Raw genomic sequence first — 40,738 nt, 5'->3', positions numbered from 1 at the left:
GTTCACCCCATTCTTTTTGAATAAGCTAAAGTTATGGACATTTCTGGAAGTTATAAGTCTCCCCCAAACCCCCTCTTTTCAACATCATCATTATCCTTTTTGGCTTATATATCTAATTAAGCTAATCTAAAGGATTTGGGAATTTTGAATTACAGATGTTATACTACTTTTCATTCCTCGAAATTAAAAGTACATTATCTTTTAAATCCTACTTTAATTCTTTGGGAAGCACACACCTAATGGATTCCTCTTAGGAATTAGTTTAAAAAATCAATTGTTTTTTTGGCAACAGGACATTTTAATTGTCTTTCCAGTTTCCTGAAATTTGTCGTTCAAACCAATACTATCAAGTCCTCGCCAATAGATACTTGGAGATATTGCCTTAATATATATGGCATTGTAGGAACAAACTATTGAAATTAAATTTCGTAAATTTAAGGAAAGCTCCCCCCTCCCCTCTATAACTAAAATTTTAATTATGTCAACGCTTGGGGAGTTAAGTAGGGATGAAGTATTTCTTAAGGAACTAAAGCAGATTGTCCTTAAAAATATCACCAATGAACAATTTGGTGTAGTCCCCTTATCCCATGAAATAGGAATGAGCAGATCTCACCTATACAGAAAACTTCAATCGCTTACAGGTAAATCCATTAGTAATTTCATACGTGAAATCAGAATGGTTGAAGCCATGAAATTATTGAGAAAGGACGTGGGATCAGTTTCTGAAATTGCTTATCAAGTAGGGTTTAACACTCCATCGTATTTTCATAAATGTTTTCATGACTATTATGGTTATCCACCAGGCGAGGTTAAAAAAATGAACGATGAGGCCACGAAAAAAGTTTCTTCCATTTTGGTTCACTCGAAGAACAGTCTAATTAGCTTCATTTCTCAAAAAACTATGCTCATATGGTTTGTGGCCATTATGATTATTGGTTTAGTGATCGTAGAATATACAAGCAATTCGTCAAAAGCCGGTAATCAAATAAAGAGTATTGCCATATTACCGCTAAAACCGTTTTCAAAGGATAAAGATCAGTCCTATCTGGCTTCAGGTATGCATGATGCCATTATTGGTGAGCTAGGCAAAATAAGTGGCCTGCGCGTGATTTCAAAAACATCAACTCTGCCTTTCTCAGAAAATACTGAGAAAACATTACCTGATATTGCCAAGGAGTTGGGAGTTCAAGCAATTGTAGAAGGTTCAGTGTTTATTTCGGGGGATAGTATTCGCTTACAGGTTCAATTGATAGAGGTGTTTCCCAAAGAAAGACACCTATGGGCACAGGAATATTATGAACAAATTAGTGAGGTATTAAGTGTCCAGAGTCAACTTGTCCAGAATATTGCTTCTGAGGTGAATGTTAATCTTACCGCAGGCGAAAACGAAATGTTTACGAAAAAACGCCGCACGGATAAAGAAACATACAAGCATTATCTAAGGGGCATGTACTATCTAAATAAAGATACGGAAGAGGGCTTTGATAAAGGTATGGTCCATCTTAAAAAAGCAATTGAATCAGACCCCGCCGATCCAATCGCATATGCGGGCCTGGCATTGGGATATGCCATTTCAGGACATGGTCAAAATTCGAAGAAACATGTAATGATCAGAGCAAAGGCAGCTGCACAGCAAGCCCTGCTATTGGATGAAAATATAGCCAAAGCCCATACTGCTTTAGGTATGGTGCATCTCTACCATGAATGGGACTGGGAAAATGCCAAAAAAGAATTTGACATTGCATTAAAAATTAATCCCAATGAAGAGTTTGCACATGCACATTTGGCTTGGTTATACCTATTATCGGATGAAAATGAATCTGCAATTGAACAGGCAACCCTGGCCACTGAAATAAATCCGCTGTACCCTACTTATCAGTTGTGGCTTGGTTGGATGCATCAAATAATAGGTAACCATGAAAAAGCAATTAAGGAAATGGAAAAACTCCTGGAATTTGAACCTAATTTCAGCTTTGCCCATTTTATAATTGGCTGTGTTTATTATGACCAAGGAAGATATTTGGACGCACTTCATGAATACGAAAAAATAGGCTGGAAAAATGATTTGATCCTATCCTCCATAGGTGCCGCCAATGCACATCTCGGGAATGAGAAAAAGGCGTTGGAAATAATGAATGAAATGGACTCAATAAACCAAATGGAATTTGTAAACCCCACTTACGTAGCTCTCTTACAGCTTGCTTTGAACGGCAAAGACTCCGCTATGGCTTATTTAAACAAGGCATATCAGGACAGACTATATCCACTCCCATGGGTCAAATGTCTTGCTCCGTTTAATTCTATGAAGAAGGACTCTTCCTTTAATGACCTTTTTCAAAAAATGAACCTTGCCCTATAATTTTAGATTCCGTTCCTCCTTTTTCCATAAGCTACAATTACGGATAATATGGGTATCCAAATCAACTGACATAGAATTGTTTTTTATCGATAATCATGGCAGGCAACATTTCTTAACCAAAATTTGCATTATTTGGCAACATAATTGTCTAAAACGGGAAAGCATAATTACTAATTTTAAGAGTGCTTTACAGAAACGCAATTTGTTATTGACCGGTCTTCCAAAGAAATTCATTCTGATAAAGTTTTATTAACTATTAAAGACTTATATCATGAAAACATTTAATATTTATTTTATTGTAGCATCCATGACTTTATTCCTTTGGTCTTGTGAAAAGTATGTAAAAGTAAGAGGTCCTATCCCTTTCCAATTTGAATTTACCACTTATGGAGGCCCTATAGAGGGGGATATGAGTTGTGGTGAACCCCCAATATTTATGATTAGGCAAGAAGGAGCAGGGAAAAAGAACTTAATTTTAGGTGAATTCACCTTTGTAGGACAGTTTTGTAATAATCTGGATACAGGAGAATACGGATTGCATGATTATTTCGCCGAAGAAGGGCTCTCTGCCGCTTTTGGATACTTCATGGCTGAAAATGGAGACCGCTTGAATATCAGTCCCGTAAAAGGACAGATACTACCCTCCACCAAGGAAGGTTATGATTTAATGTTTCAAGACCCATTTATGTTTGAGGGAGGTACAGGTCGCTTTGAAGGTGCTACCGGCTCAGGAATGACGGATAGTTATGTTGACCTACAAGAAGGAAGAACAGATCATGTCTGGACGGGCACTCTTATCTTAAGATAATTTTTCCTGTTTATAAAGTTATTTCCAATCCGGAATCATCAATTCTTAATGCAGCCAATGTGGATTCATACCAGTTTTATTATGCGAATTATATTAAATGAGCCGATTGAATGTTATAATTGGCTCATGCAATATAATCCCTCACTCTAAAAAGGAACATTAAATATTGGAAGCGAAATTTAAGGAATTAGGTGCCAGTACAATTTCACTTTTTTTTGCCCATTGCCAATTTCCCTGGAATTTCAGCACCCTGGCGAACCTCAATTTTACCAAACCACATTAAATAGTAGATTTTCATTTTACCGCATAAAGGATACACTAACAATCTATGGGTACATTCTTAATAAAAAATATAGTATACGTTTAAAATGCATCCAATAATTTCGTAAATTCATCATAATTACACTCTTATATTAAAATCATGGCAAACTTCAATCTAAAAATCAACGGAAAAACGCAGCAATTGGAAGTAGACCCCACTACCCCCATACTTTGGGTCTTAAGGGACCATCTGAAATTGGTAGGCACAAAATACGGTTGTGGCATTTCACAATGCGGTGCCTGTACTATACACCTAGGCGATAATGCCGTGCGTTCCTGCCAATTACCTGTTTCGTCTGTGGGTAACCAGGAGATTACGACCATCGAAGGACTATCTGAACACGGAGACCATCCCGTGCAACAAGCATGGCTGGAGGAAGATGTGTATCAGTGTGGATATTGTCAGGCAGGCCAGATCATGAACGCAAGTGCATTTCTAAAAAAGAATCCGAACCCGACCGATGAAGAAATCGAAGGAGCTATGAACGGCAATATTTGTCGCTGTGGTACATACATACGAATCAAGAAGGCCATCAAAACGGCTGCAAATTCCAAAACCGTATAAAAATTGATAGGTACATCAAAAAAGAAACATCATGACAAAGATAGTTACACATTATAATCGTCGTTCATTTATAAAGGTTTCTGCCGCTGCAGGTGGTGGTATGCTAATTGGGTTTAGCTGGCTAAACGGATGCAAGTCAAATACTACTGAACCAGAAGTGGGAGTAGCAGTACCAAAAGAATGGTTCGAAATCAACGGCTATATCAAAATTGGGGATACGGGTATGGTTACCATTTATTCTCCCAATCCGGAAATTGGACAAAACGTTCGTACCTCAATGCCCATGATTGTGGCAGAAGAGCTGGATGTACCTTGGGAAAATGTTGTAGTGGAGCAGGCTCCTCTAAACACGGGTTGGTACCAAAACCAATTCGCAGGTGGAAGTCTATCCATTCGTTTAAGTTGGAATGCATTGCGTATGGCCGGTGCTACAGGCAGAAGAATGCTTATGGAAGCAGCCGCTAAGGAATGGGAGTTAAAGGTGTCGGATCTGACCGCCAGTGAAGGAGTCATCAAAGAAATTAATGGAGAACGAACAGTTACCTACGGTGAGATAGCCTCCAAAGCAGTTGGAATCGAAGTCCCTAAAGAAGTTGAACTAAAAGGTATTAAGGATTTCAAATTGATAGGCACCAGTATCAAGAATGTAGACGGTAAAAAAATAGTTACCGGCGAACCTTTGTTTGGACTCGATTTCCATAGGGATGGTATGCAACTGGCCATGATCCAACACCCTCCGGCCTTTGGTATGACAGTCAAAGACTTTAACGAAGCGGAGATAAAAAGTATGCCCGGGGTAAAGGATGCCTTTATTGTTGATACTACTGTTGAAGAACCCGGTGGGTTCGATGAAAAAGGTTTTAAACAATTAATTGCCATCGTTGGCGAATCTACTTGGCAATTAATGCAAGCCAAAAAAGCACTAAAAGCTAACTGGGAAACAACTGGGGAGTTGGAAAGTTCCGATATGCATGTGAAAAGACTTGAAAAAGCGTTGGTGTCCGGGGAGGTACTAGAGAGTAGAAGGGATGGTAATCCCGAGGCCGCCTTTAAAAAAGCAGCCAAAATCATAGAAAGAACATATAGTGCCCCTTTCATAGCTCATAATACGTTGGAACCCATGAACTTCTTTGCCAATGTCACGGAGGATTCGGCAGAACTTATTGGTCCAACACAAACTCCGGAAGCCCTGGAAGGTTCGGTAGCCAAATTATTGAACCTGCCGTTGGAAAATGTTACCGTAAATATGACCAGAATAGGCGGTGGTTTTGGTAGAAGGCTCTATGTACATTTTGGTGTTGAAGCAGCTGCCATTTCAAAAAAAATCGGGGGGCCAGTCAAACTTATCTATTCCCGAGAGGATGATATGACCCAAGGAACCTATCGCCCAACCTATCGTTCTGTCTATAAAGCGGGACTCGATGAGAACAATAATCTTATCGCTTTCACTGTAAAAGGTGCCGGGTTACCCGAAGGTCCTGTATTTCCAAACCGTTTCCCGGCAGGGGCTGTTGAAAATTATTCGGCCGAAAAAATTAAGGCGCCAACTAATGTAACTACGGGCGCATGGCGGGCACCAAGATCTAATTTCACAGCAGGTGCGGAGCAAGCCTTTCTGGATGAAGTTGCCGAAGCAGCAGGCAAAGACCCGATTGATTTCCGCTTGGAATTATTTGATCGCGCCATAAAAGACCCTGTAGGGGAGAAACATGAATACGAACCAGAACGGTATGCAGGTGTTTTAAAACTGGTTAAGGAAAAAGCCAATTGGGGAGCTCCAAAACCAAATGTTCATCGTGGAGTGGCTGCCTATTTTTGTCATTCCACCTATGTTGCGGAAGTATTCGACATGATCATGAAAAATGGTCAGCCGATAGTTGAAAAGGTATGGTGTGCCGTTGATTGCGGTATTGTGGTGAACAGGGATGCCGCAAAGAATATGATTCAAGGTGGTGTTATCGATGGTATTGGTCATTCCATGTATAGCCAGCTGACCTTTGAAAATGGGGCGCCCAAACAGATGAATTTTGACAAATATCAGTTGATCCGACATTCACAGGCACCAAAGGAGATTGAGGTTTTCTTTGTTGAAAATGAAATTGATCCAACCGGATTGGGAGAACCAGGTCTGCCTCCTGCTATTGGAGCCTTGGCCAATGCCCTATACAAAGCAACCGGACAACGGCATTATCATCAGCCTTTTGTGACCGAAAAACAGGTTGTGGGATAAGGAGATTTGTACCAAGTGAGTCCCTATTGTTTAAATGTCCCAGTGACGTCAGAAGCATAAAAGTTAAGTAATAATTCGCTTGACAATAATTCAATATTTGTTTCCCAATACAATTATGTTCTACAATCGGGAAGCCTACATACGCAATGAATTGAAGCAAGAAATATTAAAAAAACCCCGATGGCCTAGCATCGGGTTTTTTTTAATCGATTTAGAAAAGGGCCAATAAATTATTCAATTTTCCATTCCTGACTTTTTGCCGATATCTCAACATCCCACGATTGGGGTGGATTTGGTACGTATTTCGGGTCGTTGTCCTTTTGTGGGAACGAATTAACAACCGTTAAGAGCTTATCAAAATTCGTTTTTTCTTTCGAAGAATTTAGACTATCCAAAATATTATGCCGTTCGTATGGATCGTTCTTTAGGTCGAAGAATTTTTCAGGTTTTTTATTCGACCCGATATATAATTTATATTCTTCGTTTCTTATCACCCTGTCCCTGAAAATATATTGATTTTCCAAGCCATTTTCCGTTAAACGGGCCTTGTTACCACCACCCATTCCTAGAATCCATTCCCTTTCCGATTTATCCGAATTATTGTACAGGACGTTTTTAAAGGATTTCCCATCTATAAAATGATCGGCGTTGGCAGTAGTCCACTCACTTTTGTCAGCAACCCCGGCTATATCCAAGAAGGTGGGCAAAATATCCGTAAAATCGATCAGTGCATTGGATTCTTGATTGGATTTTATATGCCCTGGCCAACTAACTATAAAAGGCGCAGCAATTCCAGGTTCGGTGGTACTGGCTTTGCCACCAACTATACTTTGGCCCCTATAAGATCCAGTAATGGATCTAGTTGTACCATTATCGGTAGTAAAAACTACGATGGTATTGTCCAACAATCCATTTTGTTTCAATGCCTCCAATAACTCCCCAACAATCTTATCGGTATAACGTACCATAGCCTTATGTTTCCCCATATTGTCTTTCGCGGATTCATCGGGCGTATTTACAAATGGAGTATGTGTCAATACCATTGGATAGTAAACAAAAAATGGAACCTCTTTTTTATCCGCTGTAAAATCTATTATAAAGTCACGAAATACGTCTGGCCCAAAACTATCTGGATAGGTCTTGCTCCCTGCCTTGGTATAAATATACGGATTGTGATATCTCTCGGCACTAGCTTGAATACCGCTCTCATAACCAGTCCACATACAAAATTCATCGAATCCAGTTTTGGTAAGGGCATCTGGTTCGACCCTGAAATCATCAATTTGCCATTTCCCTGCAATACAGGTGGCATAACCAGCTCTTTGAAGCTCTTTGACCAATGAAGGATTCACAGTTTCATCAAAATGGGCTCCACCACCCCATCTAGGAACATCCCAATGATTGACCCATCCGTTCCTAAAAGGATACTGCCCCGTTAGAAGGGCAATCCTTGTAGGGGTACATTGCGGCATGGAATACACATTGTTAAACTGTATGCCAGATTTGGCCAGTGCGTCTATATTTGGAGTAATGATATCCTCGGCACCATAGCTACTGATCCATTCCTTTCCCAAATCATCGACTAGAATAAACAATATATTTGGCGAACGTTCTCCTCCTACTTTAGTATTGACTGCGCTACCGCAACTAAGTATTAGCAGGGCTATAAATGACAAACAAACTTTGAACATGATATTTAATTAAGGTATTTTTTATATTTTCTTATAGAAATCCTGTAGATCTAGTTTATCGTCCATGGTTTTTTGTAGTGCCAAAAGGTCGGTAAAAAGTGTTTTTACCTTTTCCTTATATTCTGGGTTATCGGCCAGGTCGTTCATTTCATTGGGATCTTTTTCCAAATCGAACAAAAGCACCTTTTCTATTTTTGGATACACCAAAAGTTTAAATCCGTCTTTGCGTATCATACGCTGAACATCGATATAGGCCCCATAAATGCCATTATAATGACTTTCCTGGGTTTCTCCTTTAATGATATCCATAAAACTATTGAACTGAACATAATCCGGCTTTTCTATGTTTGCCAACTCAAGGCTGGTTGCCATAATATCCTGCAAATACACATCTTGGGACAAACGTTTGCCCTTGGGAATACCTGGCCCCATAACCATCATTGGAATACGAATGCTGTGGTCGAACATACTTTGTTTTCCTATCAGTCCGTGGTGGCCAACGGAAAGTCCGTGGTCTGCTCCGAAAAAGATATAAGTATTGTCCATTTTGCCGGTGGCCTCCAATGAGTCCAATATTATACCGATCTGTTCGTCCATATGACTTAAAAGGGCATAATATTCCTGACGGTGTACCTTAACGGCATATTCCGTCCTGGGAAAAGGAGCCAATGCTTCGTCTCTAAGACCAGGGGGATTTCCCATATCATCCTTCCAAGGATATTCGGGCAAGAAATTTTCGGGCACCTTGATATTTTCCAATGGATACATATCCAAAAACCTTTGAGGCGCCTGTCTTGGATCGTGCGTGGCGTTAAAAGCCAAGTACATAAAGAAAGGATCGTCTTTTTGCTTAGCAGTTTCTATAAAAGAAAGTGCATCGTCACGTACCACTTCACTCCAATGTTTTCCACCTTCCCAAAAGCCACCTTGCAAAGTGTCCGTGGGCGACCACTCGGTATCATCCGGACCTGTTGGTCGGCCATAGCCAAGCGGCATATAGTCGTTCCAATCCTTCATGTCCCCGGATTCCTCTTTCCACTTCTTTATGGATGCTCCCAATTTATTGGCATGATCTTTTGGCATACCAGGACGTATATGTCTGGCATCGTTAAATATAGTACCTGCAGGTGCCTGTACATGCCATTTTCCTGTCATATAAGTATCGTAACCTTGCTTTTGCATCAAGCGGCTCCAAGTCTCGTTCAGTGCCGTAGAGTCTCCCTTGGACCACAATTCACTTTTATCCCGGGCATTCCAAATATAGGAACCGGAAATGATCATTGCGCGTGATGCCACGCATATGGCACCGTTCCAACCTCCCATATTGTAGGCATGGGTAAAGGAAGTACCTTCATTAACCAATCGATCTAAATTAGGAGTATGGACTTCATCAAAACCCATGGCCCTGATACTTTCAAAGGTCTGGTCATCGGCGAATAGAAAAACGATATTGGGTTTGTCACCAGCCTCGGCGACCTTTTCAGATCCGGATGGCTTACAGGATCCAAGAAGAAAAATACTAAGTAGGGGTAGGCAATAAAGTAATCTCATATAGGTTATTTTTGGTATGTAGAATTAAATCTCAGTTTTTCTTTAATGGTGAAGTCGCTAAAATAATCAATAATCCTTGCCCGAAGCACTCATCTCCTGTGAATCCTTCCATTGATTCCAGTAAGCGACCATTTCGTTCAACTTTGTGGGTTGCTCATTTGCCAGATTATTATTTTCGCCCATATCATTCCGGATATTATAAAGAGCAAAACGCTTTCCACTATCATCGCTATAAATCTTGTACTCGTTATCTATCAGGGCTGCCTGTCCTTGAAAATCAAAGGCCATCGGTTCCGTTCTTCGCTTAACTTCACCTTTTACTATAGGCAACATATCCACCCCATCGTAGAGCCTTTTATTTTTCTTAATGTCTACAGCCAGGATATTTGCAATGGTCGGAAAATAATCCGAAGTAAAACAAGGAGTTACCACCTTTGTACCAGGTTTAATCTTCCCTGGCCACTCCATAATTCCAGGTACACGGATTCCGCCCTCATGCAAACTTCTTTTTCTCCCTTTGAGCCCTTTTGTAAGACCTTGAGTGCGTCGTCCGGTTACGGGTTTTCCCTCGGGACCATTGTCACTGGTATAGAAGAGCACAGTACTTTCTGCTACGCCCAGCTCCTTTAGTTTATCCCGCAAGCGCCCCACTTGCTTATCCAAAGCAGTCAACACCCCATAATAATGTTGCTGATCTTCGGGAAGGTCTGCGTAGGGAGCTCTGTCATCCTCCCCTGCCAAAACCGGCAAATGGGGCGTATGAAACCAAATAATACTTAAAAATGGTTTGTCATTTTTTACGGCATTTTCTATAAATGGGATGGCCCTATCCATAATCACCCTGGAATCGTCCCCTTCCAAATTTTCTTTGGCAATTTGGCCCGGACCTGTCCAGTACGAGGTATTGAAAGGTTCCCCTTCTTTTAAAGCCCCATTGACATCTCCAGAGGATTGTGGAGGGGTGATCATGGGATCCCAAGTAGGCACCTTGGATTCCGTCACAAAACTAACATCGAAACCATGTTCCCAGGGTGGGGCATAATCCCCGTCGTATTTTTCCCTTCCTCCCCTATTGGCTTCCACAATATCACGAGTCAGGGTTCCCAGATGCCATTTACCAAAATGCCCTGTAGTATAGCCCAAATCTTTGACCATTTCCCCCAAAGTAATTTCCTCTGGCTTTATATGGCCGCAGTTGGCATGGCAAATTCCATAGCGAAGGGGATGCCTACCCGTCATTACGCTTCCACGTGTTGGGGAACATACAGCAGACGCCGAATAGAAACGTTCAAAAACAGCACCATTGGCCGCCATGGCATCCAAATTAGGAGTCTTTAGATGAGGATGTACGTTATATCCGGTATCACCCCAGCCTTGGTCATCGGCCATCAATAAGATAATATTGGGACGTTCTTTTTGGGCTGTACCAGATGCCGCTTTTTTTGGAGTTCCCTGGCAGCCCAACAATAAAACTGCTACTAGAAACCAATTGAAAATCAACGCAATATTTTTAATCATGTTCAAAACCAATTCACTAATTTTTGCTAAGCCATTGAAAATATATGATGTAAGGCAAGTTATTATTTTAAAGTTTCTCAATATAGACATAGTAAGCCGGGTGCACCCTGTCATCCTTATCTATGAGCTGTGCTTCCATATCATATTTTCCTGCCGAAATTTTGGCGGTAAAGGACACTTCCTTTTGTCCATTTTCAATTTTGGCGGTCTGGTTCACGTCCGCAACATATAAGTATGCTTTTTCAAAATCATTTTTTACACTTGCAGGCATTGTCCTGTCCAGCTCCACAATTTTTTCCTGTGCTGGAAAGGTTTGATTTATGGCCAGCCCACTTTCTCTTGGAAATCGGTATAGGCTGATTTTATATTCACCATCTTCAATAAAGTCTATTTTCCATCTTCCCGTAGCCTGGGTAGCACTAACAGCTCCATATTGATGCCACATATGTCCAAATTTACCTGTTAACATATCATGGGCGGAAATACGGCTTGGGTTTTCCTGAGGCGAACCGACCTTTATATAAGCATATCGTTCGTTGACACCTTCATCCATAAATGACTGCCACCATTTTTCATAACCTTCGGCTAGTTTTTCAACCACCTCTGGGTGTTGTGCAATAACATTTTTAGTCTGACTACGATCACTGTTCATGTTATAAAGTTCAGTCCCGTTTACAAACCGCCAATTGTCATCCATAACCGAGTACTTCCTATATTTTACCAAATTTTGAAGCCTCTGGGTATCTATGTAGAGCACCCGATTTGGCCAATCTTCAGCCTGGTCATAAAGCAATGGTTTTAGGCTTTTACCATCCAAGGGTTTTACAGGATTAAAATCTAGCCCCAAGAGATCCACAAAGGTTGGCAGCAAATCATAAGCCGCGGCTAACTTATTAATGTCTTTTCCTCCAGTAAGTTGTCCGTCCGGCCAGCGGATAAACAGGGGAACCCTATGTCCACCTTCATACTCACTTCCTTTCTGCCCCCTCAATCCTGCATCAAAAACCTTATTTCCTCCAGCGGTACCATTATCTGTCATGAAGATCAAGATAGTATTGTCCGCTATCTTTAATTCATCCAATTTCCTTTCTAATAATTTAAAATTATCATCAATATTGGTGATCATCCCATAAAAACGTTGTTGTGATTCCTCCAGACCTTTAACACCTTTATACATATCCAAATATTCCTTGGGAAGGTTCAAAGGACCATGGGGTGCATTGGTGGCGATATAACAGAAAAAAGGGTCGTTCTTATTTTCCTCTATAAAGTCCATGGCTTCTGAAAAGAAGACGTCTGTACAGTAACCCTTGTATTTCTGAGTTTGACTATTATGCCAATACGTATCATCAAAATAATCGTTACCCCAATAATCCGGGCCCTGAGTGATTCCTCCCCCTCCATGCCGGACTACCTCATGAAATCCTCTATCTTCAGGTCGGTATGGATAATTATCTCCCAAATGCCATTTACCGAACATCCCGTTGGTATAGCCATTTTGAGCCAAAATCTGGGGTAAAATAACCTCATCTTCAAAAAGCAAGGACCTACCTGTTATAGTGTGGAATACATTTATCCTATTCGTGTGTCTCCCAGTCATAATAGCGCCACGGGTAGGAGCACATGTGGTGGAAACATGAAAATTATTAAGTCGGACCGACTCTTTATAAAAAGCATCGATGTTGGGCGTTTTTATATAAGGGTTTCCATAGCATCCCAAATCCCCCATCCCTTGGTCGTCGGTAATTACAATGATGACGTTGGGTTTTTTCTTTACAGTACTTTGGGCAGTTGAAATTATTGGCAGGATCAATGCAGCCAAAACAAGAATCTGGAAATGTCTTGCCAAAAAAACGAATGGACGTAAGTTATCTTCAATCATAGTTAAACCTATTTTATTTTTGAACAATTTAGATATCATTTCTTTGGTTTATAATAAAAATATTGGACTGCCTATGAATTAATATCTGGGGTTTTGCACAGATTTTCATTGTTACGCAATTCATCGGTTAGAGTATGGAACAACAATTCCTTATTGTTCCTCTTTTATCCAAGAATTAACCAAAAAAGCTAAAATAAGAATTCTTTTCACATAATCGAGTTACTTACATTATCACAATGTAATACTATAGCAGTATTGGATAAACCCTTTTACTTTTTAAATAGTTCTATGGTCTGATCCAAGCTTTTATCGGCCCCTTTCAAAATACCTTTTTCCTTGAACAATTTGTAGATTATTTTTTTTTCTGGCACGCTAAAAGTACGATCTTTAAACCAATCATTAATAACGATCTTCTCGCTCTCCTCTTGGGCCAGTTCCTCTATTTCACCGGAAACTATATGCCAATACACCCATCTGTTACTGGCCAGGGCAAAACCAATATCCCCATTGATAAGCGATCTTACAGGTTTGTTTCTCAATCTCTCCCCATTGTCCAAAACAGCCAAGGTTTTGGTAAGCCGAACCACCTCCGAAAAAGAATACCTAAAAAAATCGCCAAATCCGTTTTGACTTACATTATATAATTTGTCCCCTACTTTTAATTCTTCCATCTAAAAAAAGGAAACAAAAATAAAGCTCCATTAAGGTAATTTAAGCCCTATCTCCCAGAACTTATAAACATAACCGAATAATAGTGAAGTTGAAAATGGATATTTAATAGATTTGCACATAACCCTGCGGACCTATAATTAATATTCAGGATAGCGATTTTTAGTTATGTTAAGGGGTAAGACAATAAGTTTTGGTCAATTTTGAAATAAGTATTTATTCAAATCGATATATTCTATAGAATTCATTTTTCCACGAACAGCTATAGCACTTATGTATTCGGATGTTGGTCTATAGGAATATAAGGACCATGCTTTATTTTCTTTATGGCTCCAATTGGTCTCGATCAATTCAGCTTTACTATCGGAATCCAAGGACACAGAAAACGAAGTTAAAGGAAAACTAAGTCCACTTCCCTCGGCTTTTATGAAAGCCTCCTTACGGGTCCAACATCGATAAAAAGCGATTTTTTGGTCATTTTTCGGAATGTTTTGAAGTTGGTTTATTTCCTGATCGGAGAAAAAATTATTAGCAATGGACAAACAATCAAAGTTGTATTTGATCTGCTCTATATCCACACCAATTTGATTCTCTTTAACAAAGGCTAGTATAACCATATTTCCAGAATGGGATAAATTAAATTCTAGATGATCACAATTGTAGAATGAAGGCTTTCCATACTCATTATATTTAAATTTTATCATATTGGGATCCATATCCAAATAGCGCCCAGATAAAATTCTTAAAATAGCCCTAGAGTAAATAAAGCGAATCCTGTCCTCGGAGAATTTAAACCAATTTACCCTATTTAATTCTTCCTTGGAAAGTATTTTTAAAAAAGCTTCAATTTTGTGGGAGATGTCTTGGAAATGGGCAAAATATACTCGCACTGTTGTAAGTGGTAATTCTATATCAAAATTTTTGGAGATAACATTACTCATTAGCTTTTTCAAATTGTTGCATGCAAGTATCCAAAACTGATGATGTGTTTTTCACTTTTGGTTCTGAAAATAAAGCCTCATGTTTTCCTTCCACATGATAGATGCTAATTGATGTGTTGGTGACTTTATTCCAAGAATTAATAATATCAGTATTTAAAAGCCCCCCTAGCTTGGGAGAAAGCAATAAGGAAACATGCCCTATATAGCGCTTCCATTGATACTTTTTATATATTTTTAAATAATTAATTCTAAGACTTTCTACTTTATTTTCTGCCTGCTTACCCTTATATATAATAAGTTTCGGGTTAAAATGTTTTTTTATTCTTTTTTTAGTCAAGCTTAATAAGGTTTTTATTGGATTATTACGCAAAACCTTCAATAACCTTAGAATACGTATTTTGGTCATGGACAAGGCGAATAGGTGGTAATAGTCGGCAATAGTATCCACTACCATGAAATTAACGGTTTCATTCTGTTCCTTTATCATCTTTGCGATTTCCAATCCTACCGCTGTACTAAAGCAGTAGGCCATAATATGGTATGGTCCTTTGGGTTGATTCCTTTTAATTTCCAATAGGAAATCGATAGCCATTTCCTCAACGCTGTTATGAAATTTAAGCCCAGTATCAATTGGGGAGGCTTGTAATGCATAAATAGGTCTTTGAGACTCTATGTGTTGCGCCAATTTGTTATAGGAGAATAGGTGTATTCCACCCGCATGAAGACAATATAAAGGTGGTTTAGTACCAGTGGATTTTATTTCCACCAAATGAGTGTACTTATCCCCAGGTGTAATTTCTTGCAATATACTGTCCGACAAGTCTGCAATTGTCTGGTGCTTAAATAATTGATTAGGAGTTATGGAAATTCCTTGTTCTCGGCTCTTAGCAATAATTTGTATGCTTAATATAGAATCTCCTCCGATTTCAAAAAAATTATCCAACGTACTAATAGGTGAGAAATTCAAGACCTCTTCCCAAATACAAACCAATTGTTCTTCTAAACTATTCTTTGGTTTGGTCAAATAGTTTTCTGTATAGTCATCAACTTCAGTACAACTCTTTATTTCATCCAAATTTACCTTGCCATTTGGCAATTTCGGAATTTCTTCAATTTGAATAAATTTCACTGGAATCATATATTCGGGCATCCGTTTTCTAATTTCCTTTTGAAATTCCTCCAAATCGAAATTCGGCTTGGGAATTATATAACCAACCAACCTCTTGACTGCCTCTTCCTTTTCTACCTCCTGATGCTGTTCTAAATATTGGGATAGCTTTAAATGAACCAATGTAAGCTCATCAGAAGTTAGATCCAAGATTCGGTTTTTTAATATATCGTTCATGGATTAGTAGCTTTTATTATCGCAATAGTATTCGCCCACCAAGTATCCTTTACATTTTCAGGCATCGTTAAGTTGACTATTTTAACAGTAAACGAATCGAAATACTTCAAAAGTAGCCGTTGATGCTCCCTACTTAAAGAATCAACTTCATTGGAAAAATAAGTAAAAGAACCGCCAGGTTTTAAATGTTTTTTAGCGTATTCAAAAAAATGCTCAGCGAAGGTGATGCTACCATTTACATAGCGCATGTACTCATCTTCATTTAAGGGGTACGTATGAAAAAAAATCCCGTCGAACAAGCCTAGGTCATCTATGGTGTCTTGCCATAGTCCATGTACGCAAACTATCTTTTTTGACCCATGATTCCTTTTCCAGTTATGGAAATGTTCTATAACCGTATCATTGCATTCAATAATAGTATGACTTTTTATAGGATAACCTTGAATCATTTCGGATGCTATTCCACGCCCAAATCCAATTTCAAGAATATCACCGCCCTTACTTGCAATGGCATCTGTCATTTTTTTCATTACTGGAATCTGCCAATCCTCCATTATTTCTTGAGCCTCCAATGCCTTTTGGGTTCTATCATCGAAAGAATTTACCGTTGCTCCTGGTACAAACGTTTTAACTTGTTCATGGAGCGATTCTAGATCAGAAGTAAATTCTTTCATAGCTCTATTAACTACAGCGTTCCTTTGGGCCTCACGTGGAGGTTGGATAAAGTTGACATCTGTAATATTGAGAACTAATTCAAAACTGTTGGTTCTTTTGATGCGTTTCATTTTTCTTTGATGGTTATTCTTGCATTTTTACTAATAGGTGTTTTAGATCCTCTTTGCGTAAAGAAGTAACCGACATTATAATGTCGTTAATTTCAGCATCGCTAAAATATTTGCTCATTAATAAAATTAATTTTTCCGCAGAAGTTGTTGCTAAACCATTATTATGTAACTCCTCCTCAGTGGCTTCTATATCCACTAGCACCTCATGTACCATTCCAGTGCTACGCAACAAATTTTCAATTTCATGAAGCTCTACTCTGTGACCGCGTATTTTAACCTGATGATCTTTTCTACCTATAAACTCTAAATTTCCATCAAATCTATATCGTCCTATATCCCCGGTTTTATATAATTTATAGTCTGTATTCTTTTGAAAAGGGTCGACAATAAATACCTGTTCGGACAATTCTTCACGATTTAAATACCCTGTAGCCACTCCAGGTCCGCCGATATATATTTCCCCTTGCGCTCCAAAAGGCACAAGGCTCAGATTATCATCCAATAAAAACATTTTAGAATTTGCAATTGGCTTTCCTATGGGGACTTTAACGTGCTCATCATTAGCCATAATTTTATAGGCACTACACCAAACCGTAGCTTCTGTTGGTCCGTATTCATTATGAAGCTCCACATTGGGCAACAGGGATAGATGTAGATTACAAACTGTTCTACCACACACCTCCCCCGCTACTATTACAGTTTTCAGGTCTGGGAATTTATAATCTCCCATATTCTCCAGCACTATTTTATAAAGACTTGGCAACATCAAAGTATGACTTATCTTATACTCCCTAAGTGCCCTGTTAAGTAAATTGATATCCTGCTCCAATCCCTTTCTGGTTAGCACTAATTGCCCTCCTGTACAGAGGGTCCAGAAGATTCCTACTTTTGAACTATCAAATGCTATGGAAGACACTAGTAGAAAGGAAGAAGGCACATTGCTGTAATACTTTGTTCTTGATAAGGTGGAGCTAATAATGTTTTTATGTGTTATGGGTACCCCTTTAGGAGTACCTGAACTACCTGAAGTATAAATTAAATAAGCGTAGTTGCTTCCCTTGGCCTCTGGCAAAGTAATTTTTTCGTCTTCAATGACGCCATACAAACTGCTGATCATCAATGCCTGTAATAATTCTTTATCAAAATTGGATAACAGCTTGTCATTAGTAAGAAGTACTTTTATTTTGGCATCCTCCAGCATATAATCTATACGTTCCTTTGGATATTCCGGGTCTAATGGCAGATAGGCACAACCCGCTTTCAAGATTCCAATCAATCCTATTATCATATCAATTGACCTATCCACACATAATCCAACAAACTGATTGTGTCCCTTAGTATACTTTTGAAGGTTTTTGGCCAATATGGTCGACATATGGTCCAATTGCCCATAGGAAATAGATTCGCTTTCATAAACAACGGCAATAGCACTGGGGTTTTCCGATGCCTGTTTTGTAATTAATTCATGAATTCCCTTAATATTATAATCCGTATCGGGCTCAACTTTCAAAAAAAGTTGTTTTTCCCTATCGGTCAATACAGAATATTCAGGGAGGGGTAGCGATATATCCTTTATAACACTTTCCAAAAGCAATTGGTACTGCTGCTGCATCCTTGCAATTGTGGACTCCCTAAATAAATCAGTTGCATACTCAAACGTAGTAGATACTTTGCCATTTTCTTCTGCAACATATAGCGTAAGATCAAACTTTGCAATTCCTAAATCTAGCACAGCATACTCCATCGTACACTCATTATCCAATGTGGGTGCTTGTGGCACTGCATGAAAAAGAAACATTACCTGAAAAAATGGGTTTAAACTTAAAGATCTGGTGGGTTTAAGTTTTTGCACCAAAAGGTCAAATGGCACATCCTTGTTTAAGAATGCTTCCATGGTATTTTGCTTAACCATATCCACTAATTCCCTAAAGGTCATTTTAGGGGACAAATTAGAGCGTAGAACAACTGTCTCATTAAAAAAACCAATAAGTTTTTCTACTGACCGCTCATTTCTATTGGAAATAGGTGAGCCTACTAAGATATCCTGTTGCCCAGTGTATTTAAATAACAATAGTTTAAATACCGAAAGCAGCAATACAAAGGGTGTGGTATTAAGATTTTTTGCCAAAGCTAAAATGGCGTTCGACAATTCCTCGCTTAAATCATCACTGAGTAAGCCTCCCTTAAAACTAGAACTCATTTTCCTTGGATAATCCAGCGGTAAATCTAAAATCGGAATTTCACCTTTTAACCTGTCTTGCCAAAACTTCAATTGATTTTCATCTATACTTTGATTGGATTCCCAATAGGCATAATCACTATATTGTAATTTCTTGACCACTTCAATAGATTTCCCAGCAATTAAATTTTGATAATGCATTGCCAATTCTTCCCTAAAAACGCCCATAGACCATTTGTCCGTTATGATATGATGCATATTGAGAATTAAAATATGCTCTACCTGCGAAAGTTTTATTAAGGTGCTGCTTACCAAGGGAAAAACGGATAGGTCAAAACTGGATTTTGTAACCGATTCAATGAGCCTTTCTTTGGACAGTTTCTTTTCTGTTCCTTCTAAATGACTTAAATCTACCAATGCTATTTTCACCTCGTCATCATGAACTTTTTGATAGGTCGTTCCATCCTTTACATAAAAGGTAGTTCTAAAAATAGAGTTATTAGAAAATACAGCCTGAATACTTTGAGAGAGATATAAGGTGTTCAAGCCCCCCCCCAATTCATATAGCTCGCAATAATTATAAAACGGATTTGAAGGATATAGCTGTTGTAAAATCCACAATCGCTGTTGCCCTCGTGATAAAGGAATATCGATATCCACTGGAGCCTTAGAAATATGGGGAACACGTATATCCTTACGAGGGTGCTCCTTCCATCTACTTAAAAGCGATTTCTTATCGATTTGGTTATCCACGTTATTCAATTTATATAAACATTCAACTAACTCATCAATCCCATTAAAACTAAAACCTTTCGTAAAGAGGATTTTAAAAAACCGTAAATTCCCAAATCAATTTCAAAGGACCGTTCTATACTCCAATTAAGTGATATTAAAATTAATAGGATGGACATTCCTACGAGTATCTTGGGATAAACTTTATTGTTTCTTAGAAAAAAGAGCAGGGGAAAAAACAACGCGATAATCGCAATTTGCCCCATTTCCACACCAATATTAAAACCAAGTAGCGACAGCGTTAGAAACTCGCTGGTTAGCCCCAAATCACCCAATACACTGGCAAACCCAAATCCATGAAAAAGACCAAATACAAATGCAATCAACCAATCGCTTCCCTTAAATATTGGTATTATATTATGTAATGCCGCCAAGCCAATTGAAAGTGCAATCATAGATTCTACAAACCTAGAAGGTAAATTAACTAGTTGAAGCGAAGCTAGACTAAGGGTTATCGTGTGCGCTATTGTAAAAAAAGTAATCACTTTAATAATATAAATGAAGGCCGGTCTAAAGCCCATAACGGGTTCCCACGAATACAATCCCAAGATTTCATTAAGGGTTCTTCCTCTGGTGTGAACTTCTGAGTTTTTTCGTCTTCGCACTACTGAAGGTAAAATTAAGGCGACCAAAAACAAGATATGATCTAAACCTATCCAAATATGCCATACCCCTTGTTTTATCATAGCAACAAAACCCTTCCAGGCAGAGACTTCCGTTAAGGACATGGTATCCATAGGGTCATTTGGAGAAAACTCCATGGAGATATTGGCCTCCTCGTTAATCACTCCTGCCTTCCAATTATACTCAGTGATCAAATACCCTTTATGAGTTGGGTCTTTGTCAAAAACGGCGCTAAAACTAACCTCTAAGGAAACAGGTAAAACGTCCAAGTTGTCCAGATAGAAATAAAGTTGAACATAATCTCCAAGTACACCTGGAAATATCTTTACGGAATCTTTCAGAATAACATTGTGATTTCCCCTTGGCGATTTAAAGGACGACCTAGAAAGCATATATGCCTTTAGATCCTCTAAATAGGGATTAAGTTCTGAAAGTTTAACCCCTTTTTTAAAATCCGTTCCATATATTTTATTGATATCATTGGTGTTTATTTCAAACCTTCCTTCAATTCCATCATTCTCGTAAATCCTTAGAAAAATGTAACTCTGATTTGGAATGTGTGAAAAAAGATAAAACGGGATACATAAAAATAATCCCAAAACATATCTAAATCTTTTACACATATGCTTAAAAGTTTTATAATGGTGAAACTAAATTGAGTGTAAATGTTTGGTCTAAAAAATCATATTGATGGGGTGAATAATGGTTCATTCCTTATTTTAGAATCTCTATAGCCCATAATTCCAGTAATAAATTTTAATACACCTCAATTATATCATTTATGGGCTTTTAGTTGATGCCTGTACAGCTATAAGTTGCACTTTGCCTATTTGCCAAGAATTATAATTAATTATTATTAATTTCATATAAATATAGTGTATATTATAGGTACAGATCTAAAAAAAGTTACTATTTTTATATATAATCTACAAAATAATTTTATAGCTATTACAAAGATTTGGATATAACTAAGTGATGGGAACTTATATGGAATTCTTAGATTTTCATAACATAAAAACTCATTTCAAAATTTTGTCAAATATTTACTAAATGGATTTGGCGACCTCAATTACATTTTTATCACTAGTTTAAATAACCACCCTAAAAATGTATAATAAAGAAAATAGTACATTGATACTTACTGGAAGTGACGTTTGTACCATTGTAGAAAAATTCGGATTGGACAACATCATGGATGTGTTGGTGCGCCGACTGCAATTGGCCATAGAAAGTTATGACCCAAAATGTATCGATATTCCGATTAGAAGCGGATTTAACTACAATACAACATATCCAGGGCTCATTGAGTGGATGCCCCTACATCAACAAGAAAAGGAAATAGTTATTAAGGTAGTAGGGTACCACCCTAAAAATCCGGAAAACTTTAAATTACCCTCCATACTTTCTTCAATTTCCAGTTATGACACGCGAACGGGCCATTTAAAAGGGGTTGCGGATGGGGTTCTTTTGACTGCTTTACGTACAGGTGCGGCATCGGCCGTTGCGAGCAGGAAAATGGCCATACCAGAAAGCACAACTTTGGGACTTATTGGCTGTGGAGCGCAATCAATTACCCAGTTACACGCACTTTCTAGGGTTTTCAATTTTAAAAAAGCCATGATTTATGATATTGATGATACGGCCATGGAATCTTTTAAACGTCGTATCAATATGTTGAACCTCAATTTAGAAGTAGCATCCTCAAGTATTTCAAACATTGTCCAAGAAGTTGATATATTATGTACAGAGACGGCCATAGAAGTTGGAAAAGGTCCTTTGTTTTCGTATCAGGAAAACCATAAAAAGCATTTACATATAAACGCAATTGGCTCCGACTTTCCCGGAAAAATTGAATTGCCCGTAGCTCTTTTGAATAAATCTTTTGTTTGTCCAGATTTTTTGGAGCAAGCCAAAATTGAAGGGGAATGCCAACAACTGAAACCTGAAGAAATTGGTCCAAGTCTAGTTCATTTAATTCAAAATAAAACCTCCTACGATTACGTGAAAACTGAATTATCGGTTTTCGATTCTACAGGTTGGGCTTTGGAGGATCAAGTTGTTTTGGAACTGTTCCTTGATTTGGCCAAAGAATTCAACATAGGATTAAATGTACATTTAGAGCATATTTCCTCGGATGTTAAAAATCCATATCACTTTTTATTGTCTTCTGTAGAAGTCTAATTATTTTTGTTCATAAGTATTGCCGACTTAAAAACCTCCCGTTCTCTTACAATTTCAAAGCCTCTAGATTTAGAATATAATGTAGTTACTTCAATAATTGAAACCTCAGTAATTTTCTGCTTATCTTTTATCGATATTTTCCGCGGATAGGTATATAATAAACTAGGAGCTTTGAAGTAGGACAAAATAGAGGCTCTATGAGGGGTATTGTTAAAATTAAAAATATACTGCTGTAAGAAGTCATTTAACTTTTCCCTTTTCAGAATATCTGTAAAATGCTTCCCATGAAACATCTCATATTCAAAAATTTCCTTTACAGGTCGCTCCGTGTTAAAAAAATGGCTGGTAGATTCGTCCGCGGCCCCCATGACAATTCTAAATAAAGGCTCTGAACTTAAATACTTAAAGTCTCCCAATGTAAATTGAAAATCATAAAGGGAAAAGAAACTTTTAGGCAATATTATGTTAGCTCCATCATCAATTTTAACCTTGAATCTATAGGTATAATTATAGGGTACATCGTGCCATGCCAGACCAACAGGACAACACCAATATTCTCCCAAACCTATAAAAATAATGGAGAGTATAAAATACGTTTTACCATACCATTGATACCCTTTAAATATCCGTTCGCGAAAAAGAAAAACCAAGAAGCATAGTAGTATGCACATCCACATCCAAAATAAAATACCACTAACCATAAATATTCCAAGATGCAAAAATATAGCTCCAAACAAAAGGGCTCGGGCCCATTTAATTTTATAAAAAAGAAATAGCATTCCACATTCTACAAGGATGGTAAACATCTTTAAAGGAATATTAAACCACCCGAATATTGTAACTAAGGAACTAATCTGGTCTGAATTGGCAACACTCAGCCAACCATTGCCATAAGAACTTGATAGTAAATATATAATTTGATCGTACCAAATCCATTCAAAATTTACTTTTCGGATACCGGAACTAAAGTAAAAGGCCGCCAAAAGACAACCCGTCAAGAAAATAAAATCTTTGAAAAAAAATATTCTACGCACCACGCTATAGCAAAAAAAAGCCAAAAATAAGAGTAGTATTCTGATGGGAAGAAATGGGGCCGCCAATGAATAAACGGGCAAAATTTCAAATTGCCCTATAATAAGTAGCAGCATGACAATGTATGGTAGTACAAATATTGGACGCCAGAATATGAGAATGGTAAAAAGTAATAGACTGCCACGATCTAAATAATGACCTTGGTTCATGTAATAATTAAAATCATAGGTTACATACTCCCAACTTAATATACAGGCAACAATCAGCAAAAGGAACTTAATGCGGTTTCCATTTTCAAGGCCATTCCATGATAGCAAGGTTTTTTTATAAAAGGCAAGGATCAATATAATGGCTAGTAAAACTAGGGAGGTTTTATATCCATTACTTTTTAGAAATTCCCAAAATATATACTCTCTGGAATATAATTTTGCGGGAATAGTGGTGACCTTAAACAAGATTCTTTCCAACCCTACAAATAACAACAGCAATATGGATAGTCTCGGAAATAAGTTTCTCCAATGCTCAGGATCGGATTCATTTTTTTGCCAAAAGACTGTAAGATTCCTTTTAAAGAATTTAATTGTGGCGCTAAATTTATTTTCCGAAGTATCCAAAATTATATTGTATGTATATAGGATATTTTTGTTAAATTTAAGGAATTAATAGCTTGGTCATCCTTTTTTTACACCATAACACTCTCATTTTTAGATATTTTAAAAAACACCTCTTTTACCAACTTAACGAGTAAAAAATTATAGTACTTTTTTATAAACTTGCATAATAACGTTTTTTAACACGCATGCGCTTCTATTAAATTTGGATCACTCCATAAAATCAATCAACATATTAAGATTGGTTAAAGGATAAAACCGTTGATAGTTTGGATTTCACTTGGACAAAAGAACAATTAGATTATAAAAGTAGTATAATCAAATTTGCACAGGAACAATTAAATAACTCAATTGCGAGTAACGATGCTTCCAGTACTTTTTCTCGGGAAGACTGGAAAAAATGCGCGGAGTTTGGTATCCAGGCCTTAGCGTGCCCATTAGCATATGGAGGGAAACATAAGAACATAGATATCCTTTCCGCCACTTTAGCCATGGAAGGGTTTGGATATGGAAGTAAGGATAACGGACTCCCTTTCGCATTAAATGCGCAAATGTGGACCGTTCAATTACCTATATCCCAATTTGGGTCTGAATTACAAAAACAGAAGTTCCTTCCCAAACTGGTATCAGGCGAATGGATCGGCTCCCATGGACTGACCGAACCAAACGCGGGGTCGGATATTTTTTCTATGGAAACAACGGCTACCAAGGTTGATGGGGGGTATATCCTCAACGGAAAAAAGCACTTGATTACTTTTGCCCCAATTGCGGATATGGCCCTAGTCTTTGCTACGACCAATCCTAAACTGGGTAAATGGGGCGTTACCGGGTTTATAGTGGAAAATGAAATGACTGGATTTACCAGGGGAGAAAACCTCTTTAAAATGGGTCTGCGAACTGTTCCTATTGGAGATTTACTTTTCGAGGACTGTTTTGTGCCCCTAGAAAATCGATTGGGAGGGGAAGGAGCTGGATGGAGCATTACAACTGCCTCCTTAGAATACGACCGCTGCAATATTCTCGCTAGTCAATTGGGGGCAATGGAACGCCAATTGGAAGAAACCATAAAATTTGTTAGGCACCGCAAACAATTTGGAAAATCAGTTGGTAATTTTCAATCTGTCTCCAACCGGGTCGCCAATATGAAGCTGCGATTGGAAGCATCCAGACTACTGCTTTATAAAGTTGCCTGGTTAAAAAGCAAAGGCCAATCGGCCATGATGGAAGCTGCCTTATTAAAACTTCAGTTAAGTGAAAGTTTTGTAGCATCAAGTTTAGATGCCATAAGGAATCAGGGTGGTAGCGGTTACCTAACGGAGAATGAAGTGGAACGCGATCTTAGGGATGCTATTGGAGGTGTTATCTATGCGGGAACTTCGGATATTCAAAGAAATATAATTGCTAATCTCTTAGGGCTATAAATTAAAACAAATCACATTGATAAAAACGCTTACAGCTATAATTACCAATTCCTCCCATAAGTTTTCGAATAAAGAAGCTTTTAAATATGGGGGTACTTCCATTTCTTTTGCTGAACTAGAATTAAAAACCAATCAACTAGCCAACTATTTAGTTGGGAAAGGGGTTCGGAAAGGTGATCGAGTAGGCATTTATATGAATCGTTGTTTGGAGACCGTAATCGCCATTTATGGTATCATGAAATCTGGGGCAGCCTACGTTCCCCTGGACCCATTTGCACCACATGAGAGAAGCCTGTTTCTATTGAAGGATTGCAACATTGAAATTATAGTTGGTATAGAATCACTAACCCATAGGATACAAAAAATAGTAGGAAAAAACAGTCCCATAAAATTGGTGGTGGGCATCAAGGCTGAAATTGCTATCCCGTCAGCTTCTTGGAAAACTATTTTTGACAAGGATTTAGTGAAGCATTTACCCATTCAAATCACAGAGGAAGATTTGGCCTATATCATGTACACCTCCGGATCTACAGGTCTGCCCAAGGGGATTATGCATTCCCATAGAAGTGCAATGGCTTACGCTAAATTATCGGCACAATTGTTCCAAGTAACGCCCGAAGATCGAGTGGCAAACCATGCTCCTTTACATTTTGACATCTCGACCTTTGGTTATTTTACAGCCCCATTGGCCGGAGCCACCACTATAATTATTTCGGATGCACATACCAAGTTACCGGCCAGTTTATTGACCTTGATGGAAAAAGAGAAACTGACCATTTGGTATTCGGTTCCACTAGCGCTGATTCAATTGTATTTGAGTGGGTTGCTGCCTAAATTTGAACTAAAAACACTGAAACATATACTATTCGGTGGGGAAAATTTTACCATAAAATACTTACGAGCGTTAATGCAATCTTGGCCACAAGCGAAATTTTATAATATCTATGGTCCGGCCGAAGTAAACCAGTGCACACACTACCCCCTTCAAAAAATGCCTTACCTGGATAGCCAAATACCAATAGGAAAGATGTGGGGCACTAATAAATACAAAATTCTAAATGAAAATAATCAGGAATTGGACGAGATCGGTGCTATTGGTGAATTGGCCGTAAAATCGGACACCATGATGATGGGATATTGGAACAATCCGGAATTGACCAAGAAATCCCTATATCTGGAATATACCTCATCAAATGAAGTAGATGAATATTTCAAAACAGGAGATTTAGTAAAGATGGACACGCATGGTAATTTAGTGTTCATGGGGCGTAGCGATAGGCAGGTGAAGCTAAGGGGGTATCGTATAGAGTTAGATGAGATAGAGACTGTTTTGGAAAGGCATGATCAGATAAATACGGCCGCGGTTTGCCTTTTAGAAATCGACTCGCAAGATAAAATACTTTTCGCCGGGGTAATAGTGAGTAAGCAAGCAAACATCACTTCTAATGAACTGATCTTGTTTTGCAAACAAAAATTGCCACAATACATGGTTCCCAATAGGATAGAAATAATGCAAGAGTTTCCAAAAACCAGTTCCGGAAAAATAGATCTTCTTGCTTTTAAAAATAAAATAATGGTTCCTAAATATGAATGAAATATTGATAAAATATATATCTGAAGATTTACTTAACAATGAATTGGAAGAGGTTCTAGACCCACATGACGATTTGTTAGGCAGTGGTATATTAGATTCGCTAGGGATGATGAAACTAATCCTTTTTATTGAACTCGAATATAGCATATCGGTTCCTCCACAAGATATGATTATTGAAAACTTTATGTCCGTTTCACATATTACTACATATTTATCCAACAAGGATCAATCTTAACGTAAGCTATGAGTAGCACAGAAATATCAAAATTCAAAAAACTCACTTCCAGTCAGTTAGCCATATGGTTAGGTCAAAAACTTAATCCGGAGGTACCGCTATATAATATGGCGCACTCTTTTGATATTAGTGGAACGTTGGATATGGACATCTTTTCCAAGGCATTTCAAGAATTGATTGACCGGGTAGATGTAATGCGTACCGTTTTTTCTGAAATTGGGGAATCCCCTGTACAATCCATACTTCCTTATGTAAAATATAACATGGAAATTGTTGATTTTTCGAAGAAAGACGAAAACGAAAAATATATCAATGAATGGATGCAGTGTAGAAGTCAGCGAATTTTTGATCTTTCAAAACCTCTTTTTGATTCCGTCCTAATAAAAATTGCTCAAGATAGGTGTATTTGGTTTCTGAACATGCATCATTTAGTTACTGATGCCACCTCCTCCACTATACTATTTAAAACCATGACCTCCCTTTACAAGCACCTTTTGAGGGATGATCTTTCTGAATTTAAACAGCTACCGAATTATGGCGACTATGTAGAATTTGAAGAGCAACAATCGAATTCTGCAATCTCACAAAAGGTTCAAAAGTACTGGAAACATAAAATTAAAAATCATAACGAGCTACCCGTACTTTACGGGAAAGATAACGTTGTACCCACCTCAAAGGCCCTGCGGGTAGTATTACCTTTAGGGACAGAACGAACCAATAAATTAAAGACCCTGGCTGCTCGGCCGGAAGTTAGATCATGGACTCAGGACCTAACGCTGTTCAACCTCATGAGCACGCTTATTTTCACTTTTATCTACCGTGTAACCGGGAATCAAAATGTGAGTTTAGGCGCCCTCTCCCACAATCGTTCTACTAAAACTTTTAAGCAAACTTCGGGATTATTCATAGCGCTATTTCCAATACAATTGCAAATTGGGGAAGAGGATAATTTTCTCGATGTTCTAGAACGGGTAAAAATAGAAACGGCCAACTATTTAAGATATACCCAACCTGGAATGTCTAACCCATCTATAAGTAAAATTTTCAATGTGGTTTTAAACTATATCAATGCCAAGTTCAATGATTTTAATGGGTTTCCTATGAAATCAGAATGGATTCACCCAGGTCATTGCGATCCAGCACATCATCTGCGTTGTCATGTAGTAGATTTTGATAGTACAGGCGAAATTACCATGCTGTTCGACTTTAACCGTGCTGTTTTTGATAATGATTTAATTTTAAATGCGCCCTCCCATTTTCTAAACCTTTTTGATGCTTTCCTAGAGGATTCGGATCAACCGGTGAACAGACCCAATTTGATCAGTTTAAAGGAAAAAAAGGTGTTAATAGGTACCCCAATACTTCCAACCGTAGGGTATAAGTCGATCCTAGCCCAATTTAAAGAGTCGGTAAGCATGTGTGCCGACCAACCAGCCCTAGACTATAGAAACGAGCGATATACATATACTCAGATTGACCAGAGATCAAATCAACTTGCCTCACTGCTACTAACTAAAGGAATTGGAGAAGGTAATAGAGTGGCTATATATATCCACAGAAGTCCGGAATATATCATTGGAGTCCTTGCCATACTGAAAATAGGGGGTACATTTATCCCCATTCCTTCTGACCAACCTGCGCAACGAATTGCCTATATCCTTTACAATTCGGAGACCGACCTTATTTTGACCAACACGTCTTTAAAACAACATTTACCTGACACCACAGTTGAAACCGTTTTGCTAGATTTTAATACGGATAATATAAAACAGCAAAAAGAAGAAATTCCGGAGATAGTGATCCCTAGTTCTAGTATCGCCTATATCATCTACACCTCAGGGTCTACGGGAAAACCAAAAGGGGTCCTAATTTCCCATGGGGCCATATATAATTATTTGCACTGGGCAAAAAAGACCTATGCTCTCGGAAAACCTTTTGTGTTTCCCCTGTTCACCTCAATAGGTTTTGATCTTACTATCACTGCCTCTTTTCTCCCCTTGATTACCGGTGGGGAGCTAGTGATTTACAAGGAAAACACCATTGGTCCTGATATCTCCGTCATGGAGGTGGTAACGGATAACAAGGTAAATAGTATAAAACTCACCCCTTCCCATTTGGCCCTATTGCATGGTATGGACCTCTCCCACTCTAGAATAAAACTAATGATTTTGGGAGGGGAAATGTTTAAGATCGCTTTGGCGAATACCATACAAAAGAACTTCGGTAATCAATTAAAAATATTTAACGAATACGGGCCCACAGAAGCCACAGTGGGCTGTATCGTATCTCAATATGACATTGCCAAACATCTAGGTACCTCAGTGCCCATAGGAAGTGTAATCGATAATATGAGGGTCTATCTCTTAGATTCACAAGACCATCTGGTTCCAGATGGGGTCATAGGAGAAATCTATCTCAGTGGCACGGGTTTAGCGGAAGGATACGTAAACATGTCCCAATTGACCAAGGAAAAGTTTGTCCCCAATCCGTTTGTAAAAGGCTCAAAAATGTACCGTACTGGCGATCTGGCCAGAAGGAATCGTGCTGGGGAATTGGAATATATAGGGAGAGCGGATGAACAGGTAAAACTTGGTGGCTTTCGGATAGAGCTATCAGATATCGAATCCAACTTATTAAGGCATCACGACATAACAAATGCCGCTGTGGTCTTGATCGAGGATAAAAAAACAATTCCAGATGATGAGGTCATTAATTGTGCGGAATGTGGACTTCCCTCTAACTATCCGAATGCTGATTTTGACGACCATGACGTTTGTCATCTTTGCAATGCGTTTAAGGGATATAAGAATTTGGCACAACGCTATTTCAAAACCGAGAATGAACTTAGGGACCTATTGATCTCCAAACGTGGAAAAAGCCCAAATTACGATTGTATATCCCTACTGAGCGGCGGCAAGGACAGCACTTTCGTTGTGGCCAAACTGATGGAAATGGGCCTTCAAGTACTGGCCTTTACCTTGGACAATGGCTATATCTCCGAGCAGGCCAAGCAAAATATAGACATCATTGTCAAAAAATTAGGAGTAGACCATATATATGGCCACACCCCTTTTATGAACAAAATATTCGTGGATAGTTTGGAGCGACACCAAAATGTGTGTAATGGCTGCTTTAAGACTATATATACCCTAAGTACCAAAATTGCCTTGGAGAAAAAAATTCCCTTTGTGGTCACCGGACTTTCTCGTGGACAGTTTTTCGAAACCCGCTTGACGGAAGAACTTTTTTGGGACAAAAATGTCGCGGTTACAACTATAGACCAAACCATTTTAGAAGCTAGAAAATTATACCACCAAGAAGAAGATGCCGTAAAATCGCTTATGGATGTCTCCATGTTCAATAATAAAGAGACTTTTGATAAAGTCCAATTCGTAGATTACTATAGGTACAACGACGTGAGCCTGGAAGAAATGCTTGCCTTCCTCAAGGAAAAAGTGGGATGGGTGCGACCAACGGATACCGGCCGTTCCACAAATTGCTTGATCAACCAATTAGGCATCTATGTGCATAAAAAACAAAAGGGGTATAGTAACTATTCCTTTCCCTATAGTTGGGATGTACGCATGGGACACAAAACCAGAACCGAGACTTTGGAAGAAATCAATGAGCATATAGATGAAACAGCGGTAAAACGAATTATGAAGGAAATTGGGTACCAGGAGCCCATACATAGTGAATTGGGCCAAAAACGGTTGGTGGCCTATTATTCCGGGAGTCAAAAAGTAGCTCAGGGAGCATTATCAAATTATTTAAGGAAGGCGCTACCAGACTATATGGTACCTGTTCATTTTAAGTATATGCCAGAACTTCCGTTAACTGGAAATGGAAAAGTGGACAAGCACGCCCTAAAACAATTCAATAGCTCGCAGCTAGAAATGGAGACGCCCTATGTTGCTCCTAAAGGCGAGATTGAAGCTCTATTAGCAAGAATTTGGAAAGAGGTCCTTAATTTAAAACAAGTGGGTACCCAGGATAATTTTATTGTATTGGGAGGGCATTCCTTGGCCGCCATTAGGGTTACGGCACGTATTAATGAAGAAGTGGAGATGAACTTACCCTTGAACAAAATATTTGAACTGCCCACCATTTCAAGTTATGCCAAATATATAGAAACAACACTAATTGCCCTGATGGAGGAATAGAATGCAATACGAGTTTAAAAAAGGCTTTAAGCCAGCGCTGATTAAATACATTGCCATTATCATGGGCATATGTTATCTGATGAATCCGGTACGCCAACAGATAATTAGTCTTTTACATAGTGTTACGCACGAATTGGAGCTGCCAAATTATGTGATCCCCCACGCAACCACGTCCGATTACCAGCAGGTACATGCAATGCACCCGCACGATGCTACAGAAGACCTTCATGAGCATGTGTTCTTAAATATTATATCTTCTTTTTTTAGTACCTTCAATGAGGAAGATCACTCAAGTGATTCCTATTTTGATTCCTTACCCCTAGACAAGCATCTGATCTACTCGGGCTATCTAAGCGCTAAATTCCCAATTGATGAAACCGATCGAAATATTGACAGGGTCATAAGCGACCCCACTAAGGGCTACACCCTAAAATCGCTAAAACCACCTTTAAATTTAACAAACAATTGTTCTTGAGGCTCCAAGCGCCTTCCTTCTTCATGAGGTAGTTCCCAGCATTATTACTAACGCTGACTACACCTTATTAAAGGAAGCACCACCAATTCCTAGGGACATACTACCACGGTCCCTTTATGTATTGGTTTGGCAAAACAAACAGTACCTAAATAACAAGCGATGAAAAACTATATACACTTTTTTATAATTCTAATGCTCTGCGCAGGGTCAAGGGCGCACGATCTTAATGGGTCAATATATTCGGAGGACAATGTGCCCTTAAATGGTGTGGCCGTATATAATAAAACTACCGGGGGCTATACCTATTCCAATGTCTCGGGTTATTTTGAACTGGACGATATATCTGTTGGGGATTTCATTTACTTCTACAGCCTTGGTTATCTAAATCACAATATCCAAATAGCCGAAAACCAACTAGATAGCTCCATTAACGTGATCTTAAAAGAATCGGCCGTATCCTTAGATCAGGTAATTTTGGTTTCCAAAGTCAATGCCATGAGTCAATTTGCACATGTAGACGTATTGGCAAACCCCGTGAAATCTTCCCAAGAAATATTACAAAAAGTACCAGGTCTTATTATCGGTCAACACGCTGGTGGCGGGAAGGCAGAACAGATATTCCTTAGGGGATTCGATATTGACCATGGCACCGATATAAGTATCAACGTAGACGGACTACCCGTAAATATGGTTTCCCATGCCCATGGTCAGGGCTATGCGGACATGCATTTTATAATCCCGGAAACCATAGGAAATATAGATTTTGGAAAAGGTGCCTATTATGTAGATAAGGGGAATTTTAATACTGCAGGCTATGTAGATATTATAACCAAGGATATAATAGTGAACAACCTCTTGTCCTTGGAGACCGGGATGTTCAATACCATTCGTGCCATGGGAATGTTCAAAATTATGGAAAGTGATTTTAGTAATGGCTATGTAGCTTCGGAACTAATGCTTTCTGATGGAGCCTTTGACTCCCCACAAAATTTCAATCGTATCAATATGATGGGGCGCTATAATTTTAATAATAGGGAAAATCAGGAATTAAGTATTACCCTCTCGCATTTTCAGAGCAAATGGGATGCTTCGGGGCAAATTCCGCAACGTGCCATTAACCAGGGGATTATTGGAAGGTTTGGCGCTATTGACGATACGGAGGGTGGCTCTACTAGCAGGTCCAACCTTTTAATAAATCATAAAAAATTGATAGACGAGCATTCTACCCTAACTTCAAAAGCCTATTTGACCAAATACGATTTTGAATTGTTTTCTAATTTTACGTTTTTCTTGGAAGACCCACTAAATGGCGATCAGATAAAACAGCAGGAAGCCCGAACCATATTAGGGGCAGAAACCAAATATGAGCATTCCGTGCACCTTGACGACCATAATTCCCAACTTAAATATGAAGCAGGCACTGGGTTCCGATATGATGATGTAAATGAGGTGCAGTTGTCCAGGACCATAAATAGGCAAGAACTTTTGGAAAGGCTTGCGTACGGAAATATAGATGAGCTGAACGGCTATGGCTTTTTCAACCTCACCTACAAAAGAAACAAATGGACCATTAACCCAGGCTTAAGATTCGATTATTTTAAGTTTGATTATGAGGACTTGTTATCTGAAACCTATGACAATAAAAGTGAGGACAAGCTTTTTTTAGGGCCCAAACTCAATATTATCTATGCTCCCTCCCAAGGAGTGCAATTGTTCGGAAAAACGGGAATCGGTTTTCATTCCAATGATACTAGGGTAGTTACGAAAAACAATGGAAAAGAAATACTTCCGGCCGCCTATTCTGCAGATTTGGGGACCATTATAAAACCGTTGGACAAATTAATGGTAAATGCGGCCTTATGGGCACTATTTTTGGAACAGGAGTTTGTATACGTGGGAGATGCAGGAATTGTGGAGCCTAGTGGAAAGACAAAACGTTTGGGGGTTGACTTTGGCCTACGCTATCAATGTACAGATTGGCTATACTTATACGGAGATATCAACTACACCTATGCAAGGAGTACGGAAGAGCCCAAAGGAGCTAATTATATCCCATTGTCCCCAGACCTTACTTCCTCAGGAGGAATTTCAATTCGGGATTTAGGAAATTTTTCCGGGGGCCTTAATTATAGGTTAGTTAAAAATAGACCGGCAAACGAAGATAATTCTATTGTAGCTAATGGCTATACCGTAGCGGATATGAATATTAATTATTCTTTTAAGAATTGGACCTTAGGTTTAATTGTTGAGAATCTATTTGATACGGAATGGAACGAAACACAATTTGCCACGGAAAGCAGACTACAAAACGAGTCATCTTCGGTTGAAGAAATTCACTTTACACCTGGAACTCCATTTTTTCTTAGAGGAAAATTAACTGTGAATTTTTAGATAAAATTATCAATCAATAATAAGAACCCTCACATTTAGATAATTAATGCATCCTAAAAAGTAAATGGGCCCATTATATAAATATGTATTTACAACAAAATCAATTAAATACATCAAATAAGATTGGGCCAATTACTTTTTAAGCAGCTCCCTAGGTTGCTTAAATTTTTCATTAGACCTCTTGAAGACTACCTTATTTGGGACAAATTATAAATCATTCGTTTTTCCAACATACCAAAAGTACGCTGACTATACCAATCATCTATGACAATCTTATCGGTTTATTCTTGAGTCTTTTTCTAATAGTTCACTTGACGCCTAATTTTAATACACCCACTTATTACTGGCCAAAGCATATCCTATTTCGTTGTTGACTAAAGACCTAATATATTACTCACTCCATTGCCCAAAACAGTCAAGGTTTTGATCAAACCCATTACCTACGGAAAAATACTCGAAAAAATGACCAAATCCCTTTTTGATCTGCATTGTATGATTTATAACCTACCGTTAGGCTTCCAATTAAAAAAAAAGAGACAAAACAAAAACATTATAGAATTTAAATAAATCTTAGCTCCTAGAACCAATCATCATAATCGAAGAATAGTAATTGTGAAATAGATTATTATGGCGCCACCCTTATAAAAACCTACCTATTTTTAACATTTCCATGGGATCCATTAATTCAATTCGTTTACATTTGTCCCTACAAAAACTTTTATAATGAATATTGAGCGAGAATTGGGAAAAAGAAGTAATCACCAATGTGAGTTATGTGCAAGTCCCGAAAAATTAAGCGTATTGGAAGTTCAACCTCCTAGAAATCGTGATTTGGAAGACAATCTATTGGTTTGTGAAATCTGCAAAGATCAAATAGAAAATCCGGACAACACAGACCCCAATCACTGGCGATGTTTAAATGATAGCATGTGGAGCGAGCATACTCCCGTAAAAGTAATTGCTTGGCGTATGTTGAGCAGGCTAAGACAGGAAGGTTGGCCTCAAGATTTATTGGATATGATGTATTTGGATGAAGATATATTGGAATGGGCCAAGGCAACAGGAGAAGGTGCACCTTCGGAGAATCAAATTATTCATCGGGACAGCAATGGTGCCGTTATTGAAGCTGGCGATAGCGTTGTTCTTATCAAAGACTTACCGGTAAAGGGATCAAGCATGGTGGCCAAGAGAGGTACTGCTGTAAGACGTGTTTCCTTGGACCATGAAAATGCAGAATATATTGAGGGCAAGGTAGATGGTCAACAAATTGTTATTCTGACGAAATTTGTTAAGAAATTGTAGTTCTTTTTTACATTTCCTGTCATAACCATAGAATGCAATAATATTTATTAATGTCGACCGCTATAATATTTTTTGAGGCCAAGGTTAATATCAAATAATTCATGGCAAAAAAAGACCCCTATTCTGCGCTTAGATATAAGGAATTTAACGTTTTTTTGCTTGTCCGTTTTGCCATGGTTTTTGCCTGGTCAATGCAGTTTGTGGTCATAGAATGGGAAGTGTATTCTTTGACCAAAAACCCCCTTTCTCTAGGAATAATAGGCCTTATGGAGGTAATTCCTGCAGTAACATTGGCTTTATTTGCAGGTCACATTGTTGATCAAAAAGAAAAAAAGGGTTTACTTGTTAAATGTATTTTAAGCTTCTCCATAATAAGCTTGGGATTGTTTTTACTTACATGGCCTCAATTCGTAAGTGAATGGTCTAAGAAAGGTGTTTTGTATTCCATATATTTTTTGGTATTTCTTGGTGGTATTGTTAGGGCTTTTTTGGGACCGACGATATTTTCGTTATTTGCATTGATAGTTCCAAAAAAAGTATATCCCAATGCGGCTACTTGGAGTAGTTCCGTTTGGCAAATGGCTGCTGTTCTCGGCCCTGCTTTAGCCGGTTTTGGTATAAATTTGATAGGGGTACATTGGTCCATGTGCCTTATCTTTGCTTTCTCCTTAATGGCACTGCTGATTTTAACGAAAATTGAAAAGAAACCCATTTTAAATCCGAATATTGGCGAACCCGTCATAAAAAGTTTAAAAGAAGGTGTAAAATTTGTATTTGGAACAAAGATTATTTTGGGAGCCATAACCTTGGATATGGTTGCCGTTCTCTTTGGGGGAGCTGTAGCTCTTTTGCCCATTTATGCCCAGGACATACTAAAAGTGGGGCCGGAGGGATTTGGAATTTTAAGGGCTGCCCCGGCAGTGGGTGCCTTGGTTATTATGTTTACCTCCGCTTATTTTCCTTTGAATAAACGTGCTGGCCTAAAACTTCTGGGTTCTATTTTTGGGTTTGGGATTTGTATAATTGTCTTTGGTCTGTCTACCTGGTTTTGGATTTCGGTAATCGCCCTCTTTTTCAGTGGAGTTACCGATGGAATTTCGATGATTATAAGACAAACCATTTTACAATTAAGGACACCCGATCATATGCGTGGCAGAGTTGCATCCGTAAATTCCATGTTCGTAGGCTCTTCAAATGAATTGGGCGCCTTCGAGAGTGGTCTTACGGCTAAATTGATGGGAACGGTTACAGCAGTCGTTTTTGGAGGATGCATGACCTTAATTACCGTATTTTTCACTGGGGCCATCTCCCCTACTTTTAGAAAACTGGATCTGCGGAAAGATATGGAAGAACACGAAAATAGTTAGTATTATTGGATGCCTTTGGTGAAGAAGGTTTTAAATGCTAAGATAATTTCCTGTTCTAAACAGTACATTCACTTTACAGATTATGGATTAAAAATAAGTATCCATTCCCGATTGTTCAAATCACTGCTTTCTGAAACGCATTTAAATCCATTTTTCTCGTAGAAAGATCGTAGCCCCTCCTCTTCAATAGTGAGCCAATAGGATTGATTGGGAAATTCTTCTTTTAACGCCATAAGCCATTTGGAGCCCAAAGCCTGATTTCTATATTTGGGATCCACGAATAAAAAGCCAATATAATGAAAGCCCAAATCCACATACTTTTGGCCCTGTTCAATTTCAAATACCGTCATATTTGGAGGAGCACCACTAAAGACAATACCTCCTGCCCCTAATTCCTCATCATTTTTAAAAACATAGATAATCGCACTCCTTTTATAATCTTCCCAAATGGGAACAATCATATCCTGCCAATCTTTGGGTAGAATTTTAAAAAATTCCTGACCATCGGATCCTATATTTATCAACTGCATAAAAAATGATTTATCACAACAAATACCCCTCTTTTATAACAGACCCCATGACCACAGGCGATCAAAATCATCGGACCACCTATCCCCAATATCCGTTCTGTAATAAACGTTATTGATGATAATATTGCTTATCCTATTCTGCATCATTTTCTGGGCATCCTTCATGGTTAATCCAGTGCCAGTAACCAAAAGTGCAATACCCGTATTACCCGTAATTAACCATTCTTCATTAATTTTCTTAAGGTGCATAGGATGCACCCCTTCTTTCATATCCTTTTTAAATACAATAACAGAATCTTTTGAAAATAGTTCAAAGGTTTTTTTATCCTCAAACGGAAAAGGAGGAACCACCATATAGGCCCCGACCTGAAATCCTTTTCTAACGTTGATCTTAAAATGCTGTCCGGAAGCCAATTTGTAAAACATATTTCCAAGGGGTTCCAAAATTCCGGCACGTTGTATAAATATCTGGGGGTAGCCAAATCTGGAGGTAAATTCAAGGGGGTAAATACCGTTGCCATTAACTATACAGTTAATATCCAATTGACCTATAAAACCTCCCTTGGCCAAATTGCTTTCGAACTTTTTTAATGTAGCCTCAAAAATAGGTGAATCTTTGGTCCAAAACATACTAGATCCCATTTCCCCTGTAGATACGCCAAGCTCTTTTGGAAATAGTTTTTTATGTTCGAAAGTTATATTTATAGGGTATATAAACTCCTTTCCATTGAAATAGGCGGAAGCCGATACCTCCACTCCTTTTACCTTGCGCTGCAACTGAAAATTACCAAAATCATTTCCCCAGGATTTCTCGTAGGCCTTTAAAACCCTAATGACATCCAGCCCTTCATCATCGCTGCCCACAAAAAGCAATTGTTTATATTCCTGGGTTTCGCCTGAAGGTTTTATAACATAGGCATTTGGATGGGTCTTGACATAATCAATCGCATCCTGAAAATTAAAAAACTCTTTGGAAGGCAATATTTTTATTCCCTGCTTTTTCAGTTCTGCCTGGCCAAAACTTCGATCTAACTCCAAAAGATCGGAATATTCCGTACCTCCTACTACTAATTTACCCTGTGTCCTTAATTCCGAACATATTTTACCATAACCGGTGTAGTCAAAAATTAGAACATCGGCCCAATCGACCTGGCTTCTCCAATCTTTTACCTTTTGAACAAATCCATACCCAATTTCCCTAGAGGGCTTATCCTCAATGTACATTTTAACAGCATGGCCTTCACCCAATATGGCTACAGCCATATCCAATGTTTCCCCCCAGCGGGAGACAATCAAGAAATTTCGACTAATTTCTGTTTGATTTTTTATTTTCTCTTTTTTCAATTTAAAAATTCATTTAATTTATTGGTGTTATCGAAGAAAATTGGAAAATCGGTGTTTCAATGCCAATATTATGCTACCAAACAAGTAATACCAAGGACATTCAAATCTCCTTTTACATAAAACATTTTCGATAAATATTCGTTTATATTCTTCGGTATCCCATTATAGGAAAAAGTATGCATACCAATGCAATTCCGAAATTCAAGACTAGGTTTCAATATAATAAGCCAGTGCCCATAGTACATAATTGTATAACAAATATATAAAAGAAACCAATTGAATGACGAGAATTAACTTGGCATCGATAAAAATTTAAATTAACCAACATTAATCTATAACCAGAAAATTCTTTAGTGAGGAAACCATCAATTCAGTAACAAAAGAAACACTATTTTTGGACTAAAATATATAGTAAATGTTTTATTTCTTTAGCAAGAAAAAATTTTTAATAGATTATCTAGGAGATTTTGTGGATATTCACAACCATATTCTACCTGGTATTGATGATGGCGCGAAAACCGTAGATGAATCAATAGACTTAATTAAAGGATTCTCCGAAATTGGGGTGAAAAAATTTATAGCTACACCCCACATTATGCATAATTATTACCCTAATGATTATGATACAATCCACAGTGCCCATAGCAAAGTACAAGACAGCCTATTAACCGAAGGCATGAAGGATATCACCTTGGATGTGGCAGCTGAACACATGATAGACGCCAATTTTGATTACCTCTTGGAAAATAACAAGGTGATGCCTTTACGGAATAGATATTTATTAATAGAAATGTCATATTTACAGCCGCCCATAAACTTTAACGACGCTATTCAAAACATTGCCTCCTACAGGTATTTTCCAATTCTGGCCCACCCGGAAAGATATGCATTCCTGCATCTGAATTCTTCTAAGTTTATGAAGTACAAAAAAAATGGAATTCTCTTGCAGTTAAACCTCTTATCTCTTGGCCAATTCTATGGAAAGGATGTTCAAAAGAAGGCACATAAACTTCTAAAACACGGTTTAATAGACTATGTTGCCTCTGATGTTCATAACCATCTTCAATTACAAAGCATAAAGGAATTACAATTAACTACTAGTCTCCTTAAATTGCTTTTCCCCGTAATTGAAAAAACGATAGATGATTTTTATTAACATTGTCAAAAATTATCTATTTCTTAATTACTAGTTTATAGTTATACAATGTTGTGCTACCGTTTATTAAATTGACCAAATAAACACCATCTTCAAGATCCGCTACACTATATTGATACTGCTTTTCATCAGTTTTCTGTTCAGATGCTTTAAATTTTTTAACCAACCGTCCACTAAGATCAAATATAATAATTGATTCTATACTTTTTGACGGATCAAGTAGCTCTATTTGGGCTACCGAAGAGGTAGGGTTTGGAAAAAACTTTAGTCCAATTATCGCTTCTGATTCTATTATTTCACTACTAGATATACTTTCCAAAGCAATTTCTGAAGGGTACCCTTTGGCTGTGTTTTGGGATACGATGGAAAAAGGAATTGTTAAAGTACCCAGATTGGTACCGGTCTGACTTGATCCACTAAAGGCTGTAGCACTAATGGTGTAATTGCCCAAGGGAAACTGTTGTCCATAATAATTCCCGCCGCTGTCACCTAACAGCGCATAGGGAGCCACATTCTCGTTCCTGGTGTTGTTCACAGGTCCCGAAAGCGTCAACAAGACACTGCCTACCGTGGCCGGGTTGGTATTTGCCCTTATATTCAATCCCTTGCCCTGGGTCGTGGTCAAATTAATCTGCTGGCCATTGGATAAATTAAACATGTCCACGTCCAAATCCGC

The 40,738-nt window shown here is 38.3% G+C and carries 28 protein-coding genes; 14 read left to right on the top strand and 14 right to left on the bottom strand.

All coding sequences use genetic code 11. From position 1 onward, the window contains the following. The first annotated feature begins 478 nt into the window (after positions 1-478). The 4 genes from MWU78_RS20970 (at position 479) to MWU78_RS20955 (ending at position 6,283) form a co-directional block, all read left to right on the top strand. On the top strand, positions 479-2,359 hold the full coding sequence (locus MWU78_RS20970) for a helix-turn-helix domain-containing protein (protein WP_247001521.1): 1,881 nt from the start codon (positions 479-481) through the stop codon (positions 2,357-2,359). A 271-nt stretch (positions 2,360-2,630) separates the two neighbouring features. Beyond that, a complete protein-coding gene (locus MWU78_RS20965) occupies positions 2,631-3,167 on the top strand; it encodes a hypothetical protein (RefSeq protein ID WP_247001518.1) in 537 nt (178 codons plus the stop codon). Between the two features lie 421 nt (positions 3,168-3,588). After that, the gene (locus MWU78_RS20960; protein ID WP_247001515.1) at positions 3,589-4,053 is read left to right on the top strand and encodes a (2Fe-2S)-binding protein; all 465 of its coding nucleotides are present in this window, start codon (positions 3,589-3,591) and stop codon (positions 4,051-4,053) included. A gap of 31 nt (positions 4,054-4,084) precedes the next feature. After that, entirely contained in the window at positions 4,085-6,283 is a 2,199-nt protein-coding gene (locus MWU78_RS20955) for a molybdopterin cofactor-binding domain-containing protein (RefSeq protein ID WP_247001513.1), read from the top strand. 230 nt (positions 6,284-6,513) lie between these two features. On the opposite strand, the gene MWU78_RS20950 is transcribed toward MWU78_RS20955, so the two are convergent. The 10 genes from MWU78_RS20950 to MWU78_RS20905 form a co-directional block, all read right to left on the bottom strand. After that, positions 6,514-7,974, bottom strand: coding sequence for a sulfatase-like hydrolase/transferase (locus MWU78_RS20950; RefSeq protein WP_247001511.1), 1,461 nt, complete (start codon positions 7,972-7,974; stop codon positions 6,514-6,516). Positions 7,975-7,995: 21 nt separating this feature from the next. Continuing rightward, the gene (locus MWU78_RS20945) at positions 7,996-9,525 is read right to left on the bottom strand and encodes a sulfatase-like hydrolase/transferase (RefSeq protein ID WP_247001509.1); all 1,530 of its coding nucleotides are present in this window, start codon (positions 9,523-9,525) and stop codon (positions 7,996-7,998) included. 66 nt (positions 9,526-9,591) lie between these two features. Continuing rightward, positions 9,592-11,043 carry a sulfatase-like hydrolase/transferase gene (locus tag MWU78_RS20940; protein WP_247001507.1) on the bottom strand — a complete coding sequence of 484 codons (1,452 nt, stop codon included), beginning with the start codon at positions 11,041-11,043 and terminating at the stop codon, positions 9,592-9,594. A gap of 67 nt (positions 11,044-11,110) precedes the next feature. Then, the gene (locus MWU78_RS20935) at positions 11,111-12,925 is read right to left on the bottom strand and encodes an arylsulfatase (RefSeq protein ID WP_247001505.1); all 1,815 of its coding nucleotides are present in this window, start codon (positions 12,923-12,925) and stop codon (positions 11,111-11,113) included. A 269-nt stretch (positions 12,926-13,194) separates the two neighbouring features. Further along, complete coding sequence (locus tag MWU78_RS20930; RefSeq protein ID WP_247001503.1) at positions 13,195-13,596, bottom strand: pyruvate kinase; 402 nt, start codon at positions 13,594-13,596, stop codon at positions 13,195-13,197. Positions 13,597-13,791: 195 nt separating this feature from the next. Next, positions 13,792-14,535, bottom strand: coding sequence for a 4'-phosphopantetheinyl transferase superfamily protein (locus MWU78_RS20925; protein WP_247001501.1), 744 nt, complete (start codon positions 14,533-14,535; stop codon positions 13,792-13,794). Further along, entirely contained in the window at positions 14,528-15,880 is a 1,353-nt protein-coding gene (locus tag MWU78_RS20920) for a phosphopantetheine-binding protein (RefSeq protein WP_247001499.1), read from the bottom strand. Before MWU78_RS20920 ends, MWU78_RS20925 begins: the two co-directional genes overlap by 8 nt. After that, positions 15,877-16,665, bottom strand: a complete 789-nt coding sequence (locus MWU78_RS20915; protein WP_247001497.1) for a class I SAM-dependent methyltransferase — start codon at positions 16,663-16,665, stop codon at positions 15,877-15,879. Before MWU78_RS20915 ends, MWU78_RS20920 begins: the two co-directional genes overlap by 4 nt. Positions 16,666-16,678: 13 nt before the next feature. Beyond that, positions 16,679-19,597 (bottom strand): amino acid adenylation domain-containing protein, encoded by a 2,919-nt coding sequence (locus MWU78_RS20910; RefSeq protein ID WP_247001494.1) that lies wholly within the window; start codon positions 19,595-19,597, stop codon positions 16,679-16,681. Positions 19,598-19,623: 26 nt separating this feature from the next. After that, the gene (locus MWU78_RS20905; protein ID WP_247001492.1) at positions 19,624-20,883 is read right to left on the bottom strand and encodes a HupE/UreJ family protein; all 1,260 of its coding nucleotides are present in this window, start codon (positions 20,881-20,883) and stop codon (positions 19,624-19,626) included. A gap of 484 nt (positions 20,884-21,367) precedes the next feature. Here MWU78_RS20905 and MWU78_RS20900 point away from each other — a divergent pair, with 484 nt between their 5' ends. Next, positions 21,368-22,441, top strand: coding sequence for a hypothetical protein (locus tag MWU78_RS20900; protein WP_247001490.1), 1,074 nt, complete (start codon positions 21,368-21,370; stop codon positions 22,439-22,441). On the opposite strand, the gene MWU78_RS20895 is transcribed toward MWU78_RS20900, so the two are convergent. Continuing rightward, positions 22,438-23,112, bottom strand: a complete 675-nt coding sequence (locus MWU78_RS20895; RefSeq protein ID WP_247001488.1) for a hypothetical protein — start codon at positions 23,110-23,112, stop codon at positions 22,438-22,440. The genes MWU78_RS20900 and MWU78_RS20895 overlap by 4 nt on opposite strands. Before the next feature lie 1,241 nt (positions 23,113-24,353). Here MWU78_RS20895 and MWU78_RS20890 point away from each other — a divergent pair. From MWU78_RS20890 to MWU78_RS20855, 8 genes are all read left to right on the top strand, one after another. Next, the gene (locus MWU78_RS20890) at positions 24,354-25,505 is read left to right on the top strand and encodes an acyl-CoA dehydrogenase family protein (protein WP_247001486.1); all 1,152 of its coding nucleotides are present in this window, start codon (positions 24,354-24,356) and stop codon (positions 25,503-25,505) included. Between the two features lie 16 nt (positions 25,506-25,521). Next, positions 25,522-27,099 carry an amino acid adenylation domain-containing protein gene (locus MWU78_RS20885; RefSeq protein ID WP_247001484.1) on the top strand — a complete coding sequence of 526 codons (1,578 nt, stop codon included), beginning with the start codon at positions 25,522-25,524 and terminating at the stop codon, positions 27,097-27,099. Further along, positions 27,092-27,334 (top strand): acyl carrier protein, encoded by a 243-nt coding sequence (locus tag MWU78_RS20880; protein ID WP_247001482.1) that lies wholly within the window; start codon positions 27,092-27,094, stop codon positions 27,332-27,334. Before MWU78_RS20885 ends, MWU78_RS20880 begins: the two co-directional genes overlap by 8 nt. 8 nt (positions 27,335-27,342) lie before the next feature. Further along, positions 27,343-31,497, top strand: coding sequence for an amino acid adenylation domain-containing protein (locus MWU78_RS20875; protein WP_247001480.1), 4,155 nt, complete (start codon positions 27,343-27,345; stop codon positions 31,495-31,497). A gap of 1 nt (position 31,498) precedes the next feature. Next, positions 31,499-31,972: a hypothetical protein gene (locus tag MWU78_RS20870; protein ID WP_247001478.1), complete on the top strand. Its 474-nt coding sequence runs from the start codon at positions 31,499-31,501 to the stop codon at positions 31,970-31,972. A gap of 159 nt (positions 31,973-32,131) precedes the next feature. Further along, positions 32,132-34,363, top strand: a complete 2,232-nt coding sequence (locus MWU78_RS20865) for a TonB-dependent receptor (protein ID WP_247001476.1) — start codon at positions 32,132-32,134, stop codon at positions 34,361-34,363. A 723-nt stretch (positions 34,364-35,086) separates the two neighbouring features. Then, positions 35,087-35,665, top strand: coding sequence for an alkylphosphonate utilization protein (locus MWU78_RS20860; protein WP_247001474.1), 579 nt, complete (start codon positions 35,087-35,089; stop codon positions 35,663-35,665). A 101-nt stretch (positions 35,666-35,766) separates the two neighbouring features. Continuing rightward, positions 35,767-37,032, top strand: a complete 1,266-nt coding sequence (locus MWU78_RS20855; RefSeq protein WP_247001472.1) for an MFS transporter — start codon at positions 35,767-35,769, stop codon at positions 37,030-37,032. An 80-nt stretch (positions 37,033-37,112) separates the two neighbouring features. On the opposite strand, the gene MWU78_RS20850 is transcribed toward MWU78_RS20855, so the two are convergent. Next, complete coding sequence (locus MWU78_RS20850) at positions 37,113-37,562, bottom strand: GNAT family N-acetyltransferase (protein ID WP_247001470.1); 450 nt, start codon at positions 37,560-37,562, stop codon at positions 37,113-37,115. A 33-nt stretch (positions 37,563-37,595) separates the two neighbouring features. Continuing rightward, positions 37,596-38,906: a phosphoribosylamine--glycine ligase gene (locus MWU78_RS20845; protein ID WP_247001468.1), complete on the bottom strand. Its 1,311-nt coding sequence runs from the start codon at positions 38,904-38,906 to the stop codon at positions 37,596-37,598. A gap of 415 nt (positions 38,907-39,321) precedes the next feature. Here MWU78_RS20845 and MWU78_RS20840 point away from each other — a divergent pair, with 415 nt between their 5' ends. After that, a complete protein-coding gene (locus MWU78_RS20840; protein WP_247001466.1) occupies positions 39,322-40,062 on the top strand; it encodes a CpsB/CapC family capsule biosynthesis tyrosine phosphatase in 741 nt (246 codons plus the stop codon). A gap of 16 nt (positions 40,063-40,078) precedes the next feature. Here the strand turns inward: MWU78_RS20840 and MWU78_RS20835 are convergent. After that, on the bottom strand, positions 40,079-40,738 hold a 660-nt coding region (locus MWU78_RS20835; RefSeq protein ID WP_247001465.1), incomplete at its 5' end, for a T9SS type A sorting domain-containing protein.

The organism is Arenibacter sp. F26102, from assembly GCF_023015865.1.
In the GTDB taxonomy this organism is placed as follows: domain Bacteria; phylum Bacteroidota; class Bacteroidia; order Flavobacteriales; family Flavobacteriaceae; genus Arenibacter.
This window is presented reverse-complemented; position numbering and strand designations above follow the sequence as displayed.

Bases quoted from the DNA above. Each gene is read 5' to 3' on its own strand.
- MWU78_RS20875 (WP_247001480.1), top strand. From the start codon at position 27,343: ATGAGTAGCACAGAAATATCAAAATTCAAAAAACTCACTTCCAGTCAG.
- MWU78_RS20955 (WP_247001513.1), top strand. From the start codon at position 4,085: ATGACAAAGATAGTTACACATTATAATCGTCGTTCATTTATAAAGGTT.
- MWU78_RS20950 (WP_247001511.1), bottom strand. From the start codon at position 7,974: ATGTTCAAAGTTTGTTTGTCATTTATAGCCCTGCTAATACTTAGTTGC.
- MWU78_RS20905 (WP_247001492.1), bottom strand. From the start codon at position 20,883: ATGTGTAAAAGATTTAGATATGTTTTGGGATTATTTTTATGTATCCCG.
- MWU78_RS20850 (WP_247001470.1), bottom strand. From the start codon at position 37,562: ATGCAGTTGATAAATATAGGATCCGATGGTCAGGAATTTTTTAAAATT.
- MWU78_RS20970 (WP_247001521.1), top strand. From the start codon at position 479: ATGTCAACGCTTGGGGAGTTAAGTAGGGATGAAGTATTTCTTAAGGAA.
- MWU78_RS20925 (WP_247001501.1), bottom strand. From the start codon at position 14,535: ATGAGTAATGTTATCTCCAAAAATTTTGATATAGAATTACCACTTACA.
- MWU78_RS20965 (WP_247001518.1), top strand. From the start codon at position 2,631: ATGAAAACATTTAATATTTATTTTATTGTAGCATCCATGACTTTATTC.
- MWU78_RS20870 (WP_247001478.1), top strand. From the start codon at position 31,499: ATGCAATACGAGTTTAAAAAAGGCTTTAAGCCAGCGCTGATTAAATAC.
- MWU78_RS20930 (WP_247001503.1), bottom strand. From the start codon at position 13,596: ATGGAAGAATTAAAAGTAGGGGACAAATTATATAATGTAAGTCAAAAC.
- MWU78_RS20880 (WP_247001482.1), top strand. From the start codon at position 27,092: ATGAATGAAATATTGATAAAATATATATCTGAAGATTTACTTAACAAT.
- MWU78_RS20860 (WP_247001474.1), top strand. From the start codon at position 35,087: ATGAATATTGAGCGAGAATTGGGAAAAAGAAGTAATCACCAATGTGAG.
- MWU78_RS20840 (WP_247001466.1), top strand. From the start codon at position 39,322: ATGTTTTATTTCTTTAGCAAGAAAAAATTTTTAATAGATTATCTAGGA.
- MWU78_RS20855 (WP_247001472.1), top strand. From the start codon at position 35,767: ATGGCAAAAAAAGACCCCTATTCTGCGCTTAGATATAAGGAATTTAAC.
- MWU78_RS20935 (WP_247001505.1), bottom strand. From the start codon at position 12,925: ATGATTGAAGATAACTTACGTCCATTCGTTTTTTTGGCAAGACATTTC.
- MWU78_RS20895 (WP_247001488.1), bottom strand. From the start codon at position 23,112: ATGTGCATACTACTATGCTTCTTGGTTTTTCTTTTTCGCGAACGGATA.
- MWU78_RS20945 (WP_247001509.1), bottom strand. From the start codon at position 9,525: ATGAGATTACTTTATTGCCTACCCCTACTTAGTATTTTTCTTCTTGGA.
- MWU78_RS20960 (WP_247001515.1), top strand. From the start codon at position 3,589: ATGGCAAACTTCAATCTAAAAATCAACGGAAAAACGCAGCAATTGGAA.
- MWU78_RS20900 (WP_247001490.1), top strand. From the start codon at position 21,368: ATGTATAATAAAGAAAATAGTACATTGATACTTACTGGAAGTGACGTT.
- MWU78_RS20940 (WP_247001507.1), bottom strand. From the start codon at position 11,043: ATGATTAAAAATATTGCGTTGATTTTCAATTGGTTTCTAGTAGCAGTT.
- MWU78_RS20915 (WP_247001497.1), bottom strand. From the start codon at position 16,665: ATGAAACGCATCAAAAGAACCAACAGTTTTGAATTAGTTCTCAATATT.
- MWU78_RS20920 (WP_247001499.1), bottom strand. From the start codon at position 15,880: ATGAACGATATATTAAAAAACCGAATCTTGGATCTAACTTCTGATGAG.
- MWU78_RS20865 (WP_247001476.1), top strand. From the start codon at position 32,132: ATGAAAAACTATATACACTTTTTTATAATTCTAATGCTCTGCGCAGGG.